The organism is Streptomyces sp. NPDC001902 (genome assembly GCF_042891295.1).
In the GTDB taxonomy this organism is placed as follows: Bacteria; Actinomycetota; Actinomycetes; order Streptomycetales; family Streptomycetaceae; genus Actinacidiphila.
Genome location: NZ_JBIATA010000027.1, coordinates 53,843 through 108,059, shown reverse-complemented (window position 1 = coordinate 108,059; position 54,217 = coordinate 53,843). Strand labels below are relative to the sequence as shown.

Annotated in this window: 57 protein-coding genes and 1 pseudogene (2 of these 58 cut by a window edge); 27 read left to right on the top strand and 31 right to left on the bottom strand. The window is 73.3% G+C overall.

The genetic code is table 11. The annotated features are described in order from the left end of the window. A protein-coding gene (locus ACFYYN_RS34100; protein WP_500548787.1) for a GNAT family N-acetyltransferase crosses the window boundary here: on the top strand, positions 1 to 47 show its 3' portion. The gene continues 739 nt to the left of window position 1, outside the view; the window shows 47 of its 786 coding nt (coding positions 740–786); the start codon falls outside the window, past its left edge; the stop codon is at positions 45 to 47. A gap of 109 nt (positions 48 to 156) precedes the next feature. Here the strand turns inward: ACFYYN_RS34100 and ACFYYN_RS34095 are convergent, their stop codons facing one another. From ACFYYN_RS34095 to ACFYYN_RS34055, 9 genes are all read right to left on the bottom strand, one after another. Further along, positions 157 to 840 carry a response regulator gene (locus tag ACFYYN_RS34095; RefSeq protein ID WP_500358940.1) on the bottom strand — a complete coding sequence of 228 codons (684 nt, stop codon included), beginning with the start codon at positions 838 to 840 and terminating at the stop codon, positions 157 to 159. Beyond that, positions 837 to 3,401 carry a sensor histidine kinase gene (locus tag ACFYYN_RS34090; protein WP_500548786.1) on the bottom strand — a complete coding sequence of 855 codons (2,565 nt, stop codon included), beginning with the start codon at positions 3,399 to 3,401 and terminating at the stop codon, positions 837 to 839. The genes ACFYYN_RS34095 and ACFYYN_RS34090 overlap by 4 nt, the downstream gene beginning before the upstream one ends. A 100-nt stretch (positions 3,402 to 3,501) precedes the next feature. Beyond that, positions 3,502 to 4,125, bottom strand: a complete 624-nt coding sequence (gene kdpC, locus ACFYYN_RS34085) for a potassium-transporting ATPase subunit KdpC (RefSeq protein ID WP_500329333.1) — start codon at positions 4,123 to 4,125, stop codon at positions 3,502 to 3,504. A 19-nt stretch (positions 4,126 to 4,144) separates the two neighbouring features. After that, entirely contained in the window at positions 4,145 to 6,262 is a 2,118-nt protein-coding gene (gene kdpB, locus ACFYYN_RS34080; RefSeq protein ID WP_500548785.1) for a potassium-transporting ATPase subunit KdpB, read from the bottom strand. Further along, the gene (gene kdpA / locus ACFYYN_RS34075; protein ID WP_500548784.1) at positions 6,262 to 7,926 is read right to left on the bottom strand and encodes a potassium-transporting ATPase subunit KdpA; all 1,665 of its coding nucleotides are present in this window, start codon (positions 7,924 to 7,926) and stop codon (positions 6,262 to 6,264) included. The genes kdpB and kdpA overlap by 1 nt, the downstream gene beginning before the upstream one ends. After that, positions 7,926 to 8,015 carry a K(+)-transporting ATPase subunit F gene (gene kdpF / locus ACFYYN_RS34070; protein WP_326579416.1) on the bottom strand — a complete coding sequence of 30 codons (90 nt, stop codon included), beginning with the start codon at positions 8,013 to 8,015 and terminating at the stop codon, positions 7,926 to 7,928. Before kdpF ends, kdpA begins: the two co-directional genes overlap by 1 nt. Before the next feature lie 399 nt (positions 8,016 to 8,414). Beyond that, the gene (locus ACFYYN_RS34065; RefSeq protein ID WP_500548783.1) at positions 8,415 to 9,920 is read right to left on the bottom strand and encodes an aldehyde dehydrogenase family protein; all 1,506 of its coding nucleotides are present in this window, start codon (positions 9,918 to 9,920) and stop codon (positions 8,415 to 8,417) included. Between the two features lie 112 nt (positions 9,921 to 10,032). Next, positions 10,033 to 11,052, bottom strand: coding sequence for a helix-turn-helix transcriptional regulator (locus ACFYYN_RS34060; RefSeq protein WP_500329329.1), 1,020 nt, complete (start codon positions 11,050 to 11,052; stop codon positions 10,033 to 10,035). Positions 11,053 to 11,180: 128 nt separating this feature from the next. Continuing rightward, on the bottom strand, positions 11,181 to 14,096 hold the full coding sequence (locus ACFYYN_RS34055; RefSeq protein ID WP_500548782.1) for a M4 family metallopeptidase: 2,916 nt from the start codon (positions 14,094 to 14,096) through the stop codon (positions 11,181 to 11,183). A gap of 362 nt (positions 14,097 to 14,458) precedes the next feature. Between ACFYYN_RS34055 and ACFYYN_RS34050 the strand changes: the two genes are divergently transcribed. The 3 genes from ACFYYN_RS34050 to ACFYYN_RS34040 all read left to right on the top strand — a co-directional run bounded on the left by ACFYYN_RS34050 (position 14,459) and on the right by ACFYYN_RS34040 (position 17,148). Then, complete coding sequence (locus ACFYYN_RS34050; RefSeq protein WP_500548781.1) at positions 14,459 to 15,211, top strand: SDR family NAD(P)-dependent oxidoreductase; 753 nt, start codon at positions 14,459 to 14,461, stop codon at positions 15,209 to 15,211. 241 nt (positions 15,212 to 15,452) lie between these two features. Next, the gene (locus tag ACFYYN_RS34045; RefSeq protein ID WP_500548780.1) at positions 15,453 to 16,202 is read left to right on the top strand and encodes a glucose 1-dehydrogenase; all 750 of its coding nucleotides are present in this window, start codon (positions 15,453 to 15,455) and stop codon (positions 16,200 to 16,202) included. An 88-nt stretch (positions 16,203 to 16,290) separates the two neighbouring features. Further along, positions 16,291 to 17,148 carry a TIGR03620 family F420-dependent LLM class oxidoreductase gene (locus ACFYYN_RS34040; RefSeq protein ID WP_500548809.1) on the top strand — a complete coding sequence of 286 codons (858 nt, stop codon included), beginning with the start codon at positions 16,291 to 16,293 and terminating at the stop codon, positions 17,146 to 17,148. 317 nt (positions 17,149 to 17,465) lie between these two features. Here ACFYYN_RS34040 and ACFYYN_RS34035 read toward each other — a convergent pair whose 3' ends face one another. Further along, entirely contained in the window at positions 17,466 to 18,068 is a 603-nt protein-coding gene (locus ACFYYN_RS34035) for a TetR/AcrR family transcriptional regulator (RefSeq protein ID WP_500329325.1), read from the bottom strand. A gap of 260 nt (positions 18,069 to 18,328) precedes the next feature. Here ACFYYN_RS34035 and ACFYYN_RS34030 point away from each other — a divergent pair, with 260 nt between their 5' ends. From ACFYYN_RS34030 to ACFYYN_RS34020, 3 genes are read left to right on the top strand one after another with little or no spacing between them, the layout of a single operon-like run. After that, entirely contained in the window at positions 18,329 to 20,002 is a 1,674-nt protein-coding gene (locus tag ACFYYN_RS34030; protein WP_500548808.1) for a SulP family inorganic anion transporter, read from the top strand. Continuing rightward, positions 19,999 to 20,445, top strand: coding sequence for a pyridoxamine 5'-phosphate oxidase family protein (locus ACFYYN_RS34025; protein WP_500548779.1), 447 nt, complete (start codon positions 19,999 to 20,001; stop codon positions 20,443 to 20,445). The genes ACFYYN_RS34030 and ACFYYN_RS34025 overlap by 4 nt, the downstream gene beginning before the upstream one ends. 11 nt (positions 20,446 to 20,456) lie before the next feature. Then, the gene (locus tag ACFYYN_RS34020; protein ID WP_500359811.1) at positions 20,457 to 20,867 is read left to right on the top strand and encodes an ATP-binding protein; all 411 of its coding nucleotides are present in this window, start codon (positions 20,457 to 20,459) and stop codon (positions 20,865 to 20,867) included. 13 nt (positions 20,868 to 20,880) lie between these two features. Here the strand turns inward: ACFYYN_RS34020 and ACFYYN_RS34015 are convergent, their stop codons facing one another. Both ACFYYN_RS34015 and ACFYYN_RS34010 read right to left on the bottom strand, forming a co-directional pair. Continuing rightward, on the bottom strand, positions 20,881 to 21,036 hold the full coding sequence (locus tag ACFYYN_RS34015) for a DUF6126 family protein (protein WP_499509460.1): 156 nt from the start codon (positions 21,034 to 21,036) through the stop codon (positions 20,881 to 20,883). Beyond that, positions 21,033 to 21,416: an ArsR/SmtB family transcription factor gene (locus ACFYYN_RS34010; protein WP_500548807.1), complete on the bottom strand. Its 384-nt coding sequence runs from the start codon at positions 21,414 to 21,416 to the stop codon at positions 21,033 to 21,035. Before ACFYYN_RS34010 ends, ACFYYN_RS34015 begins: the two co-directional genes overlap by 4 nt. Positions 21,417 to 21,497: 81 nt before the next feature. On the opposite strand from ACFYYN_RS34010, the gene ACFYYN_RS34005 reads away from it, so the two are divergent. Next, positions 21,498 to 22,007, top strand: coding sequence for a DinB family protein (locus ACFYYN_RS34005; protein ID WP_500548778.1), 510 nt, complete (start codon positions 21,498 to 21,500; stop codon positions 22,005 to 22,007). Between the two features lie 29 nt (positions 22,008 to 22,036). Here the strand turns inward: ACFYYN_RS34005 and ACFYYN_RS34000 are convergent, their stop codons facing one another. After that, positions 22,037 to 23,041 carry an MBL fold metallo-hydrolase gene (locus ACFYYN_RS34000; RefSeq protein WP_500548777.1) on the bottom strand — a complete coding sequence of 335 codons (1,005 nt, stop codon included), beginning with the start codon at positions 23,039 to 23,041 and terminating at the stop codon, positions 22,037 to 22,039. 83 nt (positions 23,042 to 23,124) lie between these two features. Further along, complete coding sequence (locus ACFYYN_RS33995; RefSeq protein WP_500329319.1) at positions 23,125 to 24,021, bottom strand: serine hydrolase; 897 nt, start codon at positions 24,019 to 24,021, stop codon at positions 23,125 to 23,127. 30 nt (positions 24,022 to 24,051) lie between these two features. Between ACFYYN_RS33995 and ACFYYN_RS33990 the strand changes: the two genes are divergently transcribed. The 8 genes from ACFYYN_RS33990 to ACFYYN_RS33955 all read left to right on the top strand — a co-directional run bounded on the left by ACFYYN_RS33990 (position 24,052) and on the right by ACFYYN_RS33955 (position 32,382). After that, positions 24,052 to 25,023, top strand: a complete 972-nt coding sequence (locus ACFYYN_RS33990) for a LysR family transcriptional regulator (protein WP_500548776.1) — start codon at positions 24,052 to 24,054, stop codon at positions 25,021 to 25,023. A gap of 98 nt (positions 25,024 to 25,121) precedes the next feature. Continuing rightward, complete coding sequence (locus ACFYYN_RS33985; RefSeq protein ID WP_500548775.1) at positions 25,122 to 25,931, top strand: DUF427 domain-containing protein; 810 nt, start codon at positions 25,122 to 25,124, stop codon at positions 25,929 to 25,931. A gap of 44 nt (positions 25,932 to 25,975) precedes the next feature. Then, positions 25,976 to 26,488, top strand: a complete 513-nt coding sequence (locus ACFYYN_RS33980) for a molybdenum cofactor biosysynthesis protein (protein ID WP_500329551.1) — start codon at positions 25,976 to 25,978, stop codon at positions 26,486 to 26,488. Between the two features lie 115 nt (positions 26,489 to 26,603). Beyond that, entirely contained in the window at positions 26,604 to 27,557 is a 954-nt protein-coding gene (locus tag ACFYYN_RS33975) for an endonuclease/exonuclease/phosphatase family protein (protein ID WP_500548774.1), read from the top strand. 413 nt (positions 27,558 to 27,970) lie between these two features. After that, on the top strand, positions 27,971 to 28,894 hold the full coding sequence (locus tag ACFYYN_RS33970) for a hypothetical protein (protein ID WP_500548773.1): 924 nt from the start codon (positions 27,971 to 27,973) through the stop codon (positions 28,892 to 28,894). A 223-nt stretch (positions 28,895 to 29,117) separates the two neighbouring features. Further along, entirely contained in the window at positions 29,118 to 30,692 is a 1,575-nt protein-coding gene (locus tag ACFYYN_RS33965) for an alpha/beta hydrolase (RefSeq protein WP_500548772.1), read from the top strand. A gap of 136 nt (positions 30,693 to 30,828) precedes the next feature. After that, positions 30,829 to 31,713 carry a DMT family transporter gene (locus ACFYYN_RS33960; RefSeq protein WP_500548771.1) on the top strand — a complete coding sequence of 295 codons (885 nt, stop codon included), beginning with the start codon at positions 30,829 to 30,831 and terminating at the stop codon, positions 31,711 to 31,713. Positions 31,714 to 31,818: 105 nt separating this feature from the next. Then, the gene (locus tag ACFYYN_RS33955; protein WP_500548770.1) at positions 31,819 to 32,382 is read left to right on the top strand and encodes an Rv1733c family protein; all 564 of its coding nucleotides are present in this window, start codon (positions 31,819 to 31,821) and stop codon (positions 32,380 to 32,382) included. A gap of 6 nt (positions 32,383 to 32,388) precedes the next feature. On the opposite strand, the gene ACFYYN_RS33950 is transcribed toward ACFYYN_RS33955, so the two are convergent. Continuing rightward, positions 32,389 to 32,604, bottom strand: a complete 216-nt coding sequence (locus ACFYYN_RS33950; protein ID WP_499509473.1) for a hypothetical protein — start codon at positions 32,602 to 32,604, stop codon at positions 32,389 to 32,391. 153 nt (positions 32,605 to 32,757) lie between these two features. Further along, entirely contained in the window at positions 32,758 to 32,880 is a 123-nt protein-coding gene (locus tag ACFYYN_RS33945; RefSeq protein WP_500329562.1) for a hypothetical protein, read from the bottom strand. Positions 32,881 to 33,281: 401 nt separating this feature from the next. Between ACFYYN_RS33945 and ACFYYN_RS33940 the strand changes: the two genes are divergently transcribed. From ACFYYN_RS33940 to ACFYYN_RS33930, 3 genes are all read left to right on the top strand, one after another. Continuing rightward, entirely contained in the window at positions 33,282 to 33,689 is a 408-nt protein-coding gene (locus tag ACFYYN_RS33940; RefSeq protein ID WP_500548769.1) for an ArsR/SmtB family transcription factor, read from the top strand. Beyond that, positions 33,686 to 34,324 carry an SRPBCC family protein gene (locus ACFYYN_RS33935; RefSeq protein ID WP_500548768.1) on the top strand — a complete coding sequence of 213 codons (639 nt, stop codon included), beginning with the start codon at positions 33,686 to 33,688 and terminating at the stop codon, positions 34,322 to 34,324. Before ACFYYN_RS33940 ends, ACFYYN_RS33935 begins: the two co-directional genes overlap by 4 nt. A 68-nt stretch (positions 34,325 to 34,392) precedes the next feature. Continuing rightward, on the top strand, positions 34,393 to 34,839 hold the full coding sequence (locus tag ACFYYN_RS33930; RefSeq protein WP_500548767.1) for a winged helix-turn-helix transcriptional regulator: 447 nt from the start codon (positions 34,393 to 34,395) through the stop codon (positions 34,837 to 34,839). Between the two features lie 126 nt (positions 34,840 to 34,965). Here the strand turns inward: ACFYYN_RS33930 and ACFYYN_RS33925 are convergent, their stop codons facing one another. Together ACFYYN_RS33925 and ACFYYN_RS33920 are read right to left on the bottom strand one after the other, a co-directional pair. Continuing rightward, on the bottom strand, positions 34,966 to 35,412 hold the full coding sequence (locus tag ACFYYN_RS33925) for a nitroreductase family deazaflavin-dependent oxidoreductase (RefSeq protein WP_500329730.1): 447 nt from the start codon (positions 35,410 to 35,412) through the stop codon (positions 34,966 to 34,968). A gap of 270 nt (positions 35,413 to 35,682) precedes the next feature. Beyond that, positions 35,683 to 36,102 (bottom strand): annotated as a pseudogene (locus tag ACFYYN_RS33920) (alpha/beta fold hydrolase); the annotation flags it as partial. Positions 36,103 to 36,338: 236 nt separating this feature from the next. Here ACFYYN_RS33920 and ACFYYN_RS33915 point away from each other — a divergent pair. Then, positions 36,339 to 36,932 carry a hypothetical protein gene (locus ACFYYN_RS33915; protein WP_500548766.1) on the top strand — a complete coding sequence of 198 codons (594 nt, stop codon included), beginning with the start codon at positions 36,339 to 36,341 and terminating at the stop codon, positions 36,930 to 36,932. A 117-nt stretch (positions 36,933 to 37,049) separates the two neighbouring features. After that, positions 37,050 to 38,852, top strand: a complete 1,803-nt coding sequence (locus tag ACFYYN_RS33910) for a S8 family serine peptidase (protein ID WP_500548765.1) — start codon at positions 37,050 to 37,052, stop codon at positions 38,850 to 38,852. 85 nt (positions 38,853 to 38,937) lie between these two features. On the opposite strand, the gene ACFYYN_RS33905 is transcribed toward ACFYYN_RS33910, so the two are convergent. Continuing rightward, positions 38,938 to 39,552: a class I SAM-dependent methyltransferase gene (locus ACFYYN_RS33905; protein ID WP_500548764.1), complete on the bottom strand. Its 615-nt coding sequence runs from the start codon at positions 39,550 to 39,552 to the stop codon at positions 38,938 to 38,940. Continuing rightward, positions 39,515 to 41,329 carry a SpoIIE family protein phosphatase gene (locus tag ACFYYN_RS33900; protein ID WP_500548763.1) on the bottom strand — a complete coding sequence of 605 codons (1,815 nt, stop codon included), beginning with the start codon at positions 41,327 to 41,329 and terminating at the stop codon, positions 39,515 to 39,517. Before ACFYYN_RS33900 ends, ACFYYN_RS33905 begins: the two co-directional genes overlap by 38 nt. 198 nt (positions 41,330 to 41,527) lie before the next feature. Between ACFYYN_RS33900 and ACFYYN_RS33895 the strand changes: the two genes are divergently transcribed. After that, the gene (locus tag ACFYYN_RS33895; protein WP_500548762.1) at positions 41,528 to 42,292 is read left to right on the top strand and encodes a YqjF family protein; all 765 of its coding nucleotides are present in this window, start codon (positions 41,528 to 41,530) and stop codon (positions 42,290 to 42,292) included. Positions 42,293 to 42,317: 25 nt separating this feature from the next. Here the strand turns inward: ACFYYN_RS33895 and ACFYYN_RS33890 are convergent, their stop codons facing one another. Genes ACFYYN_RS33890 through ACFYYN_RS33855 form a run of 8 tightly spaced genes read right to left on the bottom strand, consistent with a single transcriptional unit; the run spans position 42,318 to position 46,057 of the window. Further along, a complete protein-coding gene (locus ACFYYN_RS33890) occupies positions 42,318 to 42,716 on the bottom strand; it encodes a gas vesicle protein K (RefSeq protein ID WP_500329579.1) in 399 nt (132 codons plus the stop codon). Beyond that, entirely contained in the window at positions 42,713 to 42,940 is a 228-nt protein-coding gene (locus tag ACFYYN_RS33885; RefSeq protein WP_500548761.1) for a gas vesicle protein, read from the bottom strand. Before ACFYYN_RS33885 ends, ACFYYN_RS33890 begins: the two co-directional genes overlap by 4 nt. Then, entirely contained in the window at positions 42,937 to 43,740 is an 804-nt protein-coding gene (locus ACFYYN_RS33880) for a GvpL/GvpF family gas vesicle protein (RefSeq protein WP_500548760.1), read from the bottom strand. Before ACFYYN_RS33880 ends, ACFYYN_RS33885 begins: the two co-directional genes overlap by 4 nt. Beyond that, complete coding sequence (locus tag ACFYYN_RS33875; protein WP_500329584.1) at positions 43,733 to 44,182, bottom strand: gas vesicle protein; 450 nt, start codon at positions 44,180 to 44,182, stop codon at positions 43,733 to 43,735. Before ACFYYN_RS33875 ends, ACFYYN_RS33880 begins: the two co-directional genes overlap by 8 nt. A gap of 14 nt (positions 44,183 to 44,196) precedes the next feature. Then, on the bottom strand, positions 44,197 to 44,451 hold the full coding sequence (locus tag ACFYYN_RS33870) for a gas vesicle protein GvpG (RefSeq protein ID WP_018559348.1): 255 nt from the start codon (positions 44,449 to 44,451) through the stop codon (positions 44,197 to 44,199). Between the two features lie 15 nt (positions 44,452 to 44,466). After that, entirely contained in the window at positions 44,467 to 45,180 is a 714-nt protein-coding gene (locus ACFYYN_RS33865) for a GvpL/GvpF family gas vesicle protein (RefSeq protein ID WP_500329731.1), read from the bottom strand. A 2-nt stretch (positions 45,181 to 45,182) separates the two neighbouring features. After that, positions 45,183 to 45,665, bottom strand: a complete 483-nt coding sequence (locus ACFYYN_RS33860) for a gas vesicle structural protein GvpA (RefSeq protein WP_500548759.1) — start codon at positions 45,663 to 45,665, stop codon at positions 45,183 to 45,185. A 29-nt stretch (positions 45,666 to 45,694) separates the two neighbouring features. Continuing rightward, complete coding sequence (locus tag ACFYYN_RS33855; RefSeq protein ID WP_499509491.1) at positions 45,695 to 46,057, bottom strand: gas vesicle protein GvpO; 363 nt, start codon at positions 46,055 to 46,057, stop codon at positions 45,695 to 45,697. Positions 46,058 to 46,183: 126 nt separating this feature from the next. On the opposite strand from ACFYYN_RS33855, the gene ACFYYN_RS33850 reads away from it, so the two are divergent. After that, a complete protein-coding gene (locus ACFYYN_RS33850) occupies positions 46,184 to 46,933 on the top strand; it encodes a histone protein (protein ID WP_500548758.1) in 750 nt (249 codons plus the stop codon). 334 nt (positions 46,934 to 47,267) lie between these two features. On the opposite strand, the gene ACFYYN_RS33845 is transcribed toward ACFYYN_RS33850, so the two are convergent. Then, complete coding sequence (locus tag ACFYYN_RS33845; RefSeq protein WP_500548757.1) at positions 47,268 to 47,924, bottom strand: class I SAM-dependent methyltransferase; 657 nt, start codon at positions 47,922 to 47,924, stop codon at positions 47,268 to 47,270. A 148-nt stretch (positions 47,925 to 48,072) separates the two neighbouring features. Between ACFYYN_RS33845 and ACFYYN_RS33840 the strand changes: the two genes are divergently transcribed. Further along, the gene (locus ACFYYN_RS33840; protein ID WP_500548756.1) at positions 48,073 to 49,239 is read left to right on the top strand and encodes a MalY/PatB family protein; all 1,167 of its coding nucleotides are present in this window, start codon (positions 48,073 to 48,075) and stop codon (positions 49,237 to 49,239) included. Between the two features lie 153 nt (positions 49,240 to 49,392). Continuing rightward, on the top strand, positions 49,393 to 50,487 hold the full coding sequence (locus ACFYYN_RS33835) for an NAD-dependent epimerase/dehydratase family protein (RefSeq protein WP_500548755.1): 1,095 nt from the start codon (positions 49,393 to 49,395) through the stop codon (positions 50,485 to 50,487). 43 nt (positions 50,488 to 50,530) lie between these two features. On the opposite strand, the gene ACFYYN_RS33830 is transcribed toward ACFYYN_RS33835, so the two are convergent. Beyond that, complete coding sequence (locus ACFYYN_RS33830) at positions 50,531 to 51,499, bottom strand: YihY/virulence factor BrkB family protein (protein ID WP_500548754.1); 969 nt, start codon at positions 51,497 to 51,499, stop codon at positions 50,531 to 50,533. A gap of 83 nt (positions 51,500 to 51,582) precedes the next feature. Next, a complete protein-coding gene (locus ACFYYN_RS33825) occupies positions 51,583 to 52,104 on the bottom strand; it encodes a hypothetical protein (RefSeq protein ID WP_500359299.1) in 522 nt (173 codons plus the stop codon). Between the two features lie 100 nt (positions 52,105 to 52,204). Here ACFYYN_RS33825 and ACFYYN_RS33820 point away from each other — a divergent pair, with 100 nt between their 5' ends. Further along, entirely contained in the window at positions 52,205 to 53,677 is a 1,473-nt protein-coding gene (locus ACFYYN_RS33820) for an AlkA N-terminal domain-containing protein (RefSeq protein WP_500548753.1), read from the top strand. Positions 53,678 to 53,781: 104 nt separating this feature from the next. After that, positions 53,782 to 54,217: the 5' portion of a methylated-DNA--[protein]-cysteine S-methyltransferase gene (locus ACFYYN_RS33815; RefSeq protein WP_500548752.1), read on the top strand. 80 nt of this gene lie beyond the right edge of the window; the window shows 436 of its 516 coding nt (coding positions 1–436); its start codon is at positions 53,782 to 53,784; its stop codon lies beyond the right edge, outside the window.

Genomic DNA, 54,217 nt, shown 5'->3' with positions numbered 1-54,217 from the left:
GAGCGGGCCGCCCGGGTGGGATCACGCGCGCCGTCAAGGCACGTTGACCGCCGGCCCGGCCCGCTCCGACGCGGGTGAGGCGGGCGACGCGGGCGGACGACCAACGAACGCACCCCGCCCGGTGGGCCCCCACCGGGCGGGGTGCGGTGCGTCGGCTCAGGGCTCGAAGCGGTAGCCCATGCCCGGCACGGTGATCAGGTGGCGCGGGTGGGCGGGGTCCGGCTCCAGTTTGTGCCGGAGGGTGGCGAGGTAGACCCGCAGGTAGTTGGTGCGTTTCTCGTTGCCCGGGCCCCATACGTCGCGCAGCAGCTGGCGCCCGGTGATCAGGCGCCCGGGATTGCGCAGCAGCGGGGCGAGCAGCCGCCACTCGGTGGGCGTGAGCCGCGGGGCCGCACCCTTGCCGGAGCGGCGCTCGACGGTGAACGCGCCCAGGTCGACGCGGTAGTCCGCGATGGTGACCGTCTCCGGCTCCTCCAGGACGGGCGGGCGGCGCAGCACGGCGCGCAGCCGGGCCGCCAGTTCGTCCATGGAGAACGGCTTGGTCACGAAGTCGTCGGCCCCCGCGTCCAGTGCCTCGACCTTGTCGGCAGGCCCGGTCCGCCCGGACAGCACGATGATGGGCAGCGGGCTCCAGGCCCGCACCCCGTGGATGATGTCGGTGCCGGACATGTCGGGCAGGCCGAGGTCGAGGATGAGGGCGTCGGGCGGCTGCCGGGACACCAGCAGCAGTGCCGTGGTGCCGTCGGGGGCGGTGGCGACGGCGTAGTGACGTGCCGTCAGGTTGATGTCCAGCGCCTTCAGGATCTGCGGTTCGTCGTCGACGATCAGGACGCGCCTCATGTCAGCGCCGCCTCCCCGCCGGTGGGGGCGGCGGGCACGTCGGCCGGACCGCCGGCGGTGGGCAGGGACAGGACCATGGTGAGACCTCCGCCAGGGGTGTCCTCGGGGGTGAGGGTGCCGCCCATGGCCTCGGTCAGGCCGCGCGAGAGGGCGAGCCCGAGGCCGAGGCCGGTGGTGTTGTCGGTGTCGCCGAGCCGCTGGAAGGGTTCGAAGACCCTCTCCCGGTCGGCGGGTCGGAGGCCGGGTCCGCGGTCCGCGACGCGCAGCTCGATGCGGGGGCCGAGGGCGCTGGCGCTGACCAGGACCGCGGTGCCTTCCGGGGCGTACCGTTGGGCGTTGGTCACCAGGTTGGCGATGACACGTTCCAGGAGCGGCGGGTCGGCCAGCGCGAACGGTACGTCCGCCAGGCCCCGGGTGGTGACGGGGACCGTGCTCTCGGCCAGGCTGTCGAGGGCGAGCGAGGCCGCTTCGGCCACGGAGGCGGGCTCGAGGGCCAGGCTGAGCGCGCCGGCCTGCAGTCGGCTCATGTCGAGGAGGTTGTCCACCAGCCGGTTGAGCCGGTCCAGGGACACCTCTGCGGTGGCCAGCAGTTCCTCCTGGTCCTCGGCGGAGAACTCGACCTCCCGGCTGCGCAGCGAGCTGACGGCCGCCCAGGCGCCGGCCAGCGGGGTGCGCAGGTCGTGGCTGACCGCCGCGAGCAACGCCGTCCGCATGCGGTCGGCCGCCCTGACGGGCTCCACCTCCGCTGCGGCCTCGGCAAGCCGGGCCCGTTCCAGCGCGGAGGCCACGTGCCCGGCGAAGGCGATGAGCACACGCCGCTCCGAGGCCGCCAGGCGGCGGCCGCGCAGGACGAGGACGTCGTCCGGTCCGACGGGCACGGCCACCACGCCGTCCGCGGGGTCGTCCACCGGCGCCGCCCCGCCGTCGGAGCCGTGCACGAGCTCGGCCGACTCCATGCCGAAGGCCTCCCGCGTTCGGTGCAGCAGGGCCTCGACGGCCTGGTCGCCGCGCAGGATGCTCCCGGCGAGGGAGGACAGCGTTTCGGCCTCGGCGGTGGCGTTGGCCGCGCGTCTGGACAGCCGCAGCGAGCGGTCCACGATCGTCGCGACGGTCACGGCGACGAGCGCGAACACGGCGAGCGCCAGCATGTTGTTGGTCTCGCCGATGGTGAACCGACCGATGGGCGGTATGAAGTAGTAGTTCAGCAGCAGGGACGCGGTCAGGGACGCGAGCAGCGCGGAGACGACGCCGCCGATGCAGGCGACGCCGACCACGGTGAGCAGGAAGAGCAGCGCCTCGCTGGTGAGGTTCAGATGGCCCCGGCTGTTGGCGAGCACCGCGGTGAGCAGGGCGGGCAGGACCAGTCCCGCGACGGGGCCCGCCACCTTCCGCGCCGTGGGCAGCGAGCTGCCGGTGGCGGGCAGGAGGCGGCCGCGTCCCGCGCGCTCGTGGGTGACCATGTGGACGTCGATGTCGCCGGAGCGTTCCACGATGGTCTCGCCGACCCCGCGCCCGGTGAGGAACTGCGAGAGCCGCCCGCGCCGGCTGGTACCCATCACCAGCTGGGTGGCGCTCTCGGCCCGCGCGAAGTCCAGCAGGGCGTCGGGGACGTGGTCGCCGACGACGGAATGGAAGGTGCCGCCGAGGCTCTCCACGAGGGCCCGCTGTTTGGCCAGGGCGGCGGGCGAGGCGTCGGCCAGTCCGTCGCTGCGCACGATGTGGACGGCGAGCAGGTCGCCGCCGGCGGACCGGGCGGCGATCCGGGCGGCGCGGCGGATGAGGGTCCCGCCCTCCGGGCCGCCGGTGACGGCGACCACCACACGCTCCCGCGTCTCCCAGACGCGTCCGATGCCGTGCTCGGAGCGGTACTTCTGCAGCGCCTCGTCCACCCGTCCGGCGACCCAGAGCAGGGCGAGTTCGCGCAGCGCGGTGAGGTTGCCGACGCGGAAGTAGTTCGACAGGGCGGCGTCGACCTTCTCCGGGGCGTAGACGTTGCCGTGGGCCATCCGGCGGCGCAGTGCCTCGGCGGGCATGTCGACGAGCTCGATCTGGTCGGCGCGGCGGACGACCTCGTCCGGGACGGTCTCCCGCTGCGGCACGCCGGTGATCTTCTCGACGACGTCGTTGAGCGACTCCAGGTGCTGGATGTTGACGGCGGTGATCACGTCGATCCCCGCCCTGAGGAGCACCTCGATGTCCTGCCAGCGCTTGGCGTGGCGGCCGCCGGGGATGTTGGTGTGGGCCATCTCGTCGACGAGTGCCACCTGCGGCGCGCGGGTGAGGACGGCGTCGAGGTCCATCTCGGTGAAGACGGTGCCCCGGTAGTCGCGTTCCGCGCGGGGCACGACCTCCAGACCGTCGAGCATCTCCTCCGTGAGCGGCCGCTTGTGGCACTCGACGTACCCCACGACGACGTCGGTGCCCCGGGCGCCCCGGCGGCGTGCCTCGTCGAGCATGCGGTAGGTCTTCCCGACTCCGGGGGCCGCCCCGAGGAAGACCTTGAGTCTGCCGGGCCGTCCGCGGGGAGTGCCGGCCGGGGCCGGGACGACTGGCTGCGTCACCGGGAGTCCTTCCTTGTGCGGGTGTCACGCCGCCCGGCGGCGCAGGTGTTCCCTGCGCCGCCGGGCGGCGTGGTACGGGCGGTTCGACGGTGACGGGACGTCACTTCAGCTCGGTGAGCGCCTGGTTGAGTTCCACCACGTTGACGCGCTCCGCGCCGAGGAAGCCGAGGGTCCGGCCCTGGACGTGGTCCTCCACCAGCTTGCGCACGGCGGCGGCGTCCAGGCCGCGGGCCTGGGCGACCCGCTCGACCTGCTCGCGGGCGTACTCGGGCGAGATGTGCGGGTCGAGGCCGGAGCCGGAGGCCGTGACGGCGTCGACCGGCACGTCCTCGGGGGCCACGCCGTCGAACTCGGCGACCGCGGCCCGGCGTTCCTTGATGGTCTTCACCAGGTCCTCGTCGTTCGGGCCGAGGTTGGAGGCGCCGGTGACCAGCGGGTCGTAGCCGCCAGGTCGCGGCTGGAACCACTTCGGGTCCGGCTGGGCGACCTCGTCGGCGTCGTCCGGGTCCTTCTTCGGGAGGGTGAAGTTCTGGCCGATGAGGCTGGAACCGACGGTCTTGCCGTCCTGGGTGATCCTGGAGCCGTTGGCCTGGTCGGAGAACGCCGCCTGGGCGACGCCGGTGACGGCCAGCGGGTACGCGATGCCCAGGAGCACCGTGAACACCAGCAGCATCCGCAGGGCGGCCACGTGGTTGCGGACCACGGTGGGCAGGGAGCCGAACATGATGGGTTGCCTTCTTCTGTCAGCTGAGGCCGGGGATGAACTGGATGATCAGGTCGATCGCCTTGATGCCGACGAACGGCAGCACGAGACCGCCCAGGCCGTAGACCCAGATGTTGCGGGTCAGCAGCGCGGAGGCCGACGACGGCCGGTAGCGCACGCCGCGCAGGGCGAGCGGGATCAGCACGACGATGATCAGGGCGTTGAAGATGATCGCCGAGGAGATCGCCGACGTCGGGCTGTGCAGCTGCATGATGTTGAGCTTGTCCAGGCCCGGGTAGGCGATCGCGAACATCGCGGGGATGATCGCGAAGTACTTCGCCACGTCGTTGGCGATGGAGAAGGTGGTCAGCGCGCCGCGGGTGATGAGCAGCTGCTTGCCGATCTCCACGATCTCGATCAGCTTGGTGGGGTTGGAGTCCAGGTCCACCATGTTCCCGGCCTCCTTGGCGGCCGAGGTGCCGGTGTTCATGGCCACGCCCACGTCCGCCTGGGCCAGCGCCGGGGCGTCGTTGGTGCCGTCACCGGTCATCGCGACGAGCTTGCCGCCCGCCTGCTCCCGCTTGATCAGCGCCATCTTGTCCTCGGGCGTCGCCTCGGCCAGGAAGTCGTCGACCCCCGCCTCGTCCGCGATCGCCTTGGCCGTCAGCGGGTTGTCACCGGTGATCATCACCGTGCGGATGCCCATCCGCCGCAGCTCGTCGAACCGTTCCCGCATGCCCTCCTTGACCACGTCCTTCAGGTGGATGACACCCAGCACGCGGGCCGCGCCGTCCTCCTTGACCGCCACGACGAGCGGCGTACCGCCCGACTGCGATATGCGGTCGACCAGGGACTGCACCTCCTCGCCGGCCCGGCCGCCGTTCTCGGCGACCCACGCGGTCACCGCGGACGCGGCGCCCTTGCGGACCTGGCGGCCGTCGACGTCGACGCCGGACATACGGGTCTGCGCGGTGAAGGGCACGAACGCGGCGTGCCCGAGCTCGCCCTCGTGGCGGGCCCGCAGACCGTACTTCTCCTTCGCCAGGACGACGACGGAACGGCCCTCGGGCGTCTCGTCGGCCAGTGAGGACAGCTGCGCCGCGTCGGCGAGCTCCGCGTCCCCGACACCGCCGACCGGGAGGAACTCCGCGGCCTGGCGGTTGCCGAGCGTGATGGTGCCGGTCTTGTCGAGCAGCAGGGTGTTCACGTCGCCGGCGGCCTCGACGGCGCGGCCGGACATGGCGAGCACGTTGCGCTGCACCAGGCGGTCCATGCCGGCGATGCCGATCGCCGACAGCAGCCCGCCGATCGTCGTCGGGATGAGCGCGACGACGAGCGCCGCGAGGATGACGATGCTCTGCTCGGCGCCCGCGTAGATCGCGAACGGCTGCAGGGTGACGACCGCGAGCAGGAAGACGATGGTCAGCGAGGCCAGCAGGATGTTCAGCGCGATCTCGTTGGGCGTCTTCTGCCGGGCCGCGCCCTCCACGAGGGCGATCATCCGGTCGATGAAGGTCTCACCGGGCTTGGAGGTGATGCGCACGACGATCCGGTCCGACAGCACCTTCGTGCCGCCCGTGACCGCGCTGCGGTCACCACCGGACTCCCGGATGACCGGGGCCGACTCACCGGTGATCGCCGACTCGTCGACCGACGCGACGCCTTCGACGACATCGCCGTCACCGGGGATGACCTGCCCGGCCTCGACGACGACGTGGTCGCCCAGCTTCAGGCCGGAGGCCGGGGCCTCCTCCTCACGGAGCGAGGTGGCCCCCGGCCGCCAGTCGATCAGCCGGCGGGCGACGGTGTGGGTCTTCGTCCGCCGCAGGGTCTCGGCCTGCGCCTTGCCGCGGCCCTCCGCGACGGCCTCGGAGAGGTTGGCGAAGAGCACGGTCAGCCAGAGCCACACAGTGATGACCCAGGCGAAGACGCTGGGGTCCTTGATCGCCGAGAGGGTGGTCAGGACCGCGCCGACCTCGACCACGAACATGACCGGGTTCTTGATCATGACCCGGGGGTCGAGCTTCTTGACCGCGTCCGGCAGCGAGGTGAGGAGCTGCTTCGGGTCCATCATGCCGCCGGAGACCCGGTGCGGCTGCTGCGGCCCGGTCGGGGCGCCCCCCGGCGACGCGGGGGGTTCGAGGGTGGTCAGGGACATCAGGACAGACCTTCCGCGAGCGGACCCAGCGCCAGGGCCGGGAAGTAGGTGAGGCCGACGACGATCAGGATCACCGCCGTCAGCAGGCCGACGAACTGCGGCCGGTGGGTGGGCAGCGTGCCCGCCGTGGCCGGCACCGGCTGCTGCCGGGCCAGGGAGCCGGCCAGCGCCAGGACGAACACGATCGGCAGGAAGCGGCCGAACAGCATGGCCAGGCCGAGCGCGGTGTTGTACCAGTCGGTGTTGACGGTCAGGCCCGCGAAGGCCGAGCCGTTGTTGTTGGCGGCCGAAGTGAAGGCGTACAGCACCTCGGAGAAACCGTGCGCACCGGAGTTGAGCATGCCCGCGCGCTGACCCGGCATCGCCATGGCGAGGCCGGCACCGATCAGGACGATCGCCGGGGTGGTGAGGATGTAGAGGGAGGCGAACTTCATCTCCCGGCCGCCGAGCTTCTTGCCCAGGTACTCCGGGGTGCGGCCGACCATCAGTCCGGCCACGAAGACCGCGATGATCGCCAGGATGAGGATGCCGTAGAGGCCGGAGCCGGTACCACCGGGGGCGATCTCACCGAGCATCATGTTGAAGATCGTCATCCCGCCGCCGATGGGCGAGTACGAATCGTGGAAGGAGTTGACGGCGCCCGTGGAGGTGAGCGTCGTCGACGCCGCGAACAGCGCCGACCCCCACACACCGAACCGCTGCTCCTTGCCCTCCATCATGCCGCCCGCCAAGTGGCCGGCCTGGCTGCTCACGCTGTGCAGCTCGTTCACCGTGATGATGGCGACCGATGCGGCCCAGATCACGCCCATCACGGCGATGATCGCGTAGCCCTGGCGGTTGTCGCCGACCATGCGGCCGAAGGTGCGCGGCAGGGAGGTGGCGATCGCCAGCAGGAGGTAGATCTCCAGCCAGTTGGTGAAGGGGTTGGGGCTCTCGAAGGGGTGGGCGGAGTTGGCGTTGTAGAAGCCGCCGCCGTTGGTGCCCAGCTCCTTGATGACCTCCTGGGAGGCCACCGGGCCACCGGTCATGCTCTGGTGGTCGCCGACCAGGGTCGAGATCGACTCGACGCCGTGGAAGTTCTGCACGACGCCGCCGGCGACCAGCACGATCGCGAACACGAAGGCGAGCGGGAGCAGCACACGCACGGTGATCCGGGTGAGGTCCACCCAGAAGTTGCCGATGCGGTCGGTCTTCTTGCGGGTGAAGCCCCGGATGAGGGCCGCGACGACGGCGACGCCGACGGCGGCCGACACGAAGTTCTGCACCGCGAGACCGGACATCTGCACCAGGTGGCCCATCGTGGACTCACCGGAGTAGGACTGCCAGTTGGTGTTGGTGACGAAGGAAGCGGCCGTGTTGAAGGACACGCCGGGCGTCACGGCGGGCATGCCTATGGACAGCAGCAGGTGGTTCTGCAGCCGCATGAAGCCGTAGAGGAAGAGGACGGAGACGGCCGAGAAGGCCAGCACGCTCCGCAGGTAGACGGACCACTTCTGGTCCGCGTCACCGTCGACCCCGCCGAGCCGGTACGCGAAGCGCTCGACGCGCAGGTGCTTGGCGGAGGTGAGGGTGTGGGCCATGTAGTCGCCCAGCGGCCGGTAGGTCAGGGCCAGCGCGCCGACCAGCGCGAGGATCTGGAGCCAGCCCGCGAGGGTGTCGTTCACTAGAACTTCTCCGGGTAGATCAGTGCCAGCACCAGGTAACCGACCAGGGCCACGGCGACGACGAGTCCGACGACGTTTTCGATGCTCACAGCCGCTCCGCCCCCTTGGCCACGAGGCCGAGCACGGCGAAGACAGCGACGGTGAGGACGATGAAGGCCACATCTGGCATGCGGAGACACCCCGGAAGTCGTGTGGGGACGATGCCGCGTACCCGGTCGGGCCCGCGGCGCCGGTGAAAAACCGGTGTACGTAGCGAAGCGCCCCGCAGTGCCCCCGACGGGCTTCGTTAGCGGGTTCCTGACGCGGCCCCGGAGCGGCTTGACGCCACTTTGACGCCGCCCGGCCGAACGGGTGACGGGGGTGACGTGGCGCGTCGGCGGGGCGGTCGGCGGGGCCCGGAGCAGCGACGACCCCCGAGCGGGCGTGGCCGGCCGCAGCGGGGGTCGGGGTGCGAGGAGGGCCGTCCGGCCCGGTGGTGCGGAGCGGACTCAGAACCGCACGTAGACGTTCTTCGGCTGGGTGTAGGACTCCAGCTCCTCGATGCCCTCCTCGCGGCCGACGCCCGAGTTCTTCACCCCGCCGAAGGCGGTCCCGGGGATGTGCGCGGAGCTGGCGTTGATCCACACGTAGCCGGCGCGCAGGTCGCGGGCCGCGGCCATGGCGGTGTGCAGGTCGGTGGTCCAGACGCTGGCGGTCAGGCCGTACGGCAGTGCGTTGGCCTCGGCGATCGCCTGGTCGTACGCGTCGAAGGGCGCCGCCACCAGCACCGGCCCGAAGATCTCCTCCCGGAACAGCGGCCCGGAGGGGCCGGCGTGGGCCGCGAAGAGGGTGGGCCGTACGTAGTAGCCGGGCCGGTGCGGGGCGCTGCCACCCGCGACGAGGCGGAGGGCGGGGTCGGACAGTCCCGCCCGGATGTAGGAGGTCACCTTGCGGTAGTGCTCCTCGGAGACCAGGGGGCCGATGTCCGTGGTGGGGTCCGCCGGGTCGCCGAGGCGCATGGCGTCCATGCGCCTGCCCACTTCCTTGACGACGCGCTCGTACAGGGAGCGGTGGACCAGCAGGCGGGACGTGGAGCCGCAGCTCTGGCCCTGCCAGGTGAAGTTCATGCCCGCCATCGCACCGTCCACGGCCGCGTGCACATCGGCGTCGGCGAAGACGACCAGCGGGTTCTTGCCGCCCAGTTCGAGGGTGACCGTCTTGACCGCGGCGCTCGCCGCGCGCGCCTGGACGCGACGTCCCGTGGTGGACGAGCCGGTGAACGCGATGCGCGGGACGTCGGGGTGGGTCACCAGCCGTTCGCCCGCCACGGAGCCCAGGCCCGGCACGATGTTCAGGACCCCGGGCGGTACCAGGCCGGCGGCCAGTTCGCCCAGCCGCAGCGCGGACAGCGAGGTCGCCTCGGCGGGCTTCAGGACGACGGTGTTGCCGGCGAGGAGCGGTGCGGCGATGCGGGCAGCCGCGAACATCAGGGGATGGTTCCACGGGATGATCCGCCCGACGACGCCGAAGGGGTCGCGCAGCGTGTAGTCGAGGGCGTCGTGGTCTGCCATGGGGACGGTCTCGCCGCGCAGCTGGAGGGCGAGTCCGGCGAAGTAGCGCAGCTGGGCGGCGGCGACGCGGAAGTCGCCCCGCATGACCGCGACCGGGCTGCCGTTGTCGATGGTGTCGATCCAGGCCAGTTCCTCGCCGTGCTCCTCGATCGCCTCCGCGAGGGCGACCAGCACCCGCGCCCGGTCCGTCACGGAGGTGGCCCCCCACGCGGGGGCCGCCGTACGGGCCGCCAACACCGCGTCGTCGACGTCCGTCACGCCGCCGAGGGGTATCCGGGTCACCACCGTCTCGTCCGCGGGATTGACCACGTCCAGGGTCCGGCCCGAGGCCGCGTCGGTCGCCTCCCCTCCGATCAGCATGTGCCAGGGCCGGTCCACGATTTCGCCCGCGGTCGGTCGTGCGCCGGTCGCGCCGTACGGATTCGACAGCTCCGAAGTACGCATACACTCCAGATTTGCACCCGTATGTGCCGTATACAGTGATTGAACGTTTTATATCGGCAAACACCGCGTATAGCGCAGGCCAAACGGCCGGGCGGGGCCGCGGGCGGCCGGCTCAGCCGTCCAGCCAACCGCGTTCATGGGCGAGGAGCGCGATCTGGAACCTCGTCCGGGCGCCGAGGGCGGTGCCCGCCTCGCTGACGTGCTTCTGCACCGTCCGGCGGCTCACGCCCAGCACCCTGGCGATGGCGTCGTCCTTCATCCCCGTGGCCATGAGGTGGAGGATCTCCCGGGTCCGTTCGTCGGTCTCCACGGTCTCCCGCTCGCGGCGCGCGACGGGCCAGTCCTGGCGGCTCTCCAGTGACACCGGTGTCGCGCGTTCCCAGATGCCCTCGAAGAGCGCGGCGCACACCTCGATCAGGGCCGGGGAGTGCACCACCAGCGATCCCGCCGAGGGCCGGTCGCCCTGGAGCGGGAGGAGGGCGGCGGTCCGGTCGAAGAGCGCCAGCTTGACGGGGAGCCGGGTACCGAGGCGGAACTCACCGCCCACCGCGGTGCCGCGCAGCGCGGTCTCCAGGGACACCTCGTCGGTGAAGCCGTCGGCCTCGTACACCGACCGCAGCCGTACGCCCGGGGCGACGGCGGTACGGTCCGGGTCCCGGTGGCCCGAGTCGTCCTCGGTGCCGGTCACGTAGGGCGGCTTGGCCAGGTGCAGCACCTCGCTCCTGCTGCCCTTCAGCAGGTACGCGTAACGGGCCGCGACCTCGTCGCCGTGCTCCAGGACCTCCACCAGGTTCGGCGCGCCGGGGTGCGCGACGGAGCGGTAGAGCTCGTCGAGCTGCTCCATGAACAGCTCGGTACGGGCCAGTTCGCTCCGCCTGCGGGCGAGCAGGGAACCCAGCGAGGAGCGTGGCGGGCCGGCCTTCCAGCGCGGGGAACCGCCGGGGATGCGGATGACCAGGAGTTCGTCCTCGAGGCCCCGCAGCGCCCGCTCGGCCTCGTCGGCGGACGTGCCGACCGCCTCGGCCACCGCGGCGGCGTCCGCCGAGGGGTGGCTCACCAGGTACTCCAGGACCCGGCCGCCCAGGGGGCCCAGCCCCGTCCCCGCCCAAGGACCGCCCGATGAGACATCCATGCAGCCTGCCACCCCTGTACGTCCGCGCCCCGCGTGATGATCGTACGCCTCGCGGAAAGGCCGGCGGGGGCCCGGTCCGGCGTGCGCCGGTCCGGGCCCCCGTCGGGGTGGTGCGGTGTGGCGGCCGCTCAGCGGCAGGTGCCCGCGGGGCGGGCCCGGGTCACCAGGTCGGTGTCCGTGGTGGTGGTGTCCATCCACAGGACGCGGCTGCCGGTGCCGGCGGCGGCGTTCGACTGCTGGCCCTTGCTGCAGGAGACCCGGCCCAGCGGGGTGCCCTGCGGGGTGAACTGGTAGAGCTTGGCCAGCGAGTCGTTGTAGTCGTCGAAGACCTGTGAGAACGAGGCGTACACGGTCAGCGTGACCGCGGTGTCCGACGCCGTGAGGCCGAACGCCCGGACGGGGCGCGGGCCCTTCTCCGCGATGACGTCGGTGACGGTGGAACCGTCGACGGACGCCCGGCGCAGGGTGGTGAAGTCGTCGTCGGTGTAGTCGGTGTCGATCAGCCAGTACACCCCGGCAGCGGTGATCACCGGCGTGCTGATCCACTCCGGCTGCGAGGGCGCGCCGAGGGCCGCGGTCTTCCCGGTCCGGGTGTCGAAGACCTCCACGACGACCCCGTAGGTGCCGTCGAACATGCCGTCGTGGATGTACGCGATGCGCCCGTCCTTGACGGCGGGCTCGACCGCCTGGTTGTAGTCCCGGCCGAGCGGCACCTGACGCGGCGTGGTGTCGCCGCCCTTCAGGTACAGGACCCGCTGCAGCGAGGTCGCCTCGTCACGGCGGGACCAGGCGACCGTGTCGCCGTCCACGCTCAGACCGCTGATCTCCGAGGTGGTGCTGTACAGCGTCTTGACGGCGCCGCCGCGCACGGGCGCGGACAGGATGTCGTAGGTGTGCAGCCAGGGGTCGTCGCCGGGGACGTCGCCGACCGCCACCCACACCACGCGCTTGCCGTCGGTGACCGGGCTGAGGTGGGAGCGTCCGTCGACCGGGGAGATCCGGCGGGGCTTGCCCTTGCCGTCGGTGCGGCCGGTCCACACGGCGTACGGCTCGGTGCCGTCCGCGCTGGACTTGGGGGCGGCCCACCAGTCGCCGTGGACGCTGGGGCTGTTGCCGGTGCCGACGTACTGCATCAGGGTGCCGAGCCTGCCCATCAGCACGTCGCTGTCGAGGCCCAGGTCCTGCTCCCAGCCGGGGACGATGCCGTGGGCGTCGAAGGCCTTCTTCACCTTGGCCAGGCGGTCGCCCTTGACGTGCAACGACCTGGCGGCGGCGATGACGGCGTCGCGGCCCTCGTCGAAGCCGTCGAGGGGCGTGATGTAGGAGGTGAGGGCCTTGTAGACGATCTGGTCGGCGAGTTCGCCGCCGAGGCTCTCGCGGATGTCCCACAACGAGCCGCTGAAGATCGTGGAGTTGACGTGCACTCCGCCGTTGTCGTAGGACGAGCCGAGGGGCAGCCCGAGGAAGCCCTTCGTGGTGGCGCCGTCGTTGAGGTCGCGGAAGGCGCAGTCCTTCGGTGCCCGCGTCCGGCAGAGGTCGCCGCCGATGAGGCCGGCCTCGGGGTCGGTCATGGAGGTGCCGTTGACGGTGACGTCGATGACGTTGCCGAAGTAGTCGGCGATGGCCTCGTTCATGGCGCCGGACTGGCCGGCGTAGACGAGGTCGGCGGTGTGCTCGACCACGCCGTGGGTCATCTCGTGGCCGACGACGTCCAGGTCGGAGGCGAGGGAGCGGTACTCGTCGTCACCGGTGCCGTAGACCATCTTGGTGTGGTCCCAGAACGCGTTGACGAACGGCGAGCCGAAGTCCGTCACGCCGACCAGGGAGTTGATGGCCATGCCCTTGCCGTCGAGGCTGTCGCGCCGGAAGGTGCCGCGGTAGAACTCGTACACCTTCCCGGCCGCCCAGTGGGCGTCCACCGCGCCGCTGTCGGTCATCTCCTGCGGCGCCTTCGTGGTCGGCATCGCGAACGGCACGACGCTCTCCGGCCACTGGCCCGACACGTCCTGGTACCAGACGCTGGAGGCGTCCCAGGTCTGGATGACGTTGTGGCTCTTGCTGTCGGCCATGTGCGCGGTGTCGCGCAGCAGGTACTGACCGGTACCGGCGTCCTTGCTGAGGTTCAGCGGCACGGTGGTGCCGCTGAGCAGGATGCCGCTGCCGGTGACGCCCGTCGACCCGGTCGCGGCCGCGGGCGCGCCGCCCCGCATCGCGGTGCCGCTGCGCATGGACGTGCCGCTGCGGTGCGTGGCGCCGCCGGCGGAGCCGGTCGGGGCGAACGTGGGCAGGCCGCCGTACTCGAAGACCGCGACGCCGGTGGCGGCGTCGACGTAGACCTCCTGGACCACCGGGGCGCCGGTGGCCGGGTCGGTGCCGCGCACGGTGACGTGGCGGGCGAGCACGCCCTTGCCGGTGGGCAGCACGGTCAGCCCGCGGTCGGTGCCGGTCAGGTCGTCCTTGGCGCTCTTGGCGTGCGCGGGACGGTATCCGCCCTTCGCCAGCTCCGCGCGCACCTGACGCACCGCGCCCTGCACGGCGGTGGGGGCCGGAAGGATGGGGCGCGTGGTGTCGAGGTCGAGGGCGGTGAAGTAGGAGCCGGAGGTGCCGGTGACGGTGCGCTGGCCGTCCTTGTGGTTCATGCGGACGACGTACTGGGCGCCCAGGACGGGGATGCCGCGGTACTTCTGGTTCAGGCGGACGGTCTCGGTGCCGTCGGCGTCGGTGGTGACGGCGTCGGTGGTCAGGTCGCGGTCGGGGGCGGGGATGCGGTAGCGGTCCCGGTGGCCGGCCAGGTGGGCGCGGGCGGCGGTGGCGGCGGGCACGGAGGCGTCGGCCGCGTCGGTGAGGCCGTCGACGAGGGCGGGGGTGTCGGTGGCCGGCTGCGGCGCGGGCACCGCCCCGGTGCCGGTGCCGGTGGTGGGGTCGGCGGCGTGGGCGGGGCCGGTCAGGCCGGTGACGCCCAGGGCGACGGCGGCGGCGAGCAGGACGGACAGGCCGGTGCGGCCGGATCGGTGAACCGGTCTGGGCCGTATGCGTGTTGACATGGACGAATGCCTCCGGCAGCCCGGAGTGACCCGGGCTCGGTAGTGGGACATCGGATGCACGGCGCACCTTCGCGCCCGCGGCTCGCCCTGCACCCTCGTGGTGATCACACCCGGGTGACAAGACGAAAACCGGGGGGAGTACGCGCAGTTGCACAGATGCGAAGCCGGAGGGCGGGCAGAGGGCGCCGAAGTGCCCGGTGTGGTCCCGGTTCCGGAGGAACGGCCGCTTCGTACGGCCCTGACACGCTCGTCGCGTACGCCCCGCGGACTCCCCCGGGCGCCGGCACCCGGGCGCCCGCACCCGCCGTGCGACGGCGGCCGGGCCGCCGGATACTGCTCACGAGCGACGCTGGAGGCCGGCGATGGGGCGTTTCGACGGGAAGACCGCGGTGGTCACCGGTGGGACCAGCGGCATCGGGCTGGCCGCAGCCGCGCGCCTTGCCGCGGAGGGCGCGCACGTCTTCCTCACCGGCCGCCGGGAGCCGGAGCTGCGCGGCGCGGTCGCCGCGATCGGCCCGGGAAGGGCCACCGGTGTGCGCGGTGACGTCGCCGTCCCCGCCGACCTGGACCGGCTGTTCGCCCAGGTCGAGGCCGCGGGGCGGCGCATCGACGTCCTCTTCGCCAACGCGGGCGGCGGCAGGCTGGCCCGCCTGGAGGACGTGACGGAGCAGGACTTCGACGACACCTTCGGGGCGAACGTGAAGGGCGTGCTCTTCACCGTCCAGAAGGCGCTGCCGCTCCTCAACGACGGCGCCTCGGTCATCCTCACCGGCTCGACGGCGGGCAGCGGTGGGGCGGAGGGGTTCACCGTCTACAGCGCCTCCAAGGCCGCCGTGCGCTCCTTCGCCAGGACCTGGGCCAACGAGCTCAAGGGCCGCGCCATCCGGGTGAACACCCTGAGCCCGGGACCGGTCGAGACCCCGGGGGTCAACAGCCTGGCCCCCGACCCCGAGCAGAACCGCCGCCTGCTGGACACCCTGGTCGGCACGGTGCCGCTCGGCCGCATGGGACGGCCCGAGGAGGTCGCCGACGTGGTCGCCTTCCTGGCCTCCGACGAGAGCACCTTCGTCACCGGGGTGGAGCTCTTCGTCGACGGCGGCCAGCAGCAGGTGTGAGCCCGCTCGTCCTCTGCCCCGCTGTGCGGTCCATATCGCCAGAAGGGGGCGCTTGACACTCCCCGCAGGTCGACCTAGTTTCGTATCGACCACTACATAACTCGCCAACCCGCCACCCCTCCTCGCGGCACCCCGAACGTGGGCGCAGCGAACACCGGGAGGGCATCCCCTGCGGCAATACGTAACAGATCTTGTTACACCGGAGGCTGTGGCGATCACTCATCGCGATCGGAGCAACACCATGGGACAGCTTGACGGCAGGACCGCCATCGTCACGGGCGGCACCAGCGGCATCGGCCTGGCCACCGCGCGGCGGTTCGCCGCCGAGGGCGCGCACGTGTTCGTCACCGGCCGCCGCAAGGACGCGCTCGACGCCGCCGTGGCGGAGATCGGCTCCCGTGCCACCGGTGTCCACAGCGACGTCTCCGACCTGGCCGGTCTCGACCGGCTCTACGCCGCCGTCGCCGAGCAGGGGCGGCGCATCGACGTGATCTTCGCCAACGCGGGCGGCGGCAGCTTCTCCACCCTGGAGCAGGTCACCGAGCAGCACTTCGACGAGATCTTCGCGACCAACGTCAAGGGCCTGCTCTTCACCGTGCAGAAGGCGTTGCCGCTGCTCAACGACGGCGCCTCGGTCATCCTGACCGGCTCCACCGCGGGCTCGGTCGGCAACGAGGCCTTCGGCGTCTACGGGGCGTCCAAGGCGGCGGTGCGCTCCTTCGCCAGGACCTGGGCCAACGAGCTCAGGGGCCGCTCGATCCGGGTCAACTCCATCAGCCCCGGCACGATCGACACACCCGGCATCGACGGCCTCGCGGCGGACGCGGAGCAGAGGGCGCAGCTCAAGAACTACCTCGAAGGCCAGATCCCGCTCGGCCGGATGGGCCGGCCCGAGGAGGTCGCCGCCGCGGCCCTCTTCCTCGCCTCCGACGAGAGCACCTTCATCACCGGCATCGAACTCTTCGTCGACGGCGGCACCAACCAGGTCTGACCCCTGCCGAGGCCTCCCCGTCCACGGCGGGGAGGCCTCGGTGACAGCCGTACGCACCGGAACCACCAGCACGGACGGGACACACGCGATGGACATGGGACGGACAGGTATCTGGAGCATCGAGCTGCGCACGGCCGATCCGGGAGCGATCGAGGACGCCGCAGCCGAACTCGACACGATGGGCTGGGGTGCCTTGTGGATCCCCGCCCTCGGCGGCGGCGACATCCTCGGCGACTCCGAACGGCTGCTCCGCGCCACCCGCACCGCGCGCGTCGCGGTCGGAGTGCTCAGCATCTGGCGCCACCGGGCGGCGGAGATGGCGGCAGGACACGCGCGGCTGCAGCAGCGGTACGACCGCCGGCTCCTCCTCGGCCTCGGCGTCAGCGACGCGGCAGCCGCACGCGGCGCGGGGCGCCCCTACCGGCCCCTGTCGGACATGGACGCCTACCTGGACGAGCTCGACGGAGCCCCGGCCCCCGTACCGGCCGGGGAGCGCGTCATGGCCGCTCTGGGCCCGAAGATGGTCCGGCTCGCGGGACGACGCACCGCGGGTGTGCACCCGTTCATGGTCACCCCCGAGCACTCGGCGGCGGCCAGGGAACTGCTCGGACCCGGCCCCCTCCTGGCGCCCTATCAGGCGGTCGTGCCGGAGCGCGACCCTGCCAGGGCCCGTGCCGCCGCCCGGGACTTCCTCGGGGCGTTCCTCGCGATGGACCACTACGCCCGCAGCCTGCTCCGCCAGGGCTTCACCGAGGACGACCTGGCCGGAGGCGGCAGCGACCGGCTCATCGACGCCGTCGTGGCCTGGGGCGACACCGAGGCCATCGGCGCCCGCGTCCGCGCCCACCACCAGGCCGGCGCCGATCACGTCTGCCTCCACGTCATCACCGCGGACTCCGCACTCCCGCTGGCGCAGTGGCGGGAACTCGCCGCCCTCGCCCGCTGAACCATGGGGCTGGTCGGCGCCGCCGGGCGAGCGTGTGGCGGAGCACGTCGGCGATGGTGGTGGACGCGGGTTCGTGCACGACGCCCTGGTGGAGTCCGCCGTGCACGGGCCGCAGGGCGGGACCGATGCCGTGGCCGACGGGACAGCCGGCGTTCGGCGGGGAGGGGCGCAGCCGGAGGAGCCTGCCGTCCTCGACCGCACGTCGGGACTCGACGCTGTCCGGGCCCCCGCAGGTCGCCCGGACAGCGCCGGATGACCACGGGCCTGGTCAGCCGGCCGTTGGCGGTCACGCCCGCGGACCTGCCCTTCGGCGATGGTCAGCCGGCCGCCGGCTCCGCGGGCCAGGCGCCCAACGCGAGATCGACGACCCGGTGCAGCTCCTCGCGGGTCGCGCCGCCCGCGGCCTGCACGGCGACGCCCTGGTACACCGCGATGAAGTAGCGGGCGAGATCGGCCGGATCGGCGTCGGCGGGCAGTTCCCCGTCCGCCCGCGCCTTCTCCAAGCGCAGCCGGAGCGCCGCCTCGCCGGACGCCCGGCGCGCGGTGAGCTCGGCGCGCACGCTCTCCGACCCGGGCGACGCGGCGAGGCCTCCCTGCACGGTGAGGCAGCCAGGAGGACAGTCGGGCCGGGTCGTGGCGTCCGCGGCGCCGTGCAGCAGCCGCTCGACGACGCGGCGCGCGCCGGGTTCGGCGAACGCCTCGCGGATGTAGCGGGCAGGGCCGTCGGCGTAGTGGTCGAGGACCCGCTTGAACAGCTCCTCCTTGTTGCCGAAGGCGCCGTACAGGCTCGGCGGGTTGATGCCCATGGCCCGGGTCAGGTCCGAGATCCCGGTGCCCTCGTAGCCCTGTCGCCAGAACACCTCGAGCGCCCGGTCCAGCACCTCGTCGACGTCGAAGGCCCGCGGTCGTCCTCCCGCCATGGTGGCCTCCTGCCCGGCGATCTGTAACGACCGTTATGATACCGCGCCGGTCAGGGTTTACGCCCCCGCCCGTCCCCCGCCGGAGGGCCCGGCAACCTATCGGATCCACAAATTGCAAAAATCTTCAATTCGCTACATGATGATCCCGCTGTGCCGTCACGGGAAGCGCGGGGCACGGCAGCGGGCCGTCCCCGGCAACCGGCCGGGGCGAGGGACGACGGGGCCGGTGTCTTCGCACGGTGACTTGGCTGGCAGGGCGGATGTGGGGCCCCGTACGCGCGTTGCTGCCCGCGCGGGGCGATCTGACGGCGATGCGGCGGCAGCCCCGTCGCGACCTGCTCGCCGGATTGACCGTGGCGGTGGTGGCCCTGCCGCTCGCGCTGGCGTTCGGAGTCTCCTCAGGGCTCGGGGCGGAGGCCGGACTGGCCACGGCCGTGGTGGCGGGGGCGGTGGCGGCCCTGTTCGGCGGATCGGACGTGCAGGTCTCCGGGCCGACCGGGGCCATGACCGTGGTGCTGGTCCCCATCGTCGCCCGGTACGGGCCCGGCGGGGTCCTGACCGTGGCTCTGATGGCCGGTGCGCTGCTCATCGGGCTGGCCCTGCTGCGCGCCGGCCGGTACATGCGCTACGTGCCGGCGCCCGTGGTGGAGGGCTTCACCCTCGGGATCGCATGTGTGATCGGACTGCAGCAGGTGCCCGCGGCCCTTGGGGTGCCCACGCCGGACGGCGAGAAGGCCGCGGCCGTGGCCCTGCGGGCCGTACGCGAGTTCCTGGCCCACCCCCACTGGGCGCCCCTCGCGCTCTCGGCGGCGGTGGCCGGCGCCATCTTGGCGGGTGCCCGGTGGCGCCCGCGCGTGCCGTTCTCGTTGCCGGCCGTCGTCGTGGTCACGATCGCCGCCGAGGCCGCAGACCTTCCCGTGGCGCGCATCGGGCACCTGCCGTCCGGACTGCCCGCGCCTTCCCTGGGGTTCCTCGACCCGGCCGCGCTCCCCTCGCTGCTGACGCCTGCCCTGGCGGTCGCGGCCTTGGCCGCCCTGGAGTCGCTGCTGTCGGCGACCGTCGCGGACGGCATGACGCGCGGACAGCGCCACGACCCGGACCGGGAATTGTTCGGCCAGGGCCTGGCGAACCTGGTCGTCCCGCTGTTCGGCGGGGTGCCGGCCACGGCGGCGATCGCCCGCACCGCCGTCAACGTCCGTACCGGAGCGGGCTCGCGGCTGGCTGCGCTCACCCACGCCGCCGTCCTGGCGGTGATCGTCTTCGTCGCCGCTCCGCTGGTGGGGAGCATCCCGCTCGCGGCGCTCGCAGGGGTGCTGCTCGCCACCGCGATCCGGATGGTCGAGGTCGGATCGCTGCGGGCGACGGCCCGGGCGACCCGCGCCGACGGCGCGGTCCTGCTGCTGACCGCGGCCGCGACGCTGGCCCTGGACCTGACGTACGCGGTCGTCATCGGGCTGGTGGTGGCCGGGGCCCTGGCGCTGCGCGCCGTGGCGCGGCAGGTCCGGCTGGATCGGGTGCCGCTGCACGAGGGTCCGCCGGAGGGGCACGGCGCCGGGGAACACGCCCTGCTCGCCGAGCACATCGCGGCCTTCCGCATCGACGGGCCCCTGTTCTTCGCCGCCGCCCACCGTTCCCTGCTCGAACTCACCGAGGTCGCCGACGTGTCGGTGGTCATCCTGCGGCTCTCCCGCGTCACCCACATCGACGCCACCGGCGCCCTGGTCCTCAAGGACGCCATCGACCGGCTGAACCGCCGCGGCATCACGGTGCTGGCGTCCGGTCTCCGGCCCGGGCAGCGGCACGCGCTGGACGCGCTGGGCGTGCTGGACGTGCGGGACGCGGACCTGGTGCACGCCACGGCCCCGGAGGCCGTCCGCGCGGCCCGCGCCCGGTTGCACCGGGCCGGTGTGCTGCGGGGGGAGGCCGCCGGATGAGCCCCGCGTACCGCATGACCGACCTGACCGGGGCGGAGGTGCTGTGGCTGCTGGAAGGCGCCGGCAGCGGCCGCCTGGTGTACCCGCTGCGCGGCACGGTGGTCGTCCGCCCCGCCGTCCACGTCCTGGAGTACGGCGCGCTCGTCGTCCGCGCACCCGTCCCGCTCACCGCGGTCACGCGGGGCGGCGACGTGACCTACCACTGCGACCGGTTCCACCGGACCTCGGGCACCGGCTGGTCGGTCACGGCCACCGGACCCGCCCAGGACCTCGCCGACGCCCACGAGGCCGCCCACCACCGGCGCACGCTCACCGGCTGGGTCCACGGTCCGCACGACACGCTGCTGCGGATCCACCCCCTCACGCTCCAGGGGCACCGGCTCGGCGGCCCCGGGGGCGCGGGTGCCCGTACCGGTGACGACGGCCGGCCCGGCACCCGGTGACCGCTCGCGCCATGCTGCAGCGCCGCCACGTGCTGACCCTCCCGACGGCGCCCCTGTCCGTCACCGTGGCCCGCAGGACGGGCGAGTACGTCTACACCTCCTGGGGCGTCGGCCCGGGCGACACCGTGCTGGGCCGGGCCCTGCTGATCCTCGGCGAACTGGTCGCGAACAGCGTCCGGCACGCCGCCGGGGTCTCCCCCAGCCTGGACGTCGTCTACGCGACGGGCGGCGGGGTGCTCGCCCTCGCCGTGTACGACCTGCATCCCCACCGGCCGGACCTGCTCCGGGCCGCCGCGACCGGCGGCGGACTGGCCATGGTCACCGAGGTCACCGCCGAATGCGGGGGCACGGCCACGGTGCTCCCCGACCCCGGCACCGGTGGCAAGGGCATATGGGTCACCCTGCCGCTGCGCACGGCGTGAACCCGTGGGCCCCTCACTTGGGAGCGTGCTTCCCCAGGTAGAACAGCAGGGTGATGAAGCCGGCGATGAAGTGGGTGACGAAGACGTAGACGAGGACGCGCAGCAGCACCGCCCGCTGCTTGTACTTCTCGCCGCCCGTGTCCCTACCGGAGCCGGTCCCGGCGCTCACGCGGCGTCACCGGTCGTCCTGGGCGGGCCGGGGGTACGGACGGCGGAGCCTTCCTCGGTCTGCTTCAGCTCGGCCAGCAGGTCCTGCTGCCCGGTCAGCAGCTCCGTGAGGATCCTGCGGGCCGCCCGGAGCAGTTCCGCCACGTCGCCGCCCGCCAGCTCGTACACCACGGTGGAGCCGGTGCGCGTGGCGGTCACGATGCCGGAGCGGCGCAGTACGGCGAGCTGCTGGGAGAGGCTGGAGGGCTCGATCTCCATGGCGTTGAGGAGGTCCCGCACCGGCTTGGGCCCGTCCTGCAGGAGTTCCAGGACACGGATGCGCACGGGGTGCCCGAGCATGCGGAAGAACTCCGCCTTGGCCTGGTAGAGCGGAACCTGCACCCAGACCACCCGTACCTTCTGTAAGGATTCGCGAATTGAAGAACTCTTCAATCGTACCGCTCCGCAGGAAGTGAGCATCCAGTGACCGACGACGACCGCGTGGGCCCGCCGCTGCTCGGCGGGGAGCGCGAGACGCTCCGGGCGTTCCTCGACTACCACCGGGCCACGCTGGCCATGAAGTGCCGGGGGCTGACGGACGAGGAGCTGCGGCAGCAGTCGATGCCTCCGTCCACGCTCTCGCTGCTCGGGCTCGTCCGGCACATGGCGGAGGTGGAACGCGCCTGGTTCCGCCGGGTGTTCGAGGACAACGACGCGCCCATGGTCTGGTCCGACAGGATCGACTTCCAGGCGGCCTACGACGCGGGCGCGTCCACCCGCGCCGAGGCCTTCACGGCCTGGGAGGCCGAGGTGGAGAACTCCCGGCGGATCGAGGAGGCGGCCGGGTCACTGGACCTGACCGGGCACCAGCCGCGCTGGGGCGAAGACATCTCCCTGCGGATGGTCATGGTGCACGTGCTCCTGGAGTACGGCCGTCACAACGGGCACGCGGACTTCCTCCGCGAGGGTGTCGACGGCACCGTGGGGGCCTGACCGGCCCCGCGCGGTCCGGGAACCGGCCGTCAGGGGACCGGCCGCATGTCCGCGCCGTAGAGGGTGCGGTAGTCGGGGACGACGACGCGCGTCGCGGGCGACTCGCGGCGGACCTGCGCGGTGAAGGCCTCGACGTCCGCCGACGGGTCGCGCCTCGGCTCCAGGTCCAGCGGCCGCTCGAAGTCGTCCCAGTGCACGGGCACGACGACACCGGGGTCGCCGAGCGCCCGCAGCAACCGGGGGACGTACCGGTGCGTCGAGGCGCTGGTCGGTACGGCGACCATGGCCAGGTCCGGGCGGAGTCCCCGGGCCGCGCGCTCGCTGAAGTCACTGGCGCCCATCAGGAACGCCGAGGGCCCCTCGGCACCTGCCGTGACCTGGTAGGCGAGGGTGTCGCCCTCGGGGAGGTCGGCGATGGTCTCCGGACGGGCCTGTGGCGGTGCGGCGTGCCTGCCGGGGGCGAAGTAGGAGTACCCCTTGTTGCGGCTGTGCAGGCTCGCGACGACCTCCACCACGATGCCGTCGAAGTCCAGCACTTCCCCGCCCTTCACCACCGAGATCCGCGCCGGGTCGACGCCGAGCGCGACCAGCAGGTGGTACGTGGTCTCCGTGCCGACGACCCGGGCGCCGGTGGAGGCGGCGATGTACGGCACGTCGGCGAGGTGGTCCCAGTGCGAGTGGCTGACGAGGACGAGTTCGGGGTGGCCGACGCGCTCCCGGACCGCGGTCTCGTCGGTCCGCAGCCGGGTGGCGGGGTCGAAGGCCCCGGTGAAGAGCCCCGTGGGGAACCGTGTGACGTAAGGGTCGAAGAGCACGGTCCGGCCGGAGACGTCGATGCGCCAGCCCGCGGTGCCCAGCCAGCGGAAGGTCGCCGCGCCGGCGTCCGGGGCCCCGCGCCGGGCCGCGGGTGCCGCCGCTGCCGCCGTGGGCACCGTGCCCGGCAGCAGCGGGGTGGCCGCGGACAGTGCGGCGCCCCGCAGCATCGTGCGCCGTCCGAACCTCTTCACGTCTCGTACGTCCCTGTCGTCGCTCATGGCCTCAGGAGATCAAGGCCGAGTCGCCCGCGTCCAAGACCTGAATTCCGCACGCCTGATACGCGATCCGCTATGAGTGCTGGTCAACGGCGTTCGGCCCGCAGGAAGTCCACCGCGATCCGGGCGGCGGCGCCGATCGCGGAGTCCACCGCGGGGCGCACCGCGGTCAGTTCGCGGGTGCGGGCGAAGACGGCGACCGCGTAGCGCCCGCCGTCCGGGTGGCCGACGACCCCCGCCTCCAGGTGCAGACCGGGCAGCGTGCCGGTCTTGGCGGCCACCGTCACCTCGCCGGGGAAGCCGGAGACCATCCGGTGCCGGAAGACCTGCCGGCCCATCAGCTCCCGGACCCAGGCGCAGGCCTGCGGCGGGCCGGCCTCGTCCCGCCAGACGAGCCCGAGCAGCCGGGTGATCTCCCGGGGCGTGCCGGCGTTGGTCCGCGTGGGGTCCAGGACCGCCAGCCGTCGCTTCCGGTCCTCCGGCAGGGCGGGCCAACGGGCCGCGAACTCCGCCTCGGTGCCGGCCCCGACGTCGGCGAGCATCGACTCCAGCACGTCCCGGGGACCGCCCACGAGCCGGATGCCGGTGAGTCCGAGCTCCTCGGTGAGGAGCCGTACGGTGTCCAGTCCGATCCGGGCCAGCAGCAGGTCCGCCGCGGTGTTGTCGCTGACCGACATCGCGAAGTGGGCGAGATCGCGGAGCGAGAGCTCGACGTCGTCGGCGCATCCCGCCGTGCCCCAGCCGCCGAGCCGGTCGGCCGCGGTGACCCGTACGCGCTCACGGGGGTCGAGCTGGCCGGCGGCCACCTGGCGGGCGAACTCCAGCACCACGAGGATCTTCACGACCGACGCGAGGACGACGGGCTCGTCCGCGCCGACGGCGACCTCGGCCGTGTCGCCGGCCCCCGCACCGACCGGTACGGCGTGCAGCACCCCTTCGGCGCCCGCCGCCGCGAACACCTCCCGGATGTCCTCCTCGACCATCAACAGCCTCCTCGCGTAGGGTCCTTGATCGTGGATCTCTTGCGCCACCTGCGTATCTTCGTCGCCGTCGCGGAGGAACTGCACTTCGGCCGCGCCGCCGACCGGCTGGGCACGGCACAGCCGCCGGTCAGCCAGGCGGTGCGCGCGCTGGAGCGGGAACTCGGCGCGGAGCTGTTCGACCGGTCGCGACGCCGTACCGCGCTGACCTCGGCGGGGGCGCTGCTGCTGGAGGAGGCGAGGGAACTCCTGGCCCGTGAGGACCGCCTGCGGGCCCTGGCGCGGCGTGCCGCCGACGGGGGCCTGGGCACGCTGCGGGCGGCCGTGCCCACCGGCACCACGGCGGCGGTGGTCTCCGCGCTGCTCGCCGCGTGCACGGAGCACGCCCCGGGTCTGGCGGTCGATCTGCGGGAGGCGACCACCGCGGAGCAGCTGCGGCTCCTCGGTGCGGGCGGCCTCGACGTCGGCCTCGTCCACCGCCCGGTGGAGGCGGCCGGACTGCGGCTCGGCCCGGAGGTCGCCTTCGACCTGGGAGTCGTCCTCCCCCGTGCCTCGCCGGTGGCCCGCGGTCCGCAGGTGTCCCTCGCCGATCTGTCCGGCCAGGACCTCGTGGTGTTCCCGCGCGAGGAGGCTCCCGGCTGGTACGACCGGCTGCTGGAGGGCTGCCGCGCGGCGGGCTTCGTCCCCGGTCGCGTCCGGCACGCCTCGAGCCCGGAGTTCCTGCTCGCCCTCGTCGCGGCGGGTGGCGGCATCGCCTTCGACCAGGGCGCCGCCGCCCGCAGGGAGCCACGCGTGGCCTGGCGGCCGCTGTCCGGACGCCCCCTCGCCCGCCGGATCGGCGGCGCCTGGCCCGCGGGCCCCTCCGCGCACCCCGCGGCCCCGCGCTTCGCGGCGCTCGCCGCGCGCGTGCTGGCGCGGCACGGTGCGGTGGCCGAGGAGCGCAGCGCAGGCGCGGCGGCGGCGCCGGACGGGCCGCCGCGGCCGTGGTCGGTGGTGTTCGGCTGAGACGGCGGCGTGCCCCGGGCACCGCCGGGGTGGCCGATCACGCGGCCGCCGGAGAAGCTGGGCGTACGGAATCCGTGAACGGACCGAGGTGATCACCGATGGCGGACGAGAACGTGAACCATCCGGGTCTGATCGTCCCGGTCGGCCACGTCGAACCCGTCCCACGGCGCATCCGGGCGCTGGTCGGGGGCCGTACCGTCCTCGACACCCGGCGTGCCGTGTACGTGTGGGAGTGGCCCGGCTACCCGCAGTACAGCATCCCGGTCGAGGACCTGACCGAGGGGGTGCTCACCGACGACGGCCGGGCCGGCCGGCTGGGCCCCGGCCCGGCACGCCGCCACTCGCTGCGCGTCGGCTCCGAGGTCCGCGAGGGCGCGGCCTGGGTCTGGGACGAGGGCTCACCGGACCGGCTGCTGGGGACCGCGCGCTTCCGCTGGGAGGCACTCGACGCCTGGTACGAGGAGGACGAGCAGGTCTTCGTCCACCCGCGCAGCCCCTACACCCGCGTGGACGCCCTGCGCTCCTCCAGCAGCGTGCGTGTGGAGGTCGACGGCACCGTCCTCGCCGACGCGCCGCATGCGGTGACCCTGTTCGAGACCGGCCTGCCGACCCGCTACTACGTCGAGCGCGTGCACGTCGACTGGACCCGGCTGCGTCCCTCCGACACGGTCACGCGCTGCCCGTACAAGGGCACGACGAGCGGCTACTGGTCGTTCGACGGGGACGTCGCCACCCACAAGGACATCGCCTGGGCGTACGACTTCCCCACGGCGGCGTGCGCCCCCGTCGCGGGGATGGTCGCGTTCTACAACGAGCACGTGGACCTGTACGTCGACGGCGCGCCGCTCCCCCGCCCCATCGCGATGTCCCGGACGGAGTGGGACCGGCGTCGCCTCGGAAAGCCCTGAGACGCCCGCACCGGGCACGGCGGGCGGCGAATTAGGCTGGCCGCATGTCTCAGCAGGTCGAAGTCGTGCAATTGCTGGTGTCGCCCGCGCACCGGTACACGGGGCGGCCGTCGGAGGGGCCGTCGGCGGCGCCGGACGGCGAGCTCGTGCGGAGCGCCGAGGTGCGGAGCGGGCTCGGGCTCGTGGGCGACCGCTACTACGCGCGGCCGGCCCATCGGAACGCCGCCGTCACGCTCATGGCGGCGGAGAGCCTGCCGCTGGACATCGCTCCGGAGACCGACCTGCGGCACACCCGCCGCAACGTGCTGCTCCGGGGCGTCGACATCGACGCGTACGTGGGCACGACCGTGTCCCTGGACACCGGCGCGGGGCCCGTCCTGTTCGCGGTGCGGCGCCCCGCCCGGCCCTGCGCCTGGATGGACGCCGTCATCGGTCCGGGGGCCCAGCGCGCGCTGCGCGGCAAGGGCGGGGTGCGGTGCACGCCGCTGAGCGACGGCGTGCTCACGCTGGGGCCGGCGGAGTTCCGGGTCGTGGAGGACGAGAGGGAGACCGCGTAGCGGGGGCGTGCCGGCCCCGTCACGGGGTCCACGGGAACCGGATCACGCGGCCCGGCGTCGTTGCTGCGTGCGATCACTGAGGCGGACGGTTCACGGGCGGGCCGATCACGGGCGGATGGACGCGGCAGGGGACGCCCGCGGGTGGCGCGGCCCGCGGCGATGGGACGGGCTCCTGGTGGCGCTTCCCCTCCTGCTGGCGCTGCTGCTCGTGTGCCACGCCTCGGTGCCGAACGGCCCCGGCCGGTGGGGGAGCCTGCTGGAGACGTTCCTGCCGTGGCTGGGGCTGGGCGTCCCGTTGCTGCTGTGCGCGGCCCTGTTGCGGCGCTCGGCAGTCGCCCTGTGCACGCTCCTGGTACCGCTGGCGGCCTGGCTCGCGGTCTTCGGTGATCCACTGGGCCCGCGCGGCGGGGCCGGGTACGACCTCGTCGCGGTGCAGCACAACGTCAGTGACGAGAACGCGGATCCGGCGGGTACCGCCGAGCAACTGATCACGGCCGAACCGGACTTGATCGCCCTCCAGGAGCTGACGCCGTCCCTGCTGCCGGACTTCGGCGCCGCCCTGGACGCGGCGTACCCCCATCACGTGCGCTTCGGCACGGTCGGGCTGTGGTCCCGGTATCCCCTGGTGGACGGGCGCAGGATCGACATCCGGCCCGCGGACCTCGGCAAGGACTGGGACCGGGGCCTGCGGGCGACCGCCCGGATGCCGCGGGGGGACGTCGCCGTGTACGTGGCCCACCTGCCCTCGCTCCGCCTCGGCCCGTCCGGGTTCGGCTCCGGCAGGCGGGACGAGAGCGCGGCCCTCCTCGGCGCCGAGATCGCGGCCGAGCGGCTGGACCGGGTGGTCCTGCTCGGCGACCTCAACGGCACCGTCGAGGACCGCGGGCTCGCCCCGCTCACCTCGCGGCTGGACTCTCCGGAGTCGGGGCTGGCGTTCAGCTGGCCGGGGCGGTTCCCGCTGGCCAGGATCGACCAGGTCCTGGCGCGGTCCGCGACGGTCTCGGACGTACGGACCCTGCCCGCGACCGGGAGTGACCACCTGCCTGTCGCGGCCCGCATCCGGTTCTGATCAGGGGCGGCCCAATCCCACGTCCGCACACGGGGTCTGACGCACCGTCCGAACTCGATCGGGTCTCGCCCCACAGCCATGTCAAGGCACGACAAAGCATGCTGACGGACCGTCAGCCTGGGCGGCCTCGGATGTCCCGAAGTTTCGCTGCCCTGCTGACGCAAGATTAGCTGATGCTTCGTCACCCAGTTGGACATCTCTTCACATTTTTCTTATTCGGGCCACCACACCACCCCTGACCTGCAGAGACTTCCCGGGCGGCGGCACGGCCCCACCCCATTCGGCCCTACCCCTCCGCCGGTCTCAGGGTGCGGAGCGGCTGCGGATGATCGCCATATAGGTCTCGAGGACGCGCTGGCAGTCGTGCCGGGGGCCACATCCCGCCTGCCCCGTCCACAAGGAGGTTCAGCTCCATGCGTGGTGCTCGCATCCTGGCGATGGCGACGATGACCGCTGCGGCCGTCATCCTTCCGAACTCGCAGGCCTTCGCCGTGGTCGACGTCAACGTCGCCCAGAACGGACGCTCCGTCACCGTCACCGCCAATTCGGAGGTTTGCCAGGCGCCCGGCGCGATGGTGAACGCCAACGCCTTCCCGTCCGGCCTGCTGCGCAACGCCCTGTCCCTCAGCGCGACGACCCCGGGCGGCCCCCTGACCGGCACGTTCACGATCCCCGAGGACGCGCCGGCCAACACGTACACCATCACCGTCAGCTGCATGATCGGCCCGAAGTCCGACCAGGGCAGCGTCGGCACCCTCACCGTTCCGGCTACGACCAGCACGGAGGGTGACCGCGACGGCGGAACCACCACGGACAACAACGGCACCAACACGAACACGAACAACAACACCAATAACAACAACAACGACTACGACAACGGCAACGACAACGACGACGAGTACGGGGACGACTACGAGGACGACTACGGCAACTACGGCCGTGGCCACGACCGCGACAAGTGCTCGTGGGGCGGGCACGGCCGGGGCGGCCACGGCGGCCGGGGTGACGACCGCGGCGGCGACGACAACGGCCGCGGCGGTTACGGCGACCGGGGTGGCTACGGTGACCGCGGCGGCGACCGGGGCCGCGACCACGACCGCAAGTGCTACAAGAAGCGTCACCACGGCCACGACCGTGACAACGACCGTGACAACGACAACGACTACGGCAATGACAACGACAACGACAACAACGGCGGCGCGCCCGACACCGGCTTCGGCGGTTCGACCGGCATGAACACCGCCGAGAGCCTCACCGGCGCCTCCCTCCTCGCCGCCGCGGCGGCGGGCGGCGTGTTCCTCCTGCGCCGGCGTCGCACGCAGGGCGGCGAGGCCTGACCGCCCCGCAACCCCCGCGCGCGACAGCACGGCACTCCGCCCCGGGCCCCGCACACGGGCCCGGGGCGGGCTGCTGTCCGCCGCCGGCCGGCCGTACGTTCTCGCCCCGTCACGGCCCGGGCCCGCCCGCCGCGGTTCACTCCACCGGCGTACGCGAACGCTCCCCCGGACACGCTGCGTGGTGCACTGATCACGCACCGGAAGGTGAAGGAGAGACGTGGCGATGAAGGCAGCCCGGACGACCGGCCCCATATCCCCCGGACCCCGGCGCGGGCTCCACCACGCGGCGCTCATCGCGCTCTGGGCCTGCGCACTCCTGGTGACCGCCTGCACGGCCGGTCCGCCGGGGCGGAGCGCGGGGCAAGGCCCCGCGGGGCCGCCGGGCGCCGCCGCCGCGGCGACCGTTCCTCCCGCACTGGCCGGCTACTACCGGCAGAAGCTCGGCTGGAAACCCTGCGCGGACGAGCCGTCGTTCGAGTGCGCCACCTTGCGGGCCCCGCTGGACTACACGCGTCCGTCGGCGGGCGACATCCGGCTGTCCGCCACCCGCAAGCGGTCCACCGGGACCGCCGCCCAGCGCATCGGGTCGCTGCTGTTCAACCCCGGCGGCCCCGGCGAACCCGCGATCACCTCGCTCTGGTCCTACGCCGGAACCTTCTCACCGGCCGTACGGGCCGCCTACGACCTGGTCGCGGTCGACCCGCGCGGGGTCGGCGACAGCACCCCGGTGCACTGCGGTACCGGCACGGCCGGCACCCGCCTGGGGGTGCGGAGCCTGCCCGGCGCCGACGCGCCGGACTTCGCCGCGGCCGACGAGGCGGCACGCGACACCGCCGCCGTGTGCGAGCGCGGCGCGGGGCGTCTGCTGCCGCACGTCGGCACGCTCGACTCGGCCCGGGACATGGAACTCGTGCGCGCCCTGCTCGACGACGAGCGGCTGCACTACCTCGGCTTCTCCTACGGCTCCTACCTCGGTGCGAGCTACGCCGACCTCTTCCCGTCCCACGTGGGCCGCATGGTGCTGGACGGCGCCGTCGACCCCACGCTCGACGGCGTCCACAGCCTCCTGGGCCAGGCCCGGGGCTACCAGATCGCCTGGGACTCCTTCGCCGCCGACTGCGCCGCCCGCCCGGCCTGCCCCGTGGGTCACTCCGCGGACGGGGCGGGCCGCACCCTGGACGCCCTGGTCGAGACCCTCGACCGGAGCCCGTTGCGGCAGGGCAAGGACGTCGTGGTCGACGGCGACGCCCTCATCAGCGCGGTCACCACGGCGCTCATGGCGCCAGCGTGGGAGAAACTGCGCGTCGCGCTCGGCGAGGTGCGCTCCGGGGGCACCACCACCGTGCAGGAACTCGGCGGGGCCTTCGGCGACTCCGGTTTCAGCGGTGACGCGTACGTCGCGATCAGCTGCCTCAGCGGCACCCTGGGACCACGGGCCACGCCCGCACAGGCACGTGCGGCGTTCCCCGCGTTCGTCCGCGCCTCGCCCCGCTTCGGCACGTACTTCGCGGACCAGGTGTCGACCTGCGCCCACTGGCCGGTCCCCGCGGACCAGCCGGCCGGTGCCCTCACCGCGTCCGGCGCCGTACCGATCCTGGTCGTCGGCACCACCCGCGACCCGGCGACCCCCTACTCCGAAGCACGGACCCTGGCCCGCCTGCTCTCCTCGGGCCGGCTCCTCACCTACGACGGCGACGGCCACACCGCCTACCTCAGGTCGGTCGGCTGCGTCGACGACGCCGTCGACGGCTACCTGACGCGGGGCCAGTTGCCGCCCGCGGGGGCGGTCTGCGCCTGACGTCCCCGACAAGGGTTCGGGGGCGGCTCGGGGTGGACCCTGATGCCCCGGGGGCGGCGCACACGATGTGCTGGGGGCCCGCGCCACCACCCCCGCACACCAGGAGGAGCCCCATGCCCGTTCGGAGGGTGCTCGCATGAACCCCGGCGTGCTGTCCCTGGCGGCGGCCCTGCTGTCGGCGGTCTGCTACGCGACGGCGGCGGTCGCCCAGGAACGTACGGCCGCCGCCGGGCGGAAGCCGACGGGCGGCCTGTGGACGCTGGCGCTGGTGCTCCAGGCGGCGGGGGCGGGGCTGCACGCGGTCGCCCTGCGGTACGGGTCGCTGACCGTGGTCCAGGCACTGGGCGCGCTGACCCTCGTACTGGCGCTGCCGCTGCACGCGGCCCTCGGCCGGCGCCGCGTGCGGCCCCGCGAGTGGGGCGGGGCCGGGCTGACCGTCCTGGGGCTGGTGGCCCTTCTGCTGTCCACGGCGCCGCCCGGTACGGAACGGGCACTGGGTGGTGCCGAGTTGGTCCTGCTGGCCGCGATCACGGCGGCGGCGTCTCTGGCCCTGACCCGGGTGCCGTGGGGGGCCGACCGTTCCGTGGTGCGCGCGCTGCGCTTCGCGACGGCGGCGGGCGCGGCGTTCGGGATCGCCTCGTGCCTGACCCAGGGCCTGGCGGTGCACCTGGCCGCGAGCGGGCTCGGAGCGGCCTTCGCCGACCCGATGCTCCTGGTGGCGGCCGGCTGCACCGGTGTCCTGGCGATCGCGGGGATGCTGTGGTCGCAGGAGGCGTACCGGGGTGGGCTGGGCGTCGCGCTGGCTGCGGTCACGCTCGCGAACCCCCTGGTCGCGGGGTGCGTCGGCGTCCTGCTGCTCGGTGAGGGTTTCCGGGGCGGCTCGGTGGGCCTGGCGGCGGCCCTCGCGGGGGCGGTGGCGGCGGGGCGGGGCGTGGTGGTCCTGTCCCGGCCGGCACCGGCGGCGGGCCGTGCGCACCGGGTCCCCGGTCCGCGGGCGGCGTCGCCCGCGGTCGCCGACTAGTCGGCGGCCAGGGGGGCGAATTCCCGGCGGGCGGCGGCCCCGCGGGTGCAGCATGTCGGCAGTCCGGTCGAGACCGGGCCGCGCGCCTCGTCCGAGGGGGGTCCCATGTTGCTCTGCGCCTGTCCTGCCGTGCTGCCGTCCCGGTGCCGCCCGTGCGCGCACACCCTTCCGCGGCTGGCCGCCTCCGTGCTGATGGTGCTCGCCGTACTCGTCTCGGCGTGCGCGGGGTTCGCCGTGCACCGGGCGGAGCGCGCGCAGGCCCTGGCCGAACGGGGCCACCGGCACCTCGTGGAGGGCACCGCGCTGTCCTCGACGGGGCCGGTCTTCCATGAGCACGGCATGCGGTCGTTACCGCCGGTGAGCGCCGGCTGGGAGTACCCGCACGGCCGTTCGCACACCGGACGGGTCCCGGTGGGGCGGCCCGTCGAGGCGGGCGAGCCGGTACGGATCTGGGTGGACGACCGGGGCTCGCCGGCGCCGGAACCCCGCAGTACGGCCGGAGCGCGGGGCGCGGGCCTGGTGCTGGGCATCATGTGCTTCCTGCTGTGGTCGGCCGTGGCCTGGGGCGTGCACCACGCCGTGGGCGCCCTCGTGCTGCGCGGGCGGCTGAGGACGTGGGAGCGGGAGTGGGCGCGCGTCGAGCCGGTGTGGTCCGGCCGGGCGCGCTGACCGGCGTCAGCGGAAGAGCCGCAGGACCCGCAGGCCTCTGACGTGGTCCTCGCCGGGACCCGCCCTGAGTTCCTCCGGGGGTTTCCAGTCGGCGTGCAGGGCGGCCCAGAAGTCGGTCCACGCCTGGGTCTCCGTCGGCCCGCGCCCGACCGCGTCGGTTCCCGGACAGGTGACCACGTAACCGTCGCCGTCCTGCCGGATCGTCACCGCTGGCTCGACCATGGCCACCTCGCGTCCCGGTGCACCCGAATCACGTCAAGGGTCACCCGGTCGGCGCCGACGCGCAACAGCGCTCCGTGTGGGCCGTCCGGGGGACCCCGCAGCGGCCCGCCGCGCCCCCGGGCCCCGGGGGCGCGGCGGTGTCCGCCGGCTCCGTCACCCCGCCAGGGCCACGCGGCGGAAGCCCTCGGCGAGGTAGCGCAGCCGCCTCACCACGTAGGCGAAGACCGGGCGGAAGGCCGGGACGGTGCTCCCCGGCCGGTAGGACGTGTCGCTCATCTCGGGCGACCCTTCTGGACGTGCACGGTGTGCGTCGGGGGTGGGTGTCAGTACGGGAGGGGCTTCCCGGACGGTGTCCGCAGGTCGATCGGAGGGCGCGACGGCGCCGGCTTCTTCGGTCGCTGGACGCGGATGCGGCGCATGGTCATCACTCCTTCGGAAACGCGGCCCGTGGTGGGCGGACCCTTCCAGTCCTACGCCGTGGGCACTGCTGCCCGCGTCAGGGAACGTCCCTGAAGCCACCCCTATGCCCGGCATGTCCCTCCTCCCATGGGGTGAGTCGCGCGCAGGGTGCGTCGTGGCTGCTCAGGGGCCCGGGGGAGGAAACGGAGATTTCCCTCACAAGCGTCGATATCGGCGGCCTATCTAAGTCCTTGCTTATATAAGCCGCTGCTGCCGTAGTGACGGACGTGCACGCATTCGACGTACTCGGGGATCCGGTGCGGCGCCGCATCCTGGAGCTCCTCGCCTCCGGGGAACAGCCGTCCGGTGCGATCACCGAGGTCATCAGCGGGGAGTTCGGCATCTCACAGCCCGCCGTGTCCCAGCACCTGAGGGTCCTGCGGGAGAACGGCTTCGCCGCCGTGCGCGCGGAGGGGACCCGGAGGCTCTACGCCGTCCAGGCCGCGCCGCTGCGCGAGGTCGACGCGTGGCTGGAACGCTTCCGCGGTTTCTGGGAGCAGCGGCTGGACGCGCTCGGCACCGAGCTCGCCCGGGGGCGCCGGGAGCGCCGCCCGGCACAGGAACAGCAGCGACCGGGAACGGGACAGGCCCCGGACCCCGGGAAGGAACGGGAAGAGACCGCATGAACATCGTCGACGAGATCAACGCCATCCACCGCGCGACCGGCAGCCGGGAGGTCTCCGGCGAGGAGGCGCGCACGGTGCTGCTGCGCCGTACGTACGACGCCCCGGTCGAGGACGTGTGGGACGCCTGCACCACCGCGGAGCGCATCGGGCGCTGGTTCCTGCCGGTCACCGGCGATCTGCGGCTCGGCGGCCGGTACCAGCTGCAGGGCAACGCCGGCGGGGAGATCCTGCGGTGCGAGCCGCCGGAGCTGCTCCGGGTCAGCTGGGTCATGGGCGGGGCGCCCGGGTTCAGCGAGGTGGAGGTGCGGCTGACCGCGGAGGACGCGGAGCGTACGGTCCTGGAACTGGAGCACACGGCCGTGGTGCCGCCCGGCATGTGGGACCGGTTCGGGCCCGGTGCGGTCGGCGTCGGCTGGGACCTGGGGCTGCTGGGGCTCGGGCTGTACCTGGCCGGTGGCGGCATCGGGCCGGAGAAGGCGGAGGAATGGCAGTTCTCCGACGAGGCCCGGGACTTCATGACCCGCAGCAGCCGGGCCTGGGGCACGGTGTACGCCGCCTCGGGTGCCCCCGAGGACACCGTGGCCGCCGCGGTCACCGCCACGACCGGCTTCTACGTCCCGGCACGGCCCGAGTAGCCCCTGCCCCCGGTGCGGTGTTTGCCCTGTCCGACCTCTCGGTTTAAAGTCGCAACCGGGAGAGGGCGATGCAGAAGAAGGACTTCAGTGACGGACCGTGCCCGGTCGCGCGGACGCTGGGCGTCGTCGGCGACTGGTGGTCGCTGCTGATCGTCAGGGACGCGCTCAACGGGGTACGCCGGTTCAACGACTTCCACCGCAGCCTGGGCTGCGCCAAGAACATCCTGAGCAGCCGCCTCACCAAGCTGGTGGAGCACGGGGTGCTGCGCACGGTGCCCGCCTCGGACGGGAGTCCGTACCGGGAGTACGAACTCACCGAGGAGGGCAAGGGTCTGCGGCTGGTGCTGCTCGCCCTGCGCCAGTGGGGCGAGGCCAACCTCTTCGAACCCGGGGAGGAGCGGACCACCCTCGTGGACCGGGCGACCGGTCGCCCGGTGGCCCCGCTGGGGATGCGCGGCGCCGACGGCCGGCCGCTCGGGCCCGACGACGTCGAGTTGCGGACGCCGGCGCCCTGACGACCCGCGGGGTGCCGGACCGCGACGGGGGAAACGTGGTGCGGCACCCGCACCGCACGCCTGTCCGCGATGACGCGGTTCATGCGCACCGGGCGCGGCCCGGTGCGCATCACCCCCGCGCCGCGCTCAGTGGGGACGGGCCGCCGGCTCCAGGACGAAGACCGGGATCTCGCGGTCGGTCTTCTTCTGGTAGTCCGCGTAGTCGGGGAAGGCCTCGACGGCCCGGTCCCACCACAGCGCCTTCTCCTCGCCGGACACCTCACGCGCCGTCATGTCCTGGCGCCGGGGGCCGTCCTGGAGCTCGACCCGGGGATCGGCGACCACGTTGTGGTACCAGACCGGGTTCTTGGGTGCGCCGCCCAGCGAGGCGACCACGGCGTACTGCCCGCCGTGCTCCACCCGCATCAGGGGGGTCTTGCGGATCTTCCCGCTCTTCGCGCCGCGGGTCGTCAGGATGACCACGGGCAGGTCCCGCATCGTGGTCCCCTCGGTGCCCCCGGAACTCTCGTACCGCTCGACCTGCTCGCGCGCCCACGTCTGCGGGCTCGGTTCGTACTCGCCCTCCAATGGCACGGGCTCCTCCTCGGTGTCGGTGGTGCTGTCCCGCCCCATCCTCCCCCGCCCGCCGCCTCGTTGCGACGCGCACCCCACCGCGTACGCGTGCTCACCCGGCCACGTCGTGCAGCAACGGCCGCAGGAAGTGCGCGAGTTCGACCGGGTGCGGGAGGTAGGGGGCGTGCGCGCCGGGGATGCCGACCAGCTCGGTTCCCAGCCTTCCCGCCAGCCACTCGGCCAGCGCACCAGTTCCTCCAGCGCGCCCCTCGGCCCGTCCGCCGCCGTGCCCCGTTCGAAGGCCCGGCCGAACCGGGCGCGCACCGCGCCGGGATCCGCGCTCACCGACAGGAACGGGGGCTCGTGGACGATGGCCGCCCGCACCGTCTCCGGGTGGCGCAGCGCGAGGTTGAGCAGGATCACCGCCCCGCTCCCGGACCCCAGGACGGCCGCCGGGCCGAAGCCGAGGCCGCGGAGCAGCCCGGCGGCGTCGCCGGCCTGCTCGTCGATGGACGTCGAGGTCCATCGCGGCGGACGCGGGCTGCGCGCGTTCCCCCTGCAGTCGTAGGAGACGACGGTGAACTCGTCGGCGAGCGCCTCGGCCGTCCTGGTCCACACACCGGAGTCGCCGCCCGCCCCGGAGACGCACAGGAGGGGCGGCCCCCGGCCGCGGCGCTCGTGGTGGAGCGCGACCCCGCCGACCTCGATCATGCCCATGGGGATGGTCTTGCCGCCGCGGCGCGCCCCCGGCGTGGGCCGTCCGGGTGAGGCGGCCACGAAGAGGTCGCTGCAGCTCGGCTGCCACGCACCCTCTGGTGGCGGTATGTCACGAGAAGCGCTTTTTGTCCGGTGGTGATTTGCTGCGCATGGCGGCGGACCGGTTCTGGGAGCCCCCTCCACGGAGCCGCCGTCTCATCCCTTTCCGTCACAGCTCAAGGAGGAGCTTGATGTCGGTCTACACCCCCCAGCAGTACGGTCAGCAGCTGCAGCAGCCGCACTGGCAGCAGTCCGGTCAGCAGCAGTCGCAGCCGTGGGCAGGTCAGCAGGGCTACGGACAGCAGGGCATCGGCCAGCCGTTCATGGGTCTGCAGGGCTACGGGCAGCAGCACTTCGGCCAGCCCGGCATCGGGCAGGGCCAGCAGCAGCTGCCGCTGCTGGTGACCGAGCTGTCGCTGCGCTGTGCGGCCACCGCGGTCAACGCCGTGGTCGAGCAGGTGCGCATCGACCCGCAGATCATGATGGGCATCCAGGCGCAGGGCCAGATCCCCCCGCACGCCTGGAGCAGCGTGCTCACCGAGTGCGCCCGCCGCATCGCGCCGGTCGTGCACAGCGCGCTGAGCCAGATCGCCCAGGGCCAGTCGCCGTTCGGCCAGTACGGCCAGCAGTACGGCCAGCAGTTCGGCCAGTTCAGCCAGTACGGCCAGTTCCCGGGCCAGTTCCAGAACGGTCAGTTCCAGAACAGCCAGTTCCAGAACGGCCAGTCCCCGTACGGGCAGTCGCCGTACGGGCAGCACGTCGGTCAGATGCCGCTCGGCATCTGAGCGGTCTCCCGGTCGGCCGGGGCGGCCCTTGCGGCTGCCCCGGCCGACCGGGCCGTCCGGCCGCGGCAGCGGCGCGGTGTGGTCCAACGCAAGGTGATCGGTGAAGGCGGAAGCGTGATGAGTGAGCAGCAGGGCAACGGCGACATGGCGAAGGGGCACGGCGGCGCCAAGGGCGGCCGCAAGCCCGGTGCCGGATCGGAAGCCGGCGGGGCGAACGGACCGGTCGCGGCACCGGGCGGCACGAAACAGGGCCCCGGGCACTACATGGGGATGGCGGGGACGCACGCCGGGCACCCGGGCCGCGCGGCCTGGGGCCGGTACCTGGTGGCACCCCGGCCGGCCCCCTGGCTGACCGCGGGCGTGCCGCCCGTCGAGGCCTCGGCGCTGTTCACGCTGCTCGAGGAGGATCCGGAGGTGGAGGTGGTCGCCCAGGTGCACCCCTCCCGCTCCCGCGGCCTGGAGGCGATCGCCGAACCCCACCCCGTGTGCCCCCCGGTGGCCGTGGTGACGATGCCCCACGAGCGCGCCCGCGCGCTGGCCGCCAACCCCCAGGTGGTGGTCGAGGCCGACCAGCCGCTGGCCTACACGCCGGCCCCCGCGACGCGGCCGGCCGCCGCGGCCGTGGACCCGGCGATGGAGGTCACCCTCCAGGAGCCGCCGCGGATCACGGTGCGCGTGACGAGTCGCGGCCAGGGCGTGCCCGACGCGCAGGTATGGGCGACGGGCACCGGCACGACGGCGTACGCCGTCACCGGCGCCGACGGCCGGGCCGAGCTCGTCCTGCCGGCCGACACCCCGGCAACCCTCCGGTCCCTGTACGTGCGACCGGCGGGCGACCACTGGCCGGTGCGCACCGGCCGCCCCTTCCCGGACGACGACACCCTGTCCGGCGCCGAGGTGGAGGTGGTGGTCCGCTCCCTGGCGGAGACCTTCGAGGGCTTCCCGGACCGGCCGCTCACCGGCTGGGGCTGGCAGGCGATGCGCCTGCACGAGATCCCCCCGACCTACCGCGGCCACGGCGTCTCGGTGGCCCTGCTGGACTCCGGCGTCGACACCGCGCACCCGGACCTGAAGGACACCGTCCGCTCCGGCGCCGACTTCACCCCCGCCGCCGACGACGCGGGCTGGCGGACGGACACGACCGGGCACGGCACCCGCTGCGCCGGGATCGTGGCCGCCGCCGACAACCGCACCGGGGTCACCGGCATCGCGGCGGACGCCACGGTGCACGCCCTCAAGCTGTTCCCCGGCGGCCGCGTCGCCGACCTGCTGCGCGCGGTGGACCACTGCATCTCCCACGACATCGACGTCGCACAGATCAACGTCACCTACGACCAGCCCTCGCAGCTGGCGGCGTGGAAGCTGATGGACGCGCACGCGGCGGGCATCGCCGTCATCGCCCCGGCGGGCGACACCTCCGGTGCGCTCAGCCCGCTCGCCGCCCTGCCCACCGTGCTGGCCGCGGGCGCGCTCGCGCACACCGGCACCTACCCGCCGGACAGCCCGGCGGCCGCCACCCAGCCTCCGTGGCCCGGTCCGTACCCGGCGCCCTTCACGCCCACCGGGCCCGGCGTCGACCTCACCGCACCCGGAACCGCGATCGTCACCACGGCGCTCGGCGCCACCTACACGGTCGCCGAGGGCACCGCCATCGCGGCGGCCCATCTCACCGGGCTGGCCGCGTTGCTGCTCGCCCACCACGAGCAGCTGCGGGCGACGCCGCACCCCCGCGGCGCCGCGCGCACGGACCAGCTGATGGCCCTGCTCCGCGGTGCCAGCCGGCCGCTGCCCGTCACCGAACCGCTCCGCGTCGGCGCCGGGCTGCCCGACGCCCCGACCGCGCTCGGTCTCGCCGCCCCGACGGCGACGTTCGACGCGACCGCCGCCCCCCTGGCAACGGGCTCGCCCTCTCCCAACTGAGGCGCGCCCCGCACACCGGGCGGTGGTCCGGTCCCGTCTCCCGGACCACCGCCCCTCACGCGCCGCCGGCGTCACGGGCGGACGGTCAGGGCGCCGCGCCGGGGGTGCGGGCGACGGTCAGCGCGACCGAGCGGTCGCCGATCCGGACGACGCGGGCGACCGGAGCGTGCAGGCCCGAGGCGGCCGCCAGGTCCGCGGCGTCGCGTGCCGTCACGGGGAGCGGCAGGTCGCGTGCGACGAGCGACGCGAAGGGGCCGGAGGCCCGGAAGCCGAACGCGAGGGGGAGGCTGTACCCGACACGGCCACCAGGCCGCAGGACGCGCCGCCAGTCGGCGAGGGCCCGCCCACCGAGGAAGTGCAGGGACGACGCGCACAGGACGAGGTCGAGCGCTCGGTCGGCGCAGGGCAGCGGCACGGCGTCCGCGACCCGCCAGTCGATCGCCCCGGGGGCCGCCAGGCGCTCGGCGCGCGCCCGGCCCGCGGCGATCATGGCCGCGGAGACGTCCACGGCCAGCACCGCGGGGTCGGCGGACGGACGGGAGCGGGCGAGCGTCAGGGCCACCGCCCCGGTGCCGCAGGCCACGTCGGCGACCCTCCGGTCCACCGGCGTGGGGTCCGCCAGCTCGATCAGGGCCGCGGCGACGGCGTCGTGATGGTCGTCGTCATAGTCCGCGGCCAGCAGGTCGAACGCCTGGCTCATCGGCGTCCGCTGCCGTGTCGGCTCCGGCGGGGGTCCGTGCATGCGGTGGCGGTCCTCCCAGGGCGTCGCGCACGATCGCGACCACGGCCATGTCGTCCTGCAACGGGGCGGAGGTGTGGGCCAGCAGGTCGTCGGTCATCTCCCGTACGAGCTGGTCGGGGCCGCGGTCGCCCCACTCCGCGACCCGGCTGATGAGCGGGTAGAACTCCCCGTCGCCGTTCCGGGCCTCGGTCACGCCGTCGGTGTAGAGCAGCAGCCGGTCGCCGGGGGCGAAGGTGAAGGTGGTGGGAGCGTAGCTGCTCCCGGTCAGTCCGCCGAGTCCCAGCGGGGGCGCCGGTTCGGGGACGTCGAGGGTGGTGACCGTGCCGTCGTGGAGGAGGATCGGCGGCAGGTGCCCGCAGCTGACCACGTGCACGTACGGCTCGTCGTCGGGGATCTCGACGACGGCGGCGGTGACGAAGCGCTCCCCGACGTCGGTTTCGCCCGGCCCGTCCCACGCCTGGGTCAGCTCCCAGCGGACGCTGCCCTCCAGCGACTCCATCAGCTCCGCCAAGGGCGCCTGCCGGTGCGCCGAGGCGCGGAAAGCCCCGAGGACGGTCTCGGTGTCGCCGATGGAACCCAGTCCCTTGCCACGCACGTCGCCGATGAGCAGGCGGGTGGCCCGGGCCGTGCGGGCGACGGCGTACAAGTCGCCGCCGATGCGCTCACCGTCGCCGGCGCTGCGGTACGCCGTGGCGATGGACACCGGCCCGGCTTGGCGCGGCAGCGGGCGCAGCAGCACGCCCTGGGTCGCCTGCCACACCGCGCGCAGCTCCGCGAGCTCATGTCTGCGGCGCTCGCGCAGGGCGCTGATGAGGACGAGCAGCAAGGAGAGCAGCACCAGGGAACCGAGCTGGACGAGGACGTTCTCGGTGAGGAGCGTGTGCCGCTCGGCGCCCGCGGCGACGAGGGCGAGCACCGCCGCGAATCCCGTCAGGGCCCCGTACACGGCTCCGGCGAAGGCGGAGGCCAGCGCGACGGGGATGACCAGCACGTGGGCGAGGTGGATGTCCTCCGGGAGGAAGTGGTCGGCGACCGGAACCGCCGTGATAATCGCGATCATCAGGGCGAGGAAGACCCTGCAACCCGATCCGATGGGATCCTGCATCGCCGAGAGACGGGACCCGAGCTCCATGCGGGTGCCTCCCTTCCCGCACCCGGGCCGGGTGCGACCACGACAAGCCCTCCCTCTGCGCGAACTCAACATACGGGCTTTTCGTTTTCTTCCGGACAAAATTCTCGTACGGGAATCCATCATCCGACGTCCGGAGGTATGGGCGGAAGATCCACGGGCGCTTTCCGGGGCCCAGGCGGCCAGCAGATCCGCCCAGCGCCCGCTGCCGCGGCTGCGGGTACCGACGCCGGAACCGATGCCGAGGCTGTCGACGATGGCGGCTCCACGGCCGTGCTCGCCGGGGCCGCGGCCGGCGGCCCAGGTGCCGTGCCACGGCGCGGGCCCGCCGTCGGTGACCTCGACGCGGATGATCGCCGTGCCGTCGACCTCGCCGCGGCGCAGGCGCAGGGCGACCGGTGGCAGCGCGTGCTCCACGGCGTTGGTCACCAGTTCCGATACGACGAGGACGGCGTCGTGGACGGCCTCCTCCGGCACCGACCAGCCGGTCAGCACGGTGCGCGCGGTGCGTCGCGCGACGGCGACTGCGACGGCGCGGTGCTCCAGCTCGCACACGTACACGTCGGTACGGCCGGCCGATGACGAGGTGGCGTACCAGTGCGTCATGTCCATCACTCCCCACGCCGAAGGGCTGCTCCGCAGCGTCACCGGTATGGGGAAGGGCCCCCTGTCCGTCCCCAACGGATGCGGGGCCCCGGCACCCGCTCACATGGTGTACCCGGTTGTGACCTCCTGAACCCCACGTGTCACAGCGGTTGCGCAGCGCCTGCCGGAGGCCCGTGGCACGTCTGCGATGCTGGTCGCGTGCCGCCCACGCAGACCACGCCCGAACCGATCACCGCGGACCCGCCCGACGTCGCCGCCGGCCCGCTGCTCACCCAGTCGTGGCTCGACCTGGCCTTCCTCCACTGGGCGGCCGACCCCGCCTACATCGCGCCGCTCCTGCCGGCCGGCACCGTCCCCGACACCCTCGACGGCGCCACCTACGTCGGCCTCGTCGCCTTCCGCATGCACCGCGTCGGCTGGTTCCGTCTCCCGGGCGTCCCCTACCTGGGCACCTTCCCCGAGACGAACGTCCGGCTGTATTCCGTGGACGCCCACGGGCGGCGCGGTGTCGTCTTCCGGTCGCTCGACGCGTCCCGGCTGATACCGGTGGCGGTCGCGCGCGCCGCGTTCCGCCTGCCGTACCTGTGGTCGCGGATGGCGATCCGCCGCGACGGCGACACCCTCACGTACACCAGCACGCGCCGTTGGCCGGGCCCGCGCGGGGCGCACTCGCGGATCAGCGTGCGCGTCGGCGAGCCCGTCGCGGAACCCACCGAGCTCGAGCACTTCCTCACCGCGCGCTGGGGTCTGCACAACACCTTCTTCGAGCGGCAGCTGTACCTGCCGAACTCCCACCCCCGCTGGCCGCTCCACCGCGCCGAACTACTCGACTGCGACGAGAGCCTGATCACGGCCGCGGGCCTGCCCGCCCCCGTGGGCCCCCCGGTCAGCGTCCTGTACTCCCCCGGCGTCCCCGTCCGCTTCGGCCGCCCCTCCCGCCCGGGCGGCATCCCCACGCCCTGAGGCCTTGCGGCTCCGGGGCCGCGGCTCAGTCGGGCGGGAGGAGCGTGCCCAGGGGCCCGAGGTCGAGGTTGAGGTCGGACATGGACAGGCCGTACTGCACGCACAGGCCTTCCATGCGGTCGTGGAGGATCATCAAGGTGGCGCCGAGGCGTTCCTCCTCCTCCTCGGTGAGGTCGCCCGCGTCGACGCGGTGGAGGGCCTGGCGTTCCATGAGCTGGCGGAGGAGTTCGACGAGGGTCAGGACGAGTTTCATCAGGTCACGTTCGACCGTGTCGGGGTCGGTGCTGATGCGGCGCGCGGGGCGGGGGGACGGGGTGTCGCGCGGGACGGCGGGGAGCAGGCGGAAGGCGCGGGCGGCTGCGTCGGCGACCTCGCCGAGGCGGTCCGGGGGGTGGGCGTCGCCGGGGAGCGCCGGGGGTGTCATGGGCCGGGCCCCGGGCCCCACGGGGAAGGGGTGCGTTCGCTGACGGAGACGATCAGGGCGCGCAGGGAGATGCGGACGAGGTCGATGTCGGCGATGGAGAGCACCACGTCGCCGGTGAGGACGACGCCGCCGCTCAGGAGGCGGTCGAGCAGGTCGACGAGGGCCACCTGACGCTCCGCCAGGGGTTCGGGGTTCCGTTCGGGGGTCCGGTCGGCGGCGGTCACGGCGGTACGTCCGCCACGTCCGCGTCGGGGAGGGCGGCGAACGAGTACGGGGCCCAGGGGCCGGTGACGTCGACGCGCACCCCGGGCAGTCCTTCGCCGGCGGCGAGGACGCGGGCGCGGAAGGCCTCGGCCTGCTCATCCGCGAGGAGGAAGGCGTCGTTGAGGACGTTCTCCCCCGCGTCGGCGGCGAGTTGCCCCTGCTGCACGCGGTGCCGGGCGTGCCCGGTGGCCAGTTCGCGGCCGATCGTCTCGACGCGTGCGGCGGCCTCCTCCGCCGCGCGGTAGGCCTCGTCGCGGGAGTGCCGCTGGGCGCGGCGGGCACGCAGGTAGGCGCGGCCAGGGCTGAGGTCCTCGCCGGCGCCGGCTCCGGCGGGGCCCGCGGACGCAGCCGCCGGGGCCTCCACGTAGATCTTGACCCCCCATTCGAGGTGTCCTGCGAGCCGCTCCAGGACCTGCGTGAACGCCGCGTCGTCGTCCCGCAGCACGGCCAGGACGCGTGCGTCGTCCAGGTAGACCGTGGCCAGCCGCAGGGGCAGCACGGTGGTGTGCGCCGAGAGCGCCTCGATGACGGTGTGGTGGGCGCGGGCGACGGTCTCCAGCCAGTCCAGGTCCTCCAGGTGGCGGCGGAGGGCGTCCTCCCGGAAGTCCGCGGCGGGCACCGGGCTGACGGCCGCGGCCAGCGGACCCGACGTCACGAGCCCCACCGGTGCCCCGGCGACGCCGGTCAGCGCGGCCAGGGCGCCCTCCGGAACGCCGCCGCCGCGCAGCACGGCGTACGCGTAGCTGACCCGGTCATCCATCGTCCGTCCCGGGATCGCCGCCGCGGCGGTGCGTCGCCGAGGAGGACCGCGTGCGGTGGCGGGAGGCCACGCTGCCCCGCGGCGTGTCCGTCAGCTCCCGCCCTTCCTTCAGTGCTTCGATCTCCTCGCGCAGCCTGCGGTTCTCCTGCGCGAGCGAACTCTCCCCGTGGGCCCGGGAGGACAGCGACGGATCGTGCTCCCACCAGTCGATGCCCATCTCCTTGGCCTTGTCGACGGAGGCCACCAGCAGTCGCAGCTTGATGGTGAGCAGTTCGATGTCGAGCAGGTTGATCTGGATGTCGCCGGCGATGACGATGCCCTTGTCCAGGACCCGCTCGAGGATGTCCGCCAGGTTGGCCGAGGACCCCTGCCCTTGGGCGTACTGCTGGGGAGCGGCCCTCGTGGGGTACGAGCCGAGCCGGCCCGCCGGGGAATCCGTCACTGCGTCACCTCGTCTCAGGGCGCGGGCTCACCGCGCCGGAAGGCCGCGATCTCGTCGAGCCGGTCGAGCAGTTCCTCCTCGCGGGCCTCGAAGGTCTCCTCGTCGATCCGTCCGGCGAGGAGCTCCTTCTCCAGGGCGGCGAGTTCGCGTTCGACGGGCTCGGGGTCGTAGTACTCCTGCTCCGCGGCCTCCAGTACGCGCTCGACCACCCAGCCCACCCCGCGCACCGGCGCCAGGGGGAGGGTGACGATCTGGGTGAACAGTCCCATGGGGGCCACTCCCTCTCACACGAAGCTGTACGGGGGCAGCGGTCCGAGCAGCCGGAAGTCGCACTCCTCGCCCACCTGGTTGGCGAGGCTCAGCTGCGTGGCCAGGAACATCTCCTCCTTGCTGTCGTCCACCAGGAAGGAGACGCTGAGGAAGTCCTGTCCGCCCGGCGGGGAGGCCACGTCGTCCCGGACGAAGGGGCGCAGCGCCTCGACGATGCCCGCCCCGAGGGCCTGCTGGCGGGCCTGCACCTCGTTGGCAAGCAGCTCGCCCAGCATCAGGGGGATGTCGGGGGACGCGGCTCCGCCGCGGATCTCCTCGTTCAGCCGGCGCGCCTCGTCGTTCTCCTCCAGGATCCGGCGCAGCAGGGAGTCCTCGTCCCACGAGACCTTCAGGTGGTACTCGGCGCAGCCCTGCAGGTTCTTCAGCTGCTCCCGATACTCCACCGCACGGTCCTCCAGCGCGGCCTTCACGGCCTCCTCGTCGGGTGCCGTGAAGCCGAAGCGCAGTGGCAGCACGGCACCGTCGGCCATCAGCCGTTCCTGCACCTCCTGATGGGCGAGCACGTCCCTGCGCCGGGGACGCAGGTCCTCGGGGGCCTCGCTCACGACCGCGGAGAGCTCGGCATTCGTCACCGTGCGCAACTCCTGGCCCGATCCGCCGACGGCCGTGAGGCCGTCCAGGCGCAACGGGTGGTCCTTCGCGGTGATGGAGTAGACGTAGACGGCCATGCTCATTCCCTCTCCCGCCGGGAAGCCCGCCCGGTGCTCCTGCGCCGCGACTGCCGGGGCTCCTCCTCGTACTCCGCTTCCTCCTCTTCGGGCTCTTCCTCGTACTCGTCCTCCTCCTCGTCCTCGTCGCTCCCGCCCTTCAGGGTGTCGGTCACGGCCTCGACGGCGCCGGACAGGGCACCCTTCGACTTGCCCTTGGCCCCGCCCTCGGTGATCTCACCCACGAGATCGGTGAGCTGGGTGGGCTGCTTTCGCCCGGATTCCAGGTCAAGCCGGTTGCAGGCTTCGGCGAAACGGAGATATGTGTCGACGCTCGCCACGACGATCCGGGCGTCGATCTTGAGGATCTCGATGCCCACCAGGGACACGCGGACGAAGACGTCGATGACGAGCCCCCGGTCCAGGATCAGTTCCAGGACGTCGTAGAGGCTCCCCCCGCCACCACCCCTCGACATGCCGCCCCCGCTCTGCGGCACCACGGTCATGGCGCCTCCCTTCAGCGCCTTGTGTCGGGTCAGGAGCGTCGGTCTATCTGCCCCCGCGTGTAACGGCGTGTCCGCTCGTACGCCACCAGGTCTCCTTCCTCGTCCAACGTCACGTGGTACGTGGCCATCACACTGGTCGTCTGGGGCACGCGCTCCAGTTCCAGGACCTCGACGTCCGCCTCCCAGCCGTCTTCGGTCGGTTTCACCGCGGAAACGGATTCCGGCCTGCGACCGAGGAGTTCGGAGAGTTGCTCGGACGCGGACCGCATGGCCCAGGCCGCCGAACGTTTGCGGGGCCGCCGGGACCGCTCGGCGCTCGAACGCCGTGCCGTGCCTTCGCTCCGGGTGGAGCGCGGGCCCCTTCCGGGGTCGCTCTTGTCGCTTGCGGCCATCCACATCTCCGGCTCTGGAGCGGCGCCACCCCTACAACAAAACGTACTATTTCAGCATATACACCTCACAAGGTGCGCGGCGACGGGTCGCCTCCCGCAGGGCGCAACTCCCGAAGGGAACAAGTGATGAAGGACTCGACCAGGCTCGCTCTGGCTGCCGCGGTAGCGGGCGGCTACGTTCTCGGTCGCACCAAGAAGGGGCGGCTCGCCCTCGGAATGGCGACCTTTCTCGCCGGTCGCCGCGCCGGACTCGATCCGCAACAGTTGGTGACCGAGGGTATTCACAAGCTCAAGGACCTGCCTCAGGTCGCCCAGCTCAAGGAACAGGTGGGCGGAGAACTGATGGACGCCGGGCGCAAGGCGGTCGTCGCCGTCGCGGACCGGAAGCTCGCGGATCTCGCAGGGACCTTGCACGACCGTACGGCCCGCATCGGCAGCAAGAAGGAGAAGCGCGAGGACGAGGAACCGGACGAGGAGGAAGAGGAGTACGGACCGGAGGACGAGGAGGAAGAGGAAGAACCCGAGGAAGAACCCGAGGAAGAGGAAGAGGAAGAGGAACTCGAGGACGAGGAACCCGAGGAGGAAGAAGAGGAAGAAGGGGAGGAAGAGCCGGAGGCGGAGGAGCAGGCCCCTCGGCGCCGTCGCCCGGCCAAGCGGCAGGCCCCCAGGCCGCCGGCGCGCAAGACCGCGGCCAAGAAGGCGCCCGCCAAGAGGACCCCCACCCCCGCCAAGAAGGCACAGCCGGCGAAGAAGTCCGCCGCCAAGAAGACCGCGGCGCCGGCCGGCAAGCGGGTGGCGAAGAAGACCGCAGCACCTGCGAGGAAGTCCGCCGCGAAGAAGACGGCCGCCAAGAAGGCGTCCACACGGCGGAGGTAGCCCTATCGCCATAACAGCACAGGACACCGGTGTGGCACAGGCTGCGGCCTGGATCGATCGACTGCTGACGGCTCCGTCGGCTTCGTCGGGGCCTGAATGGAGAACCTGGCCGGCGGGCGACAAGGTCTCCACCTGGACACGAGTTGATGCATCGTCCGGCACTCTGCACTGACCCACATCGTCCTCAGCCGGCATGCCCAAGGCCGCGGTCGTCGGCTCGACTTCAAGCACTTCCAGCGGTACGTGAGGACGCCCGCCGCTGACGTCCCGTCACTCCGCCCCCACCCACAGTGCCCCGGCGGGCCGTGGTCGGCACGGCCCGCCGCGCGTCGTGTCACCGCTCCAGGCGGCGGATCTCCAGGGTGTTGTCCACACGCGTCGTGGGCCGTCCGTCGGGGTCGTTCTGGACGCGCTCGTGCTCGTCGGTCAGCAGCACCTCCCACTCCTCCTCGGCAAGCTCGAGGCTCCGCAGCACCTCTTCCGGCGTCGGGAAGTGCACCTCAGGGTGCGGCTCGGTCTGCCAGGCCGGGAACCCGGAGTGCCCGACGACGAGCAGCACGCCCCCGGGTGCCACGGCCGCCGCCGCGGCGCGCAGGATGCGCTCGCGGGGCATGTCGTTCGGTGAGTGCAGGAACTGGGCGGAGACCAGGTCGTAGGTTCCCCCGGGGAACGTCTCGGACAGGTCGTGCCGTTGCCAGTCGATGATGCCGTCGGGGATGCCCTCCGCCGTCGCGTGGGCGGCGGCACGCTCCAGGGCGACGCGGGAGATGTCGACGGCGGTGACCCGCCACCCCTGCCGGGCCAGCCAGACCGCGTCGGCGCCCTCGCCACAGCCCAGGTCGAGCGCGGTACCGGGCTTCAGGCGCCCGACCTCGCGGACCAGGACGTCGTTGGCCTTGCCGCTCCAGACGCGGTCGCTCCCGGCGTACCGGGCGTCCCAGAACTCCGCCTCGGATGCGGCGCCGGTCGCGCTGGTGGTGCCGTCGGTCATGGGTGTCGTCTCCTCCGTGCCGTGGATGTGGACCTGCCCCGACCATGCGGTCCCGCGCGCTCGCCGGGCAAGTCTTCTTGCCGGTTCGGCAACACGTCCGCCGGCCGCCCACTGCCCCGGCGGCTGAGCGGCACCTATGTTGGGTGTCATGGACACCGCGTCGACTGACGACCACCCGCTGCGCCGCCTCACGCTCGACCAGCTCCGGCGCCGGACGAGCATGAAGTGGCGCACCCATCCGGAGGACGTGCTGCCCCTGTGGGTGGCGGAGATGGACGTGCCGCTGGCCGGTCCCGTGGCCCGCGCGCTAACGGAGGCGATCGCGGTCGGAGACACGGGCTATCCGGCGGGCACCGCGTACCCGGAGGCGCTGGCGGACTTCGCCCGTGAGCGGTGGGGCTGGGACGGTCTGGCCGTGGAGCGCGCCTCCATCGTGCCCGACGTGATGCTGGGTGTCGTCGAGATGCTGAAGCTCGTCACGGACCCCGGGGACCCGGTGATCGTCAACTGCCCGGTGTACCCGCCGTTCTACCAGTTCGTGACGCACATGGACCGGCGCGTGGTGGAGACCCCGTTCGGCTCCGGCCTGCGGCTGGATCTCGCGGCGCTTGAGGAGACCTTCGCCCGGTCCACGGCCGGCGGCGGCCGGGCCGCCTACCTGCTGTGCAGCCCGCACAATCCGACCGGCACGGTGCACACCGCCGAGGAGCTGTCCGCCGTGGCGGCGCTGGCCGGGTCGTACGGGGTGCGGGTCGTGGTGGACGAGATCCACGCGCCGCTGGTGACCGCCGAGGCGGCGTTCGTGCCGTACCTGAGCGTGCCCGGCGGCGAGAGCGGCCTGTCGCTGATGTCCGCTTCGAAGGCGTGGAACCTGGCCGGTCTGAAGGCGGCCCTCGCCCTGGCCGGGCCCGCCGCGGCGGACGACCTGGCGCGCATGCCGGAGGAGGTCGGTCACGGACCGAGCCACCTGGGCGTCATCGCCCACACGGCGGCGCTGCGCGACGGCGGCCCGTGGCTCGACGCCGTGCTGGACGACCTCGCGCACAACCGGCGGTTGCTCGCGGGGCTGCTGGCCGAGCACCTGCCGTCGGTCGGCTACCGGCCGGCCCCGGGCACCTACCTGGCCTGGCTGGACTGCCGGGAGCTGGGCCTGGGCGACGACCCGGCCGCCGCCTTCCTCGCCCGCGGGCGGGTCGCCCTCAGCGCGGGGCCCGACTTCGGCACGGGCGGCGACGGGCACGTACGGCTGAACCTCGCGACGACGCCCGAGGTGCTCACGGAGGCGGTGCGCCGGATGGCGAAGGCGGTCGGCTGACGGCCGCCGCGGCCGGGGTCTGAAACGTCCCTCGCCGGGTAGCCGCCCTGGCAGACCGAGGCACGTCGGACGAGGCCGCCGTCACGCCGGGCAGCGCGGTCCGGCACCGCGCGGTGCCCGGGCGCTCGCGGCGGACCCAGGGAGGCGAGGAACGTGACGGACGACTCCACGCCCGGGAACGGCGGCGGCCTGCGCGTCGTCGTCGTAGGGGCGACCGGAAACGTCGGGACGAGCCTGGTGCGGGCGCTCGGCCAGGACCCGGCGGTGGCCGAGATCGTCGGCATCGCCCGCAGGATCCCCGAGGACTGGCAGCCCGCCCGTACCTCGTGGGTGCACGCCGACCTGGGCGACGACAGGACGCGTTTGGTGGAGCACTTCCGCGGTGCCGACGCCGTCGTGCACCTGGCCTGGCTCCTGCAGCCCACCCACGACCCCGCGATCACGTGGCGCACCAACGTCCTGGGCAGCATCCGCGTCTTCGAGGCGGCCGCGGCGGCCGGTGTGCCGGCCCTGGTGCACGCCTCGTCGGTGGCGGCGTACTCGCCCGGCCCGAAGCGCTACCCGGTCGACGAGTCGTGGCCCACGCACGGCTGGCCGGGGGCCGCGTACTGCCGGGAGAAGGCGTACGTCGAGCGCTACCTCGACACCTTCGAGCGGGAGAACCCGCGGCTGCGCGTGGTGCGCATGCGGCCGGGCTTCATCTTCAAACGGGAGTCCGCGGCTCAGCAACGCAGGCTGTTCGCCGGGCCGTTCCTGCCGAACCGGCTCGTACGGCCCCGCCTGGTGCCGGTCGTCCCCGACCTGCGCGGTCTGCGCTTCCAGGCGCTGCACTCCGACGACGCGGCCGAGGCCTACCGGGCGGCGCTGCACCGTCCCGTGCGCGGCGCCTTCAACCTGGCGGCCGATCCACCGCTGGACGCGGGTGAACTCGCCACGCTGCTCGGGGCGCAGGTCGTCCGCATGCCGCGGGGCGCGGTGCGGGCGGCACTGGCCGGGGCGTGGCGGCTGCACCTGGTGCCGTCGTCGCCCGGCCTGTTCGACGCCGTCGTCAGACTGCCGCTGATGAACACCGCGCGGGCCCACCGCGAGCTGGGCTGGGAGCCCCGCCACACCGCCACGCAGGCGATCGAGGAGTTCCTCGCGGGTCTGCGCGAGGGCGCGGGCGACACCTCCACCGCCCCACTGGCACCGGGCGGGGCCGGCAGCCGGCTCCATGAGGTCGCGACCGGCGTCGGCTCACGGCCGTGACGGTCCACGGCCGCGACGGCGCGGCGGCCGCGACGCCGTCCCGTCATCGCCCTTCGTCGGCGTGCAGCCGCTCGGTGTCCTCCGGCTCGGCCTTGGGCACCGTCTCGTCCGGACTGTCGTCCGGGCCTCCGTCCGGCCGTGCCCGCGCCCGTTCGAGCTCGGCGTTGAACTCCAGCCCGAGGAGGACGGCGATGTTCGAGATCCACAACCAGACGAGGAAGACGATGATCGCCGCCAGGCTGCCGTAGAGCCGGTTGTAGTTGCTGAAGTTGGACACGTAGAAGCTGAAGAGGGCGGATGCGGCGGCCCAGATGGCCACGGCCACGATGCTGCCGGGGCTCACCCATCGGAAGCCGCCGTGCTTCGCGTTGGGCGCGGCCCAGTACAGCAGTGCGAGGACCAGGCTGAACAGCACGAGCATCACGGGCCATTTGGCGATCCCCCACACGCCGAGCGCGGCGTCGCCGACTCCCAGCACCTGACCCGTTCTGCGGGCCAGGGCTCCGGTGAGGACCACGCCGAGCGCGATGAGCGCCGTCACCACCAACAGCACCACGGGAATGACGAATCGGGCGGCCAGGGTCTTCCACACGGGCCTGCCCTCGTCGATGTCGTAGAGGGCGTTGGCGGCCCTCATGAAGGTCGCCACGTAGCCGGAGGACGACCACACGGCGACCGCGACGCCGACCGCGAGGGCGAGTCCCCCGCGGCCGGCGCCGTGCTGCAACTGCCCGAGCACACCGGTCAGCGTGTCGCGCACCGGTCCGGGCGCGAGTCCGCTCGCGTTGACGATCAGGGGCTTGACGCTGGGGCCGCCCAGCAGACCGACGACCGAGACCATGACGAGGAGGGCGGGGAAGACCGACAGGACGGCGTAGTAGGTCAGCGCCGCGGCCCAGTCGGTCAGGTGGTCCGCCCAGAACTCCTTCACCGTGCGCCGGAGCACCACGCGCCAGGACTCCTGGGGGAGCTCGGTCGGCTTGCTGACGCCGGTCTGCGGGTGGCGGGCCATGCGCGATCACTCTCCTCAGGGCACACGTCCCCCACAGGAAACAACGCAAACCGTCCCATAATGCATGAACGACGCACCGGCCCTCAGTGCTGGAGCGCGACCTTCGCCGCCACGATGACCAGGCCCAGCACCAGGTTCACGATCCCCACCGACACCACCGCCCAGCGGGAGGCGCCCACCCGGATGACGGCCGCACTGGCCCACACGACCTGCTGGACGACGGCGATGGCCAGAGCCAGCCAGGCCGCGCCCTCCAGCCCGAGCCCCAGCAGGGGGCTCACCGCGACCGCCGTCGCCGGCAGCAGCGCGGCCTGCACGATCGGCCACTCGCGGACGCACACCTGGCGGATCTCGTGCCAGGTGACCCTCCCCCCGCGCAACCGGTCGCCGACGAAGCCCGCGTAGACGTGGGCGGCCCAGAACACCAGGCCGGTGCAGATCAGCAGCAGCACCAGTTCCAGGCGCGGGTACGGCCCCGCCGAGCCAGCCCCGGCCACCACCGAGGCGGCCAGCAGCGACCCGTAGACGGCGCCCGTGTAGTTGGCGCGTCCCGTGCCGGGAGCCTCCCGGCCGGCGAGGTCCCGCGGGGCGGAGCCGGCTGTCACCCCTTCAGGATCACCGAGGCGACCCGCCCCCGCACAGCCGTGCCGGGCGGGCCACGCCCGGAACGCGACGTCCGAATCCCGCCAGCGTCCCGCCCCCGCGATGCCGCACAGTGGAGGGGTGACGAACGACGCGACCGACGAGGACAGCAGGTACGAGGCGGTGTGCAGCCGCGACGCGCGCTTCGACGGCGAGTTCTTCTTCGCGGTGACGACGACGGGGATCTACTGCCGCCCGAGTTGCCCGGCGGTCACGCCCAAGCGGCGCAACGTCCGCTTCTTCCGGACGGCGGCCGCCGCCCAGGGGGGCGGTTTCCGGGCCTGCCGGAGGTGCCGTCCGGACGCGGTGCCCGGTTCCGCGGCGTGGAACGCGCGGGCCGACGTGGTGGGCCGTGCGATGCGGCTGATCGGCGACGGCGTCGTCGACCGGGAAGGCGTCGCGGGACTGGCCGCACGGCTCGGGTACAGCGCGCGGCAGGTGCAACGGCAGCTCAACGCCGAGGTGGGGGCGGGACCGATCGCCCTCGCGCGTGCGCAGCGGGCGCACACCGCCCGGATCCTGCTGCAGACCACGGACCTGCAGGCCGCGGAGATCGCCTTCGCGGCCGGTTTCGCGAGCGTACGGCAGTTCAACGACACCGTCCGCGAGGTGTACGCGCTCACGCCGACCGCGCTGCGGCAGGCGTGCCCCGCCCGGCACGCGGCCGCCGCCGGGGTGCCGCTGCGGCTGGCCTACCGGGGGCCGTACGACACCGGGCAGGTCTTCGACTACCTGGCGGCCCGCGCGATCACCGGCGTCGAGGAGATCACGGGGACCCGCGGCCGGCGCGTCTACCGGCGCACCCTGCGACTGCCGCGCGGGCCCGCGGTCGCCGAGGTCGAGGAGGCGGCGCCCGGCAGGGGCGGTGACTGGCTCGAGTGCCGGCTGCACCTGACCGGGCTGCGCGACCTGACCACCGGGACGCAGCGGGTGCGGCGCCTGTTCGACCTGGACGCCGATCCGTACGCGGTCGCGGAACGGCTGTCCGCGGACCCGTCGATGGGGGCCCTGGCCCGCGCCCGCCCCGGGCTGCGCGCTCCCGGGGCGGCGGACCCGCACGAACTGGCGGTGCGGGCGGTGCTGGGGCAGCAGGTCTCCGTGGCGGCGGGACGCCGGCTCGGCGCGGCCCTGGTCGCCGCCCACGGTGAGCCGCTGGCGGCGCCGAGCGGTGGCCTGACGCATCTGTTCCCCGACGCGGACACCCTCGCCGGGGCGTCGCTGGAGGCGGTCGGGATGCCGCAGGCCCGGCGGGAGACGCTGCGCGGCCTGGCCCGCGCCCTCGCCGTCGGCGAGGTCGTCCTCGACCCGGGCGCGGACCGGGACGGCGCGGAGAAGGACCTGCTCGCGCTGCGCGGCATCGGACCGTGGACGGCCGGCTACGTCCGGATGCGCGCCCTGGGCGATCCCGACGTGCTGCTGGAGGGCGACGTCGCCGTGCGCGCGGGGGCCGCGCGTGCCGGTGTGCCGCTGGAGGACGCCGAGGGCTGGCGGCCGTGGCGCACCTACGCGATGCACCTGCTGTGGGGAGCCGGTTGACCGGGAGGCAGCGGGAATGCGACGTCCGAATCCCGCCGGACATCGGTGATGAACCACCGCAGAATCGCAGATGTCACTGAAAGTGCGAGGAAAGGGAAAGACCGATGACGGTCTACACGACGCTCGACAGCCCGCTGGGCGAACTGCTGCTGGTCGGCGAGGAGTCGCCCACCGCGAACGGCGGCACCGCGCTCTCCTCGCTGTCCGTGCCGGACCAGAAGGGTGGCGTCCTCGCGGCGGACCTGGTGGACGGCGCGCGTGCCGACGACGCCGCGTTCACCGAGATCGCCCGCCAGCTGCGGGCGTACTTCGCCGGCGAACTGACCGACTTCGAGATCGAGTTCACCACCGCCGGCACCGCCTTCCAGCAGCAGGTGTGGAAGGCCCTGGAGACCATCGGCTACGGCACCACGCTGACCTACGCGGACGTCGCCGACGCGATGGGCATCCCCCGGACCTCGTCGCGCGCGGTCGGCACCGCGATCGGCCGCAATCCGCTGCTCGTCGTCCGTCCCTGCCACCGCGTGCTCGGCGCCAAGG

Excerpts from the sequence above, each read along its gene's own strand:
- ACFYYN_RS34095 (WP_500358940.1), bottom strand. The coding sequence starts at position 840 with ATGAGGCGCGTCCTGATCGTCGACGACGAACCGCAGATCCTGAAGGCG.
- kdpC (WP_500329333.1), bottom strand. The coding sequence starts at position 4,125 with ATGTTCGGCTCCCTGCCCACCGTGGTCCGCAACCACGTGGCCGCCCTG.
- kdpB (WP_500548785.1), bottom strand. The coding sequence starts at position 6,262 with ATGTCCCTGACCACCCTCGAACCCCCCGCGTCGCCGGGGGGCGCCCCG.
- ACFYYN_RS34065 (WP_500548783.1), bottom strand. The coding sequence starts at position 9,920 with ATGCGTACTTCGGAGCTGTCGAATCCGTACGGCGCGACCGGCGCACGA.
- ACFYYN_RS34060 (WP_500329329.1), bottom strand. The coding sequence starts at position 11,052 with ATGGATGTCTCATCGGGCGGTCCTTGGGCGGGGACGGGGCTGGGCCCC.
- ACFYYN_RS34055 (WP_500548782.1), bottom strand. The coding sequence starts at position 14,096 with ATGTCAACACGCATACGGCCCAGACCGGTTCACCGATCCGGCCGCACC.
- ACFYYN_RS34050 (WP_500548781.1), top strand. The coding sequence starts at position 14,459 with ATGGGGCGTTTCGACGGGAAGACCGCGGTGGTCACCGGTGGGACCAGC.
- ACFYYN_RS34045 (WP_500548780.1), top strand. The coding sequence starts at position 15,453 with ATGGGACAGCTTGACGGCAGGACCGCCATCGTCACGGGCGGCACCAGC.
- ACFYYN_RS34040 (WP_500548809.1), top strand. The coding sequence starts at position 16,291 with ATGGACATGGGACGGACAGGTATCTGGAGCATCGAGCTGCGCACGGCC.
- ACFYYN_RS34035 (WP_500329325.1), bottom strand. The coding sequence starts at position 18,068 with ATGGCGGGAGGACGACCGCGGGCCTTCGACGTCGACGAGGTGCTGGAC.
- ACFYYN_RS34030 (WP_500548808.1), top strand. The coding sequence starts at position 18,329 with ATGTGGGGCCCCGTACGCGCGTTGCTGCCCGCGCGGGGCGATCTGACG.
- ACFYYN_RS34025 (WP_500548779.1), top strand. The coding sequence starts at position 19,999 with ATGAGCCCCGCGTACCGCATGACCGACCTGACCGGGGCGGAGGTGCTG.
- ACFYYN_RS34020 (WP_500359811.1), top strand. The coding sequence starts at position 20,457 with ATGCTGCAGCGCCGCCACGTGCTGACCCTCCCGACGGCGCCCCTGTCC.
- ACFYYN_RS34000 (WP_500548777.1), bottom strand. The coding sequence starts at position 23,041 with ATGAGCGACGACAGGGACGTACGAGACGTGAAGAGGTTCGGACGGCGC.
- ACFYYN_RS33995 (WP_500329319.1), bottom strand. The coding sequence starts at position 24,021 with ATGGTCGAGGAGGACATCCGGGAGGTGTTCGCGGCGGCGGGCGCCGAA.
- ACFYYN_RS33985 (WP_500548775.1), top strand. The coding sequence starts at position 25,122 with ATGGCGGACGAGAACGTGAACCATCCGGGTCTGATCGTCCCGGTCGGC.
- ACFYYN_RS33980 (WP_500329551.1), top strand. The coding sequence starts at position 25,976 with ATGTCTCAGCAGGTCGAAGTCGTGCAATTGCTGGTGTCGCCCGCGCAC.
- ACFYYN_RS33975 (WP_500548774.1), top strand. The coding sequence starts at position 26,604 with ATGGACGCGGCAGGGGACGCCCGCGGGTGGCGCGGCCCGCGGCGATGG.
- ACFYYN_RS33970 (WP_500548773.1), top strand. The coding sequence starts at position 27,971 with ATGCGTGGTGCTCGCATCCTGGCGATGGCGACGATGACCGCTGCGGCC.
- ACFYYN_RS33965 (WP_500548772.1), top strand. The coding sequence starts at position 29,118 with ATGAAGGCAGCCCGGACGACCGGCCCCATATCCCCCGGACCCCGGCGC.
- ACFYYN_RS33960 (WP_500548771.1), top strand. The coding sequence starts at position 30,829 with ATGAACCCCGGCGTGCTGTCCCTGGCGGCGGCCCTGCTGTCGGCGGTC.
- ACFYYN_RS33955 (WP_500548770.1), top strand. The coding sequence starts at position 31,819 with ATGTTGCTCTGCGCCTGTCCTGCCGTGCTGCCGTCCCGGTGCCGCCCG.
- ACFYYN_RS33950 (WP_499509473.1), bottom strand. The coding sequence starts at position 32,604 with ATGGTCGAGCCAGCGGTGACGATCCGGCAGGACGGCGACGGTTACGTG.
- ACFYYN_RS33945 (WP_500329562.1), bottom strand. The coding sequence starts at position 32,880 with ATGAGCGACACGTCCTACCGGCCGGGGAGCACCGTCCCGGCCTTCCGC.
- ACFYYN_RS33935 (WP_500548768.1), top strand. The coding sequence starts at position 33,686 with ATGAACATCGTCGACGAGATCAACGCCATCCACCGCGCGACCGGCAGC.
- ACFYYN_RS33930 (WP_500548767.1), top strand. The coding sequence starts at position 34,393 with ATGCAGAAGAAGGACTTCAGTGACGGACCGTGCCCGGTCGCGCGGACG.
- ACFYYN_RS33915 (WP_500548766.1), top strand. The coding sequence starts at position 36,339 with ATGTCGGTCTACACCCCCCAGCAGTACGGTCAGCAGCTGCAGCAGCCG.
- ACFYYN_RS33910 (WP_500548765.1), top strand. The coding sequence starts at position 37,050 with ATGAGTGAGCAGCAGGGCAACGGCGACATGGCGAAGGGGCACGGCGGC.
- ACFYYN_RS33905 (WP_500548764.1), bottom strand. The coding sequence starts at position 39,552 with ATGAGCCAGGCGTTCGACCTGCTGGCCGCGGACTATGACGACGACCAT.
- ACFYYN_RS33900 (WP_500548763.1), bottom strand. The coding sequence starts at position 41,329 with ATGACGCACTGGTACGCCACCTCGTCATCGGCCGGCCGTACCGACGTG.
- ACFYYN_RS33890 (WP_500329579.1), bottom strand. The coding sequence starts at position 42,716 with ATGACACCCCCGGCGCTCCCCGGCGACGCCCACCCCCCGGACCGCCTC.
- ACFYYN_RS33880 (WP_500548760.1), bottom strand. The coding sequence starts at position 43,740 with ATGGATGACCGGGTCAGCTACGCGTACGCCGTGCTGCGCGGCGGCGGC.
- ACFYYN_RS33870 (WP_018559348.1), bottom strand. The coding sequence starts at position 44,451 with ATGGGACTGTTCACCCAGATCGTCACCCTCCCCCTGGCGCCGGTGCGC.
- ACFYYN_RS33865 (WP_500329731.1), bottom strand. The coding sequence starts at position 45,180 with ATGGCCGTCTACGTCTACTCCATCACCGCGAAGGACCACCCGTTGCGC.
- ACFYYN_RS33860 (WP_500548759.1), bottom strand. The coding sequence starts at position 45,665 with ATGACCGTGGTGCCGCAGAGCGGGGGCGGCATGTCGAGGGGTGGTGGC.
- ACFYYN_RS33855 (WP_499509491.1), bottom strand. The coding sequence starts at position 46,057 with ATGGCCGCAAGCGACAAGAGCGACCCCGGAAGGGGCCCGCGCTCCACC.
- ACFYYN_RS33850 (WP_500548758.1), top strand. The coding sequence starts at position 46,184 with ATGAAGGACTCGACCAGGCTCGCTCTGGCTGCCGCGGTAGCGGGCGGC.
- ACFYYN_RS33845 (WP_500548757.1), bottom strand. The coding sequence starts at position 47,924 with ATGACCGACGGCACCACCAGCGCGACCGGCGCCGCATCCGAGGCGGAG.
- ACFYYN_RS33840 (WP_500548756.1), top strand. The coding sequence starts at position 48,073 with ATGGACACCGCGTCGACTGACGACCACCCGCTGCGCCGCCTCACGCTC.
- ACFYYN_RS33830 (WP_500548754.1), bottom strand. The coding sequence starts at position 51,499 with ATGGCCCGCCACCCGCAGACCGGCGTCAGCAAGCCGACCGAGCTCCCC.
- ACFYYN_RS33820 (WP_500548753.1), top strand. The coding sequence starts at position 52,205 with ATGCCGCACAGTGGAGGGGTGACGAACGACGCGACCGACGAGGACAGC.